Raw genomic sequence first — 57,671 nt, 5'->3', positions numbered from 1 at the left:
AGTCTATCGTGGGACCAAGTGCGCGTAAACTGGCATTTTCTTTGCCTTATGATAAATCGAAGCCAATTAACTCCATTCTGGCCATCGCCGTATGCATGGTGCCGATGATGGTTCTTATCATGTCTATATATGGCATGATAATGAAATCTGTAATGGTGGGAATGGGAAGTGAGGGTTCTATTCTCACAGCTTACCTCAAAACAGCGGGCTTAAACATTATTGCTGCACTCCCTGCACAACTGCTGATCGTAGGACCTGTCTCACGGTTCTTGCTAACAAAGTTCATTAAACCATCACCTCAGCTTCAGCCGGAGTGATACGAATAATAGAGCAGGCTGCCCTTGGCGGCTTGCTTTATTTATTCGAATAAAAGAGAATCATCATCATCCCGATCTCCCGAGGTATTCATCTAAATTATACTAGACTTAAGTCCAGGCTCCTTCACTTTCTTAAGACCGATTACACCATATATTATGTATGATAAGATTCTGGTTAGATAAAATTTAGAGGAAAGGAGAGTCTAGCCTTGAGCATTAAAAACAAAGCAAGTCTATTCGCCCCGCTGCTCATTATCGTCGGTGTGTTCCTGCTGCTCAACTCAGGTAAACATCTCGGAACCGGCTCCATCTTCGCCTACTTCTGGCCATCCTTTTTCATCATCCCGCTGGGCATCTTTTTTCACTGGCTTTATTTCTCGCTGATCGGAAGAGGCATCGGGCTGCTCGTACCCGGGGGGATCTTGCTCATCGCAGGACTGACCTGCCAGATTGCTATTGTAACCGACAGCTGGATCACGATGTGGCCGGGCTTTATTCTTGCGGTCGCAGCCGGGCTGTTTGAGCTGTATTGGTTCGGCAGCCGAAACAAATATTTGCTGATTCCGATCAACATTCTAACCGCCTTGTCCTTCATCTTCTTCATTGCGTTCTCACTTGGCTCCATGCTGAATCGATTCTCCGTCGTCCAGCCTTTCATTGCGCTGATTCTCATCGTGGGTGGAGTATTGGTTCTGTTTCGCCGCAAAAAGAAACCGCATTTCTATTCATGATATTTGTCAGACGTCTATTCGGCTTCGGCTACATATTACATCGGCAAGCCTCTCCTCGTCCAAGGCAGAGGTTTTTTTGCTTTACGTAACTGCACCCTTTAGAATAGTAAGGGGAGAACTTATCCATACTATATGAAAAAAGGAGGCTAATGAATTGACTACATCAACGCAGCTCGGTAAATCAGAACTGTATGTAAATCCTATCGGACTCGGAGCTAATGCGGTCGGGGGACATAATCTGTATCCCAATCTGGATGAAGAGGCAGGAAAAGAGGTCATTCGCACTGCTATCCAAAACGGTGTTAACCTGATTGATACAGCTTTTATCTACGGTCCAAGACGTTCGGAGGAGCTGATCGGACAAGTCATTAAAGAGCTGGGAGCCCGCAATCAAGTCGTCATTGCAACGAAGGGCGCCCATGATGAGAATAACAATTATGCACCGAATAACTCCCCTTCCTTTCTGAAGCAGCAGGTGGAGGACAGCTTGAATCGACTCCAGACCGATTATATTGATCTGTATTATATTCACTTTCCGGATGAGGACACGCCGAAGGATGAAGCGGTTGGGGCTCTGAAGGAGCTTAAGGACCAAGGGAAAATAAGATCTATCGGAGTATCAAACTTCTCTATGGAACAGCTGAAGCAAGCGAACAAGGATGGTTACGTCGATGTCCTTCAATCCGAATACAATCTGCTCAATCGCGAGGTAGAACGTGAGATCCTGCCTTATACAGCGGCTAATCAGATTACGTTCATCCCTTACTTCCCGCTTGTATCGGGTCTTCTTGGCGGCAAATATACGAAGGATACCCGCTTCGATGACTTTAGGAAGGACAATCCTGAATTTCAGGGAGAGCGCTATCTGCATAATCTTGAAAAAGTAGAGCAAATTCGCAAGATTGCAGATCATAAAGGCGTTGAGGTCGCTCATCTGGTGCTCGCATGGTATTTGACGCGGGACTCTGTCGACGCACTGATCCCTGGTGCGAAGCGGCCTGAACAAGTACTGAACAACCTGAAGACACTCGAAGTGAAGCTGAACGAAGCGGAAATTGCAGAGATCGGCCATATCTTTTCCTAATTGTCTCGATCTATCAAGCTCGCAGTATGATACTGCGGGCTTTTTTATGCGGATAACACTCCTGAATCCGGCTTTTTTTCTGCTATCCGAATCAATTTCATAAGACCCCAAGTTGCTTTAATCAAGAGTATATATAGATCAAAACGGTGTAGTTTGTCTATATGTAGTTTCAATTTCTTTGTTAAATAAGTTGTGTAATTAATTCCATCCTGTTATTCCATATAATGTGGTTGGCAGCCTGTCCATCTTTGCGGTAAAATTTATATTTGGCACTTCCTGCCTGAAATTTGAATAAATATCAAGTGAACCGAATCAATGAATTTATGATCGAGTTATGATAGATTGAGCATTGCTCAATCAGAAATGGTGGAAACTTAAAAAACATGATGTACACAGACTGGTTATATTGGCTATTTGTACTCGCAGCAATTGTCCTGTACTATATCAGCCCTCATCGGATCAGACCGCTTGTTCTCATTGCAGCGGGAATTTCATTTTATTCCTATTATGCAGGCGCATTTGTCCTACTGCTGCTCGCAGAGGCGATCATTGCCTTCCTGCTGATTCATAGATCTATCAAACGCGGTAAACGCTGGGTCTATCCTGCGACCATAATTCTAATTGTCCTAGTGCTCGGATATTATAAATACGGCAGCCGGCTGGGCAGCATGGTGAACAGCTTATTCGGATTTATAAATGAGCCTTCCCTTCCCACCGTAGATGATCTCATATTGCCTCTCGGAATCTCTTATTTTACCTTTGAGCTGATTCATTATGTCGTTGAGAAGAAACGAGGGAATTTGCCACAGCATAAGCCTGTGAGCTTCCTGGCGTTTCTCTTCTTCTTTCCGACGATGGTGGCTGGCCCCATCAAACAGTTTCAACAGTTCTACCCTCAGCTGACGGCAGCTTTTCAATGGAGCAATGTTCGAAACGGCATCCTCCGTATCGGGTTTGGTTTATTCAAAAAGCTGGTGCTGGCCGCTTCCCTTGACATCCTTGCTCAGCCTGTTTATTCACCTGAGGGAATAAGCGGTGCGGACACATGGACACTATGGGTATCGCTGATCGCCTACACCTTCGTTATTTATTTTGACTTCTCGGGCTACTCGGATATTGCAATCGGGACGGCACGTTTATTCGGCATCGTAATACCGGAGAATTTCCGCAATCCCTATCTGGCACGCAGCATTGCCGAGTTCTGGAATCGTTGGCATATCTCACTGGGCTCCTGGCTGACTAGGTACGTCTACTTTCCGCTCGGGGGAAGCCGCGTATCCAAAGCACGGATTTATTTAAACCTGATGTGCACGATGACCGTGTCAGGAATGTGGCATGGTGCAGCCTGGAACTTCGTCGTTTGGGGAATGTTTCACGGCGTGATGCTCTGTATTCATCGTTTCTTTATCAAGGAGGTCAAGCCCCTTGTGAGGCCCGTGCCGGTCTGGCTTAAACCTGGAACGACGCTGTTTGCCGTCGGCATTACTTTTTTTGGCGTCACCCTGAGCCGGGTGTTCTTCATGCTGCCCGTATCGGATGGAATGGATTTAATGCTAAGACTATTTGGTCTTGGCTCCTGAGAGTGAGGATGTAAGATCATGTTAAACAAGCTTCCTATTAAAAAAATGACAATGGCGATGCTGACCCTCGCTGTCCTTGGTCTATGCGCTATAACCTTATGGGCTGGTCATGCTGTTGAAGAGTCAGAGCAGGAGATCGTTTCCTACGCAGAAGAGGAGCTGAGGGTGCCTGCCTATGATTCCATTGTATATACACCGCTGTGGATTGAGCATTTACAGGCCCAGCCGGATGACCATAAGCCATGGATTGGGCTGTTCGGAGCTTCCACTGTGTATGGGACAACGGTAAAAGACAGCAGCAACACGACTTCCGGCGTACTGCAGGTTCACCTAAGCGACAAGCGCGTGCTGAATCTCGGATTAACGGGAGCTCGATTGGCCGAGACGTATGCCATCCTTGCCTCTATCATTGATGAAGTCGATTATGTCGTCTATGAGATTAATTACGGCATACTTCCACTTACGGATAACGATCCAGAGGTATCCGTATACCCTTCGTTACTCAGCAAGCTGGATCAAAATATTCCAAAATCGTGGCTTCGCCATTCTCCTGCCAAGAATGAGGAGTCCGTACCGAATGCCGTCCATGATTTCGTGACGACCGAAATACTGAGCCATTGGCCGCTGTATCATGACCGCGATGTACTGACTTATCAGCTGTTATCCACTCGTACATCGCTTGAGAAGCTTCGTCGGGAAGTAACCGCGAAGCGTAATGAGAGACAAGGCATTATAACTGCCTACACGCCTCCCTATACACCTTATGACCAGCTTACGGCTGAACAGCAGGCGGGTATCGTTGGGCATTTTACCAAGCTATATACGTGGAGCAGGCCATTTGATGCTGAGAGCAGCTTCGGACTGACCATGATGAACAAGACCCTTGATTTGGTGGACAAGCATGATAAGCAGGCCGTCTTCTATACGGCTCCACTGGACAAGGACCTCATTACACGGCACAACATGCTGAACTGGACAGACTATTTCTCCGTTATGGGGGCCTACCAGAAGTTAATTGAATCCCGCGGCTATCCCTTCATTGAATTTAATGCAGGGGGGAGCAACCTGATACCGCATGAATTCTATCACGACTCTTCCCACATGGTAGATGAAGGAAGCCGAATCTTTGGGGAAATCTTATACGAAAGGCTGTTGCAATATGGAATTACAGCGCAGTAAAATGCGGACAGAGCCCGATCTCTTTGATATGATTCCTCGTGTAGCTCGAATCGCGGCTTATGGATTGATATCCGTTGCAGGTGCGCTTGTGATCATCGCCGTCGTGCTGGGGATCATCTTCTTCTCGGGAGAATCAACGGAATTTATTTATATGAATTTTTAACAACAAAGGTCTGACACTGCACTACGCAGAGGTCAGACCTTTCTCATGTGGATAACCCATCATTAAGGGAAATACCACAGTTTAACTTAATAGATACTCACAAATTCATCCACAGGCTTTCTGTATCCACGTGGTCTTAAGTTCTCCTCGTCCGCTTTACCCAGCGTAATCATCATAACGGGTATAAGGTCCTCTGGGATACGTAACAGCGATACTAGCTGCTGATCATCATAACCGATCATCGGACAGGTATCCCATCCCATGTCCTTCGCAATTAGCATAAGCTGCATCGCTGACAGGCTCGCATTACGAATTGCCTCATCCCGCTGGAAGGAAGGACCTCTAGTCTCGTACATCTCGATTACACTGCTTGTCTCCAAGTCGTATTCGGTTTGAGTCATCATTCCAAGTGCAAGCATACCTTCGTACAGCCGTTTCACCTGCTGGTATGCTTTGGTATCCCCGAGCACGATAATAACTGCTGATGCGGTCAAAGTCTTATATTGACCAGATGCCTCATAAGCCTTCTGTTTGTCCTCCGGACTCTGTAGCACCATATAATTCGCATGCTGCAGGTTAAACGCGGAAGGAGCATATTTATTCAGCGAAAACATCTTCTCAAGCTCCTCTTTGCTAATCACTGCTCCTTCCTTAAACTTCATCGCGGAACGCCTTTCTTTAATTACCGTCTGTAAATTTCCCATTGTGTTAACCCTACCTTCTTAAATATGATTCGTATGTATCCACAAGCTTGTACTTTATTATATATTATTTAGTAAGTGAAAATAAGTATGTAAAATAGATTACTACTGCTGAATTAATAACAATGATATAAGGCTATCCATCCAAATAGAGGCTTCTAAAATTGACATATAGAGCCACTGCATAAATATTCAGCCGGTAATAAGAAAAAAGACTCGTTTATCCACATGTGGACAACGAGTCTTCAAGACGATGCTTATTTTGGATGCATTTTGAACTCTAGGAATAAATCATTGTAATGGGACAGCATCCGTCTTCCCAGGTTATCGTAGACCTCCAGCTTTTCGGTAAGCTCCTCATTCGGATAGAAGCGCTCATCCCCAGAAATATCCTCAGGCAGCAGGGCAAGCGCTGCCGCATTCGGCGTGGAATAACCGACGTACTCCGCATTTCTTGCCCCATTCTCGGGATCAAGAATGAAGTTGATAAACTGGTGTGCTCCCTCTATGTTGCTCGCTGTCTTCGGGATAACCATGTTATCAAACCAGAGGTTTGAGCCTTCTTCAGGAACAACATAGTCGAGCTTCTCATTCTCGCTCATGATTTCGGATGCGTCACCGGACCAGACAAGACCCACCGCAGCCTCCTCGCCGGCGATGAGCATCTTGATCTCATCCCCTACGATAGCCTTGACGTTGGGAGTAAGGGTGGACAGCTTCGCGAGCGCTTCCTGCAGATGGTCTTCATTGGTATCATTCAGTGAATAATGCAAGCTGTTAAGTCCCATCCCGATGACCTCTCTCGCCCCATCCAGAAGCAGGATCTGATTCTTGAGACTTGGATCCCATAGATCGTCCCAGCTCTTGAAGGTGAGATCTGTCAGCTCCGGATTAAACACGATGCCCACCGTTCCCCAGAAATAAGGAATGGAGTATTCGTTGCCGGGATCAAAGGACAAATCCATAAAACGCTCATCTATATACTGTAAATTTGGTATTTGAGAGTGATCCAGCGGAAGAAGGAGATCATCCTCCTTCATTTTGCTGATGGCATATTCAGAAGGTATCGCGATATCATACGTCGTACCTCCCTGCTGAATCTTCGTCATCATCGCCTCATTGGAATCAAACGTTTGATAAATGACTCTAAGCCCGCTCTCCTCTTCAAACTCTGTAATCAAATCAGGATCGATGTAATCGCCCCAGTTATAGATTGTAAGCGTATTGCCGCCAGAATAACCTTCACTGGAGTTGAGAACCGATGTAAGATACATCAGCAGAAATGCGACGATCAGTACGACACTGAACGTCTGTACCAGCTGCTTCATGGTCTCAGCCCCTTTCCTTGAAGCTTGGCCTGCCGGCTGTTAATGAAGTAATAACCAATGACCAGCACAATGGTAAGCAGGAATAGCAGCGTCGACAATGCATTAATCGACAGCGACACACCTTGCCTTGCGCGTGAGTAGATCTCAACCGAGAGTGTTGAGAAGCCATTGCCTGTAACAAAGAACGTCACGGCAAAGTCATCAAGCGAATAAGTCAAAGCCATAAAAAATCCGGCAAAAATCCCCGGTTTAACAAACGGCAGAATGACTCTTGTCAGCACATGCCAGCCGGAGGCTCCTAGATCTCTCGCTGCATCAATCAGCGTCGGGCTCATCTCCTGCAGCTTAGGAAGCACCATCAAGACGACAATGGGTACGCTGAAGGCAATATGAGACAGCAGTACCGAGCTGAATCCAAGCTGTATGCCCAGCATCGTAAAGAAGATCAGGAAGGAGGCACCGATAATAACATCCGGGCTCACGATAAGCACATTATTAAGTGAGAGCAAGGTGTTCTTGTTGCGCTTGCGCCGAACCTGATAAATGGCAAGTGCGCCGGCAATACCCAATACGGTGGATACTACTGCGGACAACAGCGCTATAACAAAAGTATTCAGTACAATAATCAGCAGCCTTGTGTCTGCGAATACTTCTTCATACCATTCGAGAGTAAAGCCTTCAAAGTTCTGCATCGTTCCACCGCTGTTGAAGGAGTAGAAGATCAGATAGAAGATCGGCAGGTACAAAATGGCGAAGATGATAAACAGATATAGATTGGACAGCTTACTATTTCTTCCCATGAGGCACCCCCCGCTTTCCTTGACCGCTGATGAACATAATCGCGATCATAATAATGATCAGGAAGACTGCAATGGTGGCTCCCATTCCCCAGTCCTGTGTCACGAGAAAATGCTGCTCGATCGCAGTACCCAGCGTGATGACACGGTTACCTGCAATCAGTCTTGTAATCATGAACAGGGATAACGCCGGAATAAAGACGGCTTGTATCCCAGCCTTCACCCCGCTGAAGGTCAGAGGAAAGATCACCCGCCGGAACGTGGTAAAGGGCGATGCCCCCAGATCTCTTGCAGCATAGATGAGGGACGGATTAAGCTCCTCTATCGCGTTAAAGATCGGTAGAATCATAAACGGAATAAAGATATATACCGAGACAAATATAAAGCTGAAATCCGTAAACAGAATTTGCTGGGTTCCAATTCCGATCGTCTCAAGCAGCGCATTGGCGAATCCATACGTTCCGAACAGCCCGATGAACGCATACGCCTTCAGCAGCAGGTTGATCCAGCTCGGCAGAATAACCAGCAGAAGCCACAGCTGCTTATGCTTCGTCCGAGTCAGCAAATACGCGGTCGGGTAAGCAATCAATAGCGAGAAGAACGTAATGAGCAGCGCATACCAGAACGAGCTCAGCGTCATTTTCAAATAAACCGGTGTAAAAAACTTGGCATAATTCTCAAATGTAAACTGCCCTTCAACATTAAAGAAAGAGTAGTACAGGATCAGCAGAATCGGCGCAACGACGAACAACACGATCCACAGCATATAAGGGATCAGGTAGAAGTTGCGGGTTCCCATGCTACGATTCATGGCTTACTCCTTGTCCTTGAATTCCTTCTGACAGTTCGCCATAGGATTCAAGCCGCTTGTCGAATTCCTCTTCTGTCTCGCCAAAACGCATAACATGGATCGCCTCTGGATCAAAATAGAGCCCGATCGTCTCTCCAACCACCGCACGTTTTGTGGAATGAACAAGCCACTCGTTCCCTGCATCATCATAGCTGGAGATTTCATAGTGAACCCCGCGGAACAGCTGAGAATCTACACGCACCTGGAGCTTGCCGAGGTCTGCCGTTGTAATCTCGAGATCCTCTGGACGAATGACAATCTCAATGGGCTCGTCCTTCTTCAGCCCTTTATCTACGCACTCGAAAGTTTTGCCTGCAAATTCTACCAAATAGTCCTGCTTCATCTTTCCTGCCACAATATTGGATTCTCCGATGAAGTCAGCGACAAACCGGTTAATCGGCTCATCATAAATATCGATCGGCGTTCCGCTCTGCTGAATGACTCCCTCGTTCAAGACGAAGATTTCATCCGACATCGCAAGCGCTTCTTCCTGGTCATGCGTTACAAAAATAAAAGTGATTCCGAGCCGCTGCTGCAGCTCACGCAGTTCGTACTGCATCTCAGTGCGAAGCTTCAGATCGAGAGCCGATAAAGGCTCGTCCAAGAGTATGATCTCCGGCTGATTGACAATCGCACGGGCAATCGCCACACGCTGCCGCTGACCACCGGACATTTCCGTAATTTCCCGGTTCTCATATCCTGCCAGGTTGACGAAGCGAAGTGCTTCGCTGACCTTCTCCTTGATCTGTGCATTTTTCATCTTCTTGATCCGAAGACCAAACGCCACGTTCTCATACACATTCAAATGAGGGAACAGTGCATAATCCTGAAACACCGTGTTAACCTGACGTTCATGCGCTGGTACCCGGTTAATAATGCTGCCGTTAAAATAAATATTTCCTTCAGACGGCTCGGTAAAGCCGGCAATGAGACGAAGAATCGTCGTCTTTCCGCAGCCGGAAGGTCCAAGCAGGGTGTAGAATTTACCTCTCTCAATTTCAAAGCTGACCGATTTAAGGATCGGATCGTCGCTATCATATTGTTTCGTGACGTTCTCAAACCGGATGATTGACTCCTGATTTGTCATGTAATGAAAACCTCCTTTTTTGAGGGGATATGCCTTGCGCCTTCGATTTCGTTTTACATATGTCATTATATTCGTTCGGGCACATATCGAAACTATTATATAGAATACACTCCAATGCGCAAACCTCTTTTTTTAAACTGATTGACATTTTTTCAGAAAATCGATTTCATAAATCATTTAAATGGTGAAAATCCGATTGATGAAATGGATTCAAATATCAGAAAAAAAGCACCTTCATGAATGACGATCTCCATGAGATGCTGTATCAAAAACTTTATTCACATTACTCCACCTACATCCGAGCTTACAATATCCGTTTGCCAAATAACGACCCGATAAGATCGACAGCAAGCTTTGAAGTCCGATTCATCCGGTCCAGCCGCGGGTTAACCTCCACAAAGTCGCAAGAAGTGATCATTCCGGCTTCATACAACAGCTCCATGGCAAAATGGGCCTCTCTATAAGATAATCCGCCTTGAACCGGCGTACCTGTACCCGGTGCCTCTGTCGGGTCAAGACTGTCAATGTCGAAGCTGAGATGAACACCGTCTGTTCCGCTGCTGGTGATATCGACCGCCTCATCGATCACCTTCTGTATGCCGAGCTTATCAATCTCATGCATCGTGTAACAATGGATCCCCAGCTCCTTGATCAGCTCCTTCTCACCGGGGTCCAGCTCTCTGGCTGCGATCAGCACGGTCTTTGCGGCATCAATATCTGCAGCACCTTCATAGATATCTGACAGCTTCAGAGCTGCACTGCCGAGTCCGACAGCTAACGGGATACCATGCATATTCCTTGAAGGGGTCGTCTCCTCTGTATTCAGATCGGAGTGGGCATCCATCCAGATGACACCAAGCCTCGCTCCAGCCGCTGTCAATCCGGCAAGTGAGCCCATCGTAATGCTGTGATCCCCGCCGAGGATGAATGGAAAATGCCCTTCGGCTCTTTTCAATTTAACCTCACTGGCTAATGCCGTGCATATGGACAACACCTTAGCCGCATTTTTCATGTGCACGCTCATTGCCTTATCGCTCCATTGATCCTTCAGTATAATACGGGAAGGCTCATCAAGCACATACCCAAGCTCCTTCCACTGTTCCAACAGACCCAATCGAAGCAGACGCTCAGGTCCAAGCTCACTGCCCATTCGACCCGCACCATATCCAAAGGGCACTTTAATCAGAGAAATCAACTGGCTTTTGTCCATTTCTTGCCCCTCCCTCGTGTATCATCATTCGAGAGCTTTTCACTATATCTATTCCAGAACTGCTGTATGAATGACATGCTTCCGTCCGTGACTCACAGATGAACACACAAAAAAACCGCCAGGAACATGCCTGACGGTTCTAATTATTTATGAGATTTAGCCCTGGCCTAGTGGAAAGGGCATTTTACCGAAGGGACGGTCTCTTGCAGCAGCGTTGGATCGTCTGCCAATTCCCTATCTGCAGGGTAAGGAGCCTGTTGATAGAAGAAATTCGGCGTAAGCGTTGTATTGTTATAGGACTTATGAAAAATATGCGTCGTCGCTGGCGATACGGGTGGAATAAGCCATGTCCAATCTCCTGTGACTTGCCGTCCTGCATTTGCTTCCCGTTCTTCGAATTTGGCAAATTGATTCGCCGCCGTATGATGGTCGACCATACTAACCCCGTCTAGCCTGTAGGAATGAAGCACTGCCAGATTCAGCTCGACTAGAGCCTTGTCCTTCCACAGCGTTCGTTCAGATGAGGTGTCCAGTCCCATCAGCCGCGCTACCTGAGGCAGCATATGATAACGAAATTCGTCAGCCAGATTCCGTGCTCCAATCTCGGTTCCCATATACCAGCCGTTAAACGGAGCCGCCGGGTAATGAATGCCCCCAATCTCAAGCCGCATATCCGAGATCATCGGAACCGCATACCATTTCATGCCGAGTTCTTCAAATGTAGAATATTCCGGATGCCGGATCGGCACTTCCAGTACCAGTTCCTTCGGAATCGCAAAGAGCTGCGGCTTCTCACCATGGATCTCAATAATAAGCGGGAGCACATCATATGCGGTCCCTTCTCCTTCCCAGCCTAACCGCAGCGCCTCTTGGGTCAGCTGTACCGAAGCAGGATCACCGAGGACTCCCCGCTCCGTCTCGTAACCTGCATATCGGATAAGCTGGTGATTCCATATCCGAACCGGAGCCCGTCCGGCTGCATCCATAGGCTTGAAGGCAGTCAGCATAGGAATAACCTTGCCACCGTTCGTTGCCTGCCGAATGTGAGAAAATAACAGCTCAGCAACCTCTGCCGCTGTGGTGGCGTCACGTGCATCCACAAGGCGCAGCGTTTCCCAGAACAGTCGACCAATACAGCGGTTGCTGTTGCGCCAAGCCAGCTTGATGCCATACTCTAGCTCCTGCTTCGTATGTACATAAGTGCCTGTTATTTCGATATCTTCACGAATGCGAACAAGCCGGGCCTCTGCCGTATCACGGCTCAGACCCAGCTCTTCATAGCTTGTATATATAAACGATTCAGCTTCTTTAATAAGTGCAGACTTATTTGTCATACTTCCTGCCGACCTCTCGTTCTCTCCGTCATCTTCCCATTTAACACTTTACTGGCAAGCGTGACTTTTGAATTAGTTCCATTATACCCATCCAGAATTCATGAAACTACATGAGCAAGAGGAAGTTCATCAGTTGGACACTTCCATGTGTCTATTTGTTGAGCAGGGTCCTGCTTATTTACCCAAGAAAGCATTCAGCATCCATACTTGTTTTTGCAGAGATGCCTGCATGCCAATCAGCATATCCGCTGTTACTTGATCTTCAAGTGCCTCTGCCGCTTCCTGTGCTTCCACCATCGCTTCAACCATTGTCGTATAGTCTTCCACGATCGCTTGAACCATTTGCTCTGCGCTCAGGCCTTGAGCTGCTTCTTCAACAGGGGACAGGCTCAGATACTCAGACATGGTAGCTGCTGGACGTCCGCCAATGGCTAGCAGTCTCTCAGCCACAACATCAAGATTCTCCGCTGCTTCATTGTAGAACTCTTCGAATTTCTCATGCAGTTTGAAGAAGTGAGGTCCTTTGACATACCAGTGGAAATTGTGAAGCTTCGTATAAAGCACAGACCATCCGGCAATTTGTCGGTTCAGGGAGCTGTGCAGGAATTGCTCATCTTTTACTTGGTTAGCTTGGTTTGTTTGAGTTGTTGTCATATTTATTTCTCCTTTTAAATTGGAATTTTATTAACGAATCATTTACTGAATCAACTTCATAACTGAATAATCCTCATGAGCTTGATTCGCTTAAATAAAAATTACAAGTTGGATTCCTTGGTGTCGATGATCACGATCACTTTATTCCCTTTGATTTAGACTTAATCTAAATCCTGATATGATTATAACACGTTATCCAGAAAAAGAAATAGCTTTTTGAAAATTAATGATGTGAATCAATTCCATAATACCTTTAGTTGCTTAAATCAAGAGTATATATAGATCAAAGTGATTTGATTTGTCTATATATAGTTTCGAATCCGCCTTTTTAATGAGTTATGAAATTGATTCATGTAATTTAGAATTATTTTTTCTTGGGATCTTTTCTAGGCGTTCCCCTTGCCGCAATACAAAAAACATCGGTCATTCCCGCACCTTTCTTTAGGAAGATCCCGATGTTTATAAATTCTTATCATTTGTATTCAATCAAATTTTAGACCATCAGCTTCATTAGTATGGCTTCAAGCTGCTCCACATTTTCAGCAATAGAATGAGGTTTATGCTCTGACTCTGGCTCTGCTCTCCGGTGGTTAAACCATAGTACGGTCCAGCCCGCAGCCAGCGCTCCTACCACATCGTTTCTCCATGAATCGCCTACATAATAGCAGTTCTCTGGAGCCGTTCCCGTTACCTTGTTCACATACTGAAACAGCTGGGCATCCGGCTTGGCGTAGCCTACTCCGCCTGAGACAAAGAACAGCTTCTGATCCATATAGCTTTCCATTTGAAGTGCTTTAATCTTCGCCATCTGATGCTCTTCCGGTCCATTCGTAATCAGGCCGACGATCACTCCGCGGTCTCTTAAATGCTGAATCATCTCAACCATACCTGGGAAAGGCTTAATTCTAAACTGCATATCAAGATATGCCGCTTGCGCTGCTTCTGCCTGCTCCTCGTTAATAAAAATGCCGAACTCCGCTAGAGCGAGCATAAACCGGCGTCTGCGCATGTCTGCCACTTCCTCCGGTGCAGGTACGGCAGATAAGTTCTTTTCCGCAGATAGTAAGTCACTGTAGTACCTGAATCGGTGGTAGATTGCCTCGTACGGTAGTGTTCCCGGCAGATGAAGCCTCTGCATTAAAGCCTCTCGTAGTGGAGCGAGATGGTCATACAAAGTATCGTCAACGTCGAAGAATACCGCTGTGCTTGCAGCGTTTGTTCCTGCTCTCGTGCTGCTATGTTCCATCTATGCTTGTCCCTCCATATCGTTAATATCTTGTATGAGATTATCATAGCAAAAGTGTTTTTGTTTATTGAAGTCTAAAATATGGATAAGTTAAGATAAGAATAGGAAAAGGGAGCCGTGCTCCTACACACGACTCCCTGCACAACTTACCGCTGTAAGAGCGGTCGGCAGTAGGTTATATTCAAAGAATAGACCGTTTACCTCACGAAAGGGCGGTCTATTTCTTTTTGTCTCGGTTTACAATGGGAATGACAATACTGATGATTGATCTGATTAACGCTACGATTAGCGAGCCGAATTGTATTCAATAATGCCAGAGCTTCCTTAACCTCCACAAGCATCACCTCCTAGAAAGGAGACTAGCCGACCGCCTTATAGCCGATACCGTTGTGCAAACCATATTATACCATCTGATGTTGCAAGATGCTTAAACAATCAAAGATACGATTTCACCTTCGTTCACATCAATAAGTCCATGATCGGTAATTTTCAAAGCCGGGCTGACCGCAAGCGAATGCGTGCTGAGCGACATGATCGGGTTATAGTGTACATATCCGAGCGACTGCATCGCTTCACGCAGCTCCTTCACTTGATGCGCGACAATATGGAGCGGCTCCTCCGTCAGGATTCCCCCGACCGGCAGCTCCACATGAGACAGAATTTCTCCATTCTCCACCACGCAGAACCCGCCTTGACTTTCGATGACCGTGTTCGCTGCGAGCAGCATGTCCTCCCAGTGACGACCGATAATCAGCAAGTTATGGTTGTCATGAGAATACGTTGTCGCGATTGCTCCGCGCTTGATCGTATCGCCTCCAATGAGTCCGAATGCATGATTTCCGTTCTTCTCGTAGCGCTCAAACGTGGCAATCAGACCATAGCCTGAATCTTCCCATTGCAGCACTCCGTCTTGAACAGTCACATCGACATGCGCTTCCTGAGTGAAGGTCGAACCATTCTTGACGATCATGGCCCGTGCTTGGTGAGGACCGTCCGGAACATCCACCTTCACCGTCAGGTCTTCATGGCAGAGTGGTGCAAGCTTCACACTGTTGTAAAAATGAGCAGGAAACGCACCTGTCTCACTCTTCTGCACATCATGCTCATATAGATCAAATACTTTCTTCCCGCCTTTGTACACCTGCTTGACATCAAACTGGTACAGGTCAGATACGAGTACAAAATCCGCAACTTTACCTGGTGAGATGCTGCCCCGGTCATCCATCTTCATCCGCTTCGAAGGCGTATAGGTTGCCGCAAAAATGGCATCCTCTGGCTTCATGCCCATCCGGATCGCCTTACGCACGATATGATCGAGATGTCCTTTTTCCACGAACGAATCCGGCATGACATCATCTGTGACAAAGCAGAAATGGGAGGATACCGGATGATGAATCACGTAGTCCATCACTTCCTGGGTCATGGACTTCTCCTGCAGCTCGATGAACATGCCTGCGGCGATACGGGCTTTCATACCTTCGATACTTTGATGCGTGTGGTCGGAGTCTACACCTGCATAGATCATCCGGTGCAGATCAAGGCCCATCAGCTTCGGCGTGTGACCTTCGATGACAAGCTTGGGATAGTTCTTCTTCATATGCTTCAGAATGCGGTTCGTCTTGCTATCCGGCTTGTTAATGACATCCACATAGTTCATGATTTCGCCCAGGCAGATAATCTCGCCTGTTGCCATCAGCTTGTCCATGTCCTCAATCTCAATGCTTCCGCCTGTCGTTTCCATCGGTGTAGCCGGAACCGAGCTTGGAATGGCATAGAACATATCGACCGTGCATTCCTTGCTCGCTTCCATCATTTGCTGCACACCCTCAATGCCGAATACATTCGCCATCTCATGGGGCTCAGGGACAATGGTTGTTACCCCACAGCGCAGCAGCCCGTAGGAGAACGTCGCCGGTGTCACCATCGTGCTCTCAATGTGAAGATGAATATCGATCAGCCCAGGAATCATGTAATGACCGCGTCCATCTACAATTTCGTTCGCAGTGAACATTTTTTCCCCACGAGGTCCGATGTATAAAAACCGTCCGTCGCATACCGCAACACTACCTTCTTCAAACATTTTATAGTAACTATTGTAAATTTTTACATTCAAGATCAATTGATCTATTCTCACGTCAGGAATCAGCTCCTTTAAAAACACCCTTCCAAACCGGAAGGTCACCCTCCCAAACCCTCCCTGACAGGGAGGGCCCCAGAGGGCTCTGCCCTCTGGACACCCGGAACTGGCGGTTCATTAGTTTTGTTCAAACTTGCTATGGTTACGGTTGCGCGTGGAGCCGCGATGCGGCTTGCCTGACGAATATTATCCGTCAGGCTGCTTTGCCGCATGGCTCTTGTGCGTAGAGGCGCTTAGCCTCCGCACTTCGTCTGCTCCGGCGGAGGCCAGCGAAGCTTCGCTCTCTGTCCTCCAAGCGCGGGCAAAGATCTCTCTTGCCTCCGCGCTTCGCCCGCTCCGGCCAGGGCCAGCGAAGCTTCGCTCGACTGTCCCTAAGTTCGGCAAAGATCTCTCTTGCCTTCGCGATGCGCCCGCTCCGGCGAGGGCCAGCGAAGCTTCGCTCGCTGTCCCTAAGTGCGGAAAAGACCTCTTGCCTTCGCGATGCGCTTGCTTTGGCGTGTCAGCGGCATTCCTTCGTCATGCGACTGACATAAAGACAAAAGACAAAAGACAAAAGACAAAAGACAAAAGATAAAAGATAAAAAACAAAAAACAATAGATAAAAGATAAAAAATAAAAATATGCTAAAGCTTAAACTCTAAGAATTACTGTACAAGTACGAGTTTCTCGGGCGGGAAGATCAGGTTCACCCGCTGACCGCTCAGGTACGCGCTCTCCATCTCCTGGTTCGCGGTAAAGTCTCCTAACTCGGTCTCCACTACATACTGGTAGCTGCGTCCAAGGTACGTGCTCACCTTCACTACACCCGGCAGTGCATTTGCAGGCACATCACCGTCATCCGCTGCCGTTACGATCATGTCATCCGGGCGGATGGCGCCTTTTCGTGCTCCCGGCGTAAGTGTGCCCGGGTTCTTCGTCGCGGTGAACGAACGAGCGCCGACACGCAGCGCAATCATTCCATCCTGCTCGCTGCGCTCATCAAACTCTACAAAGTTGTGGAAGCCGATAAACCGTGCGACGAACTCGGTCGCCGGATACTTAAAGATTGTCTCCGGGCGCTCTAGCTGCTCCACATTTCCTTTATTCATAATTGCGACACGGTCAGAGATCGAGAAGCACTCCTCCTGGTCATGAGATACATACACCGTCGTAATACCAAGCTCTTGCTGAATACGGCGAATCTCCACCCGCATGTTCACCCGCAGGTTCGCGTCCAGGTTACTCAGCGGCTCGTCGAACAAGAGCAGATCCGGCTCAATTACGAGCGCACGGGCAATCGCCACCCGCTGGCGCTGACCACCCGACAGCTCCTGCGGCAGTCTTTTTTCAAAGCCAGCCAAGCTGACCACCTCAAGAATACGCAGCACGCGCTTCTTAATCTCATCATCCTTGACCTTCCGCATTTTTAGTCCAAATGCGACATTCTCATACACCGACAAATGCGGGAACAGCGCATAGCTCTGGAACACAAAGCCGAAATTACGCTTGTTCACGGGCACCCGTGTGTAATCCTTACCGTCAAATGTAAACTTGCCGTCTTTGGCTTCAAGGAAGCCGGCTATAAGACGCAGTGTTGTTGTTTTGCCGCAGCCGCTCGGGCCGAGCAGGGAGATGAGCTGTCCTTTTTCAAGCGCCAGATCAAAATCCTTGAGTATATAATTGTTGTCATAGGCCACCGAGACTTTGTCCAAAGTTAGCAATGCCATAATCTTAAGTGCCTCCTGTCATTAGCGTTTCGTGAAATAGGACAGACCCATCATCCGTTCAATCAAGAACATAAATGCGCCGGTAACAACCATCAGCAGCACGGATATCGCCGCGATCGTCGGGTCAAAATAATTCTCTACATATGTGAGCATCTGGATCGGCAGGGTGCTTACCCCCGGACCGGTCATAAAGACGGAAATGTCAACGTTATTAAATGATTCCAAAAAGGCGATCAAGATTGCGGCGATAATGCCGGATTTAATGTTCGGCAGGACTACCTTGAAGAAGGTCGCAACCCGGCCTGCACCCAGGCTCAGTGCCGCCTCTTCAATAGCAAAGTCGAAGTTCGACAGGCTGGAGCCGATCACCCTGATAATAAATGGCAGCATGATTACGGCATGACCGATAAGCAGTCCCGCATACAGCGGCAGCTGATATACAACGATCAAATAACGCATGAGTGTAAAGCCAAGTACAATTCCCGGTATAAGCACCGGGGACAAAAAGATCGCATTCAGCGCATCCCGGCCTTTAAACCGAAAACGGCTGATTGCATAAGCAGCTGGAACGCCGATGAGCAGTGCGAGCACATTGCCCGCCAGCGAAATAATGACTGAGATCATAAAGGTTCGTACAAAGCTTCCTTGCTCAAAAATATTTTCATACCACCTCAGGGAAAAGCCCTCCGGCGGAAATTTCAGCACCGTCCCCGGCTCAAACGAACTGGCAGCGATAATCAGAAGCGGGCCCAGCAGAAAGATGAAGACCACAAGACTGATCAGGCTGAGCCCGATATTTTTCTCCCGCATGTTGTTTACCCCTTCGGATTTAATTTGTTCGCCGCCTTGTTCATCAGACCGACGACAATAAACGTAATGACGATCATAATCGTTGCGATAACGGACGCCAGGAACCAATCGTTCAGCGTCATTGCGTTCTGGTACAGGAACGTGGAAACGACCCGTTCTTTCCCTCCCAGCAGCGCAGGTGTCGTATAGGCGGTCAAGCTGCCGACGAACACAAGCGTTGAACCCAGCACTAGACCCGGAACCGCCAGCGGGAACACGATGCGTCTGAACGCCGTAAACCGGGAAGCGCCAAGACTCTCCGCTGCTTTAATCAGATCCGTATCAATATTCTCCAGCACACCCACCAGTGAAATAATCATAATCGGCAGGAACAGATGCAAGAGACCAATCGTAATGGAAATCGGCGTATAGAGCAGATCGAGCGGCTCATTAATGAGACCCATACCTATCAGTGCATTATTGACGAGTCCCTTGCGGCCCAGAATGATCATCCAGCTGAAGGAACGAACAACCGGGCTTGTCAGCATGGGGAAGATCGCCAGTGCAATCAGGATGGATTTCTTACGAGCGCTGCGCTTGGCGATATAGTAGGCTGTCGGAAATCCAAGCAAAATACATAACACCGTCGTCAGCACACTGACCTGCAGCGTAGTCCACAATATTTTCAGAAAATAAGTGTCTTGTAAAAAGTGTTGGTACCCCTCAAGTGTCAGGCTCCCGTCCTGCACAAAGGTAGAGCCGATCGTCAGCACGATCGGAACCACCATGAACAGCGTCAGAAACAGGAACCCCGGCAAGAGAAGGTAATAAGCGTATTTATTCTTCATTTAAGAGGCTCCAATGGGTTTGTTAAGTGCTTCAATAAAATGATCCAGAAAAGCAGCCTGATTCACTTCCTCGCAGACCAGTACATTCGCTTCACGCCCCAGCCGATTCTGGAAGTCGCAAACCATCTGGCCGTCACACAAGCGGCTTGCCGTCTCTACATCGACGTAATACGCATTTCTTGTTACAAAGTCAGGGCTCAGCGCCACCCCTACAGCGAGCGGATCGTGCAGAGCACAAGCGCGCACACCGTTCATTTGTTCATAGCGCTTGATATAGATAGCTGTGCTCTCAGCAACATATTCCTTAATGGCAGGCGTCGTGAGTCGCTCGATATGAGCTTCGGTCAGCAGCGTCTGGCGTGTTACATCCAGTCCCACTTGAGTGAGCTTCGGGAACCCGGCATGCAGTACGATGCGTGCAGCTTCAGGATCGGCGTACGTGTTGTACTCGGCGACGGGTGTAATGTTACCCATGCCCTTTACAACCCCGCCCATGAAGATCACTTCCTTCACATATTTAACGAGATCTGGCTTCTTCAGCAGAGCAAGCGCCAGATTGGTGAGCGGCCCTGTCATGATCAGCGTCACTTCGCCCGGTCTCTCCATCACCGTCTCGATGATGTGGTCTGGGGCAAATCCGCTGTCTGCCTGCTTCTTCGCGTTATAACCCTTGAGTGCTCCGCCCAGACCATCCTGTCCGTGCACGCGGTGCTCATAATGCGATTTGCGGATAATCGGGCTCTCGGAGCCGCGATATACAGGGATTTGATCTGCCTGCATGAACTCGAGTATTTTACACGTATTCTCTGTAGCCTGATCCAGCGATACGTTGCCGCATACGGTCGTAATGCACGCAATATCATCGAAGCGAGTCTGTACCGCCAGCATGATTCCGAGCGCATCATCGATTCCTGTGTCTACATCCAGAAGAATAGGATTCATCGTACGAGTCTCCTTTTTGCTTGTTCGCGTCATCTATTTGCACTTATTTTTTATTTGCTATCTGTTCGATTCGATAATCAGTTGACTTAGTTTGCAATTTTACGGTTCCAGCGGTCTGTCCATACAGCTGCATTGTTGTTTACAAACTCCATGTCCAGAAGCTTCAGCTGGTCTACGACGTCTGCACCGTAAGTAATGCCTTCGGCTTCTTCTTCTGTCAGCTCAACGTTCACGTTAACCGGGGAATCGACCTTTGCTTTGGCAGAAGCGGTCTGCACTTCCTCGCTCAGCTGCCAGTTAATGAACTCTTCAGCGAGCTCTTTATTTTTCGTTCCTTTGACAACATTCACTGTATTCATTACGGCATAAGCACCCTCACTAGGTGTTACGAACTTCGCTTCAGGCACAGCAGCCTGGATATCCTTGAAGTACATTTCCATAATCGGACCGCCGGCAATTTCCTCTTGAGCGAACATGTTCACATATTCCGATGTTTGGCTGTAGAACTTCACCACGCCTTCCTTCACCTTAGCCAGCTCAGTAAAAGCGGCATCCTCATTGAATGCAGTGTTGCCTGCTACTGTGGATGCTGCATCAAGCACCATAGGGCCTGCTGTCGCTGTAATGTTCGGCAGAGTCAGATTTCCGGCGAATTCTTCGCTCCACAGATCACTCCAGGACGTAACTTCATTTGTAATCAGGTTCGGATTATAGGCGATTCCCAGCTGTCCAACCGTGTAGGCCGGCCCGTAATCTTCACCAAGCGGTGCTTTCGCAGAATCATAGATTTGTTCGATATTCGGGATGTTCGCACGATCGATTGTTTCAAACAAGCCTTCTGCAACGCCTTGCTGTGCATAATAGTCGGACAGGAATACGATATCGACTTGTGAAGTTCCTTGACGAATTTTGTTCAATCGCTCTGCGTTGTTGCCGACCTCGACTACGATGTCAACATTATGCTCTTCTTCAAACGGGGCGTACACTTGTTCATTGAAGAATTCCTCCGAGAAGCCCCAAGTCGAGATAACCAGCTTGTCCTTCGCCGTGCCTTCACCGCCGCCGCAGCCAGCCAGCAGCATGGAAGCTAGTGCAACACTTGTTATTCCTGTCAGTACCTTTTTCATTGTAAATATCCCCCTTAGAATCTTTTGTTTTTTTTAATACCCAATATGAAACAAAAAAAGAAAAGCATCCTTGTATTGTACAAGAACACTTTTCTTCGTAAACAAAGAAATAGCGACACCCGCTTATAAATTCACTGGTTCTCCTCCAGAGTTGATCCGAAGTTGATTGCCGTCATATGTGGGGCTTGATAGAGTTATAAACCCGATCTCACCCTATGGTCAGGACTCTTCGCGCAAGATCAGCGTGGTAATCGCAATCTGTGTCGGAGCGTCATAATCTCTCAGCAATGCTTCTATCTCAAGGTTCATCTGCTCCTCAAGCTTGTCCCGAAATATCTTCTTGTATAGAAGAGACATTCGAAAATCAACCTCCTGCTTGAGTTCAGGGGCTTCCCCTTCAAGAGCAGCCGAACGCGGTGAACGGCGGTGCTTCGCATAGAAGGTAACTATCCGATCGTCAACACTAGCCTTCAGGAGGGTCGTGCCGAATCCGAATAGCTCCTTGGATACTTCATTATAAATCTGGCACATCTTCTTCTTGTTCTCGTTCGTGTCCAGCTGCATTCAGATACCACCTTTACTATTCGAAAGATACTACCGTACATTCGGACATCTCACAGGTTTGATTATACATAATCATTCGGATACAGGCAAGAGATAAGGAATATATTACATAAATGTTTAATAAAACACGAACATTATCAAGGGTCTTTCGCTTATTTTATTCGGAACCGCCTGATTATGTTATATATGCCGACATATATAGGTCCTCGCCAAGACCAAGATAACCTCCCATTAGCGCCGCCAAATCTAGTTTGCCACTAATGGAAGGTTTTCATTAATTTAACGGAATCAATTTCATAATTAATGAATCATTTCATGATAACTTGAGATGCATGTACGACATTTTCAATGGACATTCAATCCCTGTTGTTAGCTTTCTTTATATAAAAACACTGTCTTTTTTTACACAGACGAGCCGGGTCTCGTACGACTGGTTACATTGATCTATAAAAAGACATAAAAAAGCCTCCAAGAAGCTCTTGGAGACTGTATTTATCTATGCACTTATTCTTACTCCCCTACACTACTTCGGTAAGCACGTACATACCGCTTGGGTTGTGCAGATAAGGTTCTTCTTCATTAAAACATTCTGGTTCGAGCTGACTTGCATACGTTTTTCCATAGATCTTGAAGCCTTGGCTGCCGCTGCCCTGATCCTCAACATGCGTCAGTAGGCCATACAAGAATTGCGACATGACCTGCATTGAAGCATCCGGATCGGTATCCATGCTGATCGCTGCTTCGGGAAGGCCAAACATTTGCATCCCGCAGGAATAGTAGTATTGCTCATTCTGCCGATAACTGACAAAGGTATGCAGCAGCTGATCGACCCGGGCTTCACTTGTCAGCCTGTCCCATTCCTCGGATGTGTAGGCTTTACCTGAATTTTCAATCTTCACAGCCAGCCCGCCGCTCTTCAGCAGAAGCTGCACTGCCGGCACTATTTTTTGTACAGAATCCAAGCTGCCCATATAGCTCATCAGACACAACACATGAGTATGCTTGTCCAATTTGTGCAGAGCCTTGTCGTTCATCATGCCTCTTTCCGAATAATAGAAGGCTTCTGACAGCTTGGCATCATGCTCCTGGAATCGAATCTCAAACGCGCGATTGTGCTTCGTGTCCATCAGCAAATCTTCAGCCAGCACATATTCACCCCGGCTCTTCTTCTGAACCGAACGCTTCAGCTTGTCCCGATCCTTCCACTGTCCTGGAATACATATAACTAGCTTATCATTCATTTTGTAAAATATCCTTTCTCGTCAACACCTTAAGGTGACTTCCCGTCCTCAGCTCCATGCTTAATTCTGCCGTGGATGATTTGGACGCATCCTCTCATTTTACCAAAACAGCGCCTTATGTGAAAACGTATAAGAGGAGCTTGGGCCAAGTCGCGCACAAAAAAAGTGCGGATGATTCCAAACCAGGAACAGCCCGGAAACATCAGCACTCATATGGATATAAGATCTTAGTAACGCTTAGGCGCTGCTTTCTTCGCAAGCTCTACCAGATAGGCAAAGAAGGCGGCCGGATCCGTATCGTATACCAGATTCACCGGCTTACCGTTCGGATCGATCACTGTACGCCCTTGGCTCGGACCGTCAGGAATCACTGTGCAATGAACCACTTTCCGTGTAACCAGATCTTCACGACCGACGGCAGCTGTTGTTAATACATCCCACAAATAGTAGGTAGAGTTCGTCTCGCTGTAAACGAGCGGCGGCACTCCTGCATAGCAATTACCCAGGAAGTCCACACCTTCGTAATTACGATCCTTAGCCCACAGATTACGTACAGCAGGGGTAAGAGGAACCTTATTCGTACTCTCCAGCGCCACAAGATCAATCTCAATGTCGGTCTGCCAGATTTGGTATGCGGCTTCCGGATCCCAATACACGTTCCATTCCGCCGTTCCGTCATGCTCAGGCTCTTGGACATTCCCGTTCTCAAACGTACCGCCCATCCAAACCAGACGCTCAATCTTCTCTTGGATTTCCGGTGCTTCCTCAAGAGCACGTGACAGATCGGTAAGCGGACCTGTGAATAGGAGCACGGTCTTCTCTTCCGTATTTTTCAGCGTCTCAATGATATGCTTGTGTGCAGGCAGCTCCGACAACGGGGCTTCCATGGTGCCTGACTCGTTCAGAATAGGAAGTGCATCAACGAAGTAAGAGTGAATTCTCCAGTCGCTTGGAAAAGGATTCTTACCGCGTGAATTCGATTTCGCCACTTCCACCGGATATGTGCTGAATCGATCTATAATTTTGCGGCTTGCATCTGTTGCCGGTTCCAAATAGCCGTCCGCCGGGATGACAGATACGCCGGTTACCTCTACATTATCCATTTGCAGCAGCATAAATAGTGAAACAAGATCATCGACACCGCCGTCGTGGTTAAGATATACTTTTGCCTTCTTTGTCATGTTGCTAATCCCCCTGCTTATCTAGTCTGATGCATAATATCTGGTTAAACTTCATCCATCTTAAGTCTTATCCTATTGCGAATGCAACCATTCAGGTGATATTCATCTCCTTACGTATGTAAAAGGGCACCTTAGCTTCCATGCTTCTGCTAACATGCACCGTGCTGCGGTCTTCCGACAGCTGGGCATTCAGTGCCGGCGATGGCAGCTCATGCAGCGGAACTATAATCCGGACCGGATTCATGCATTATAGTCCACTCCTATTTTTTGATAAAATCCGCATCTTGTCATAAAATGTTCACAGGAGGATTCATATGAAAAATACAAGAAGCCCGCGAACTCCGGGCAGACCCAAGCAAACCAATGATCAAATTCCGATTCAGGAGACGATACTTAAGACGGCTTCCATGCTCTTTATGGAGAACGGCTATGAACCGGTATCGCTTGCTCAAATCGCCAAAATATGCAATGTGACCAAAGCATCCATCTACTATCATTTCACAAGTAAGCCTGAACTCTTCAAAATATCTGTGACGACCATGCTGACGAATGGGTACAAGCATACGGCAAGATTCCTCGAAGAGGCCGATACGTTTGAACAAGGATTGCTTCGTGTGGCCGAGGCCAAGATCGCAAGACCTCACGCGGAGATGGAGACAATTATGCGTGAAGCCGAAGCATTCTTAAGCCCGGAGCAGATTAAGGAAATTCGAGATGCAGAGTACCGCATCTATGAGGTGATGGCAGTTCATATTGAGAAGGCGATGGAACAAGGTGTGCTTAAGAAAGGCAATGCCATTCTTCTCGCTCAGGCTTTCACTGCGATGCTGATGCTTGGGAATCGGGAAGACACAAGAATTCAGTATCCCGCCCCGCTTGACCTGGCCCAAGTGCTGGTCCAATTGTTCCTGCAAGGCGCTGCACAGCAATAAGGAACGGAGCTCACAGCGAGTCTCCGTTCCTTGGCATTAGAAATTTCAGTCTGCGCTCAAGTACTCTTATCTCTGCCGGTGCAGAGAGATAGACTTCTCCATCCGTATCTGCCGGCATCTCTTCCTCTGTCTGCAGATGAATTTGACTCGCCTTAAAGTACTTCAGACTATCGTTATGCGGCTCCCACCTGCCTTCCGGCTTCCGGGCCAGCAGCTCCCGCAGAAGAGGGATGCCGGCCTGGCGTATGATGAGCACATCAAATTGTCCATCCGTAAGTGAATCCTTGGCAAATGGCAGCGTGCTGGTGCCTAGTGATCTGCCATTTGATACATAGATCATGACAGCCTCATCTTCGATCTGTATGCTCTCCGTCTTCAGCTGATAACGAAAAGGCTTGGCAGCACGAATGGTCTGCAGTGTACTGATGAAGTAACTGAGTCTGCCGAGCGATCCTTTCAGTGCAGGATCAATATTTTCAGAGGTCTCCGTTATAATCCCAACACCGAAGAAGTTCGTGAATACCCGATCATTGGCCATTCCAAGATCCACGGATGCCCCGTCTCCATTGATCAAAGCTTCCGCCGCCTCCGGCACATTCATCGGAATACCCAGCGTTCGTGCAAAATCATTACAGGTACCACCCGGCAAAATGCCTACTACTGGCGGATGATCAAGCTGTGCCAGCCCATTAATGCATTCATGGACGGTACCATCACCGCCAAGAATAAAGACCGCATCCACATCTTCGCCTCGCTGACGGCATATCTTCTCACCATCGCCCGCTGCCTGAGTCTTGAGGACAACAAGCTCTGGAATAACAGGTGCCAGCGCAGACACAGCTCCGCCGACCATACTTACAGCCGCTCCCGCTGCTTCGTTATGGATGAGGAGTGCTTTTTGAATATCCATTCTGATCTCCTCCCCACCAAATCAAGTCTTTACTCCTATATCTACCCGAAAAGCGGAAGAAATAAAACAAGCCTGGCTCGTTAGAGTGGATGGAGGTAAAAAACCAATAGTCTTAGCTTACATATTATTGTGCACCTGCTGGATCATAAATGGACCCCATAAACAGCCAGGCTCCCGTAACCTCATCTTCAATGACCGTATAGAAGGGCCGATTGATATTCATCACCTTATTGTCTGTAATCATTAACGATGACTCTTGCATAGCCACGGAAGTTGCTGCCGCTGCCTCGGAGCCCTGCTCATTCACTTCGAGTACGGCTTTATGCTGTACGTCGCTTATGAATAAGTTCCCCGTTGACATCCGAGAGAAGTCAGCCCCCTCGCCAAATGCCGATTTCATCCCCATATGCTTAAGCGTGTCTACGAGCCCTGCTTCGTATTCGACCTTGTATTTCGGCATGGACAACTGAACCATATTCTCTTCAAATGGACCATTGAATGCCGCAGGGTCCTGCATCAAATGCTTCTCTATATCAGCCAAGCTCGTGCCCTCAGCCGGAAGAATTACCAGCATGTTCATGCTTGAATCACGATAAGGCAGCCGTATTGCCTGCCACTCCCCTGTCTCCTTATATCCATACAGATGGGTATCGTGCATCATCGGCACATTCAGCTTAGTACCTTCCTCGGTTGTAAAAACACCATCCTGTGTAAGATTCTCATCAAAGGTGTGCAGCCAGGTTCCTTTGAAATACAAGGCATTCAGCAAATAAGCCCTCACCGCGCTATCCAGAGGCTTGTTCAGTATCTCTTTAATCAGACCCTTTGTTCTCTCACTGACCCAGGCATTGATGGAATCCATCGTTTCTGCAGAAGACAGCTCTGCCTTCAAGATCTCTGCCCCATAGCTGGTTCCTGCCGTTTCAAGAAAAGCGGGTTTTAATGCGTATTCCGCATCTACCCAGACCGAGTTCGCTGTCAGCAGCTCCACACCTTGGCCCGGACTGTTCAGCAGCTGCATATAAATCCGGCTGGCCTCATTCACCTCCTCCATACTTAAGCCTGTGAGCCTAAGTACCTCCGCCATTTCCTGCTCCGTCACACCCTTTGAACCGTTATAAGTGAGCGTTAATGCAGAAGCAATGCTGTAAGGTGAGAAAAATATATTCTTGTGTGCTCCTTCCTTATTACGAAGCTCATCCATCAGTTGGATACCGAGAGTGTTCTGAGACTCAATCAGTGCAGAATCCAATGTTGCAGCAAGTCTTGAGCGCTCCTCATCGCTGATTTGCTCCATATGGGCAGGCAGCGTGGACAAACTGTGCGGAATCTCTGCATCGCTGCCTGTAGGTGGTGCACAAGCACTTAAGCCGAGCATCAGAGCGATGGCAAGAAGCTGCTTATGTGTAACTGCCATCCCTCTATTGTGTCTAGCTGCTGCTCCTCTATTGCTCGGCGAATTCAACGAATTCATAAGTATTCCCCCTTCTTTTACAAAGGTAGACTTACTCACTCACACGATTGTTCCAATGAATTGGATATAAATTTACAAAAATGGTGTTATATTTATTGGATTCCAACGTGTCTTAGATCGCTTGATGGGGTAATGAAGTTGTAAAATGGATATCCACGACTAGGAGGAGTGTACCTATGATTCCAGCAACGCTTGAAGAACTAGAAGCCATTCGTCGCGAGTGCCGTTCCATGGTGAATACGAGAGCCTTCGCATCAGGCGGCACAGCGCTTGTACCCATTCCCGGAACGGATGTTGTCGCGGATGTCGGCATGCTGATGCAGCTCCTGCCTGCCATTAACGATAAATTCGGCTTGTCCGAGAAGCAGCTTGGCGGCATGGATGCGGAATCCAAAGCTGCGGTGTACGGACTGGTAATGTCCATGGGGAGCGCGGTGATTGGTAAGCTCATCACCCGGGAACTGGTCATCAAGCTTCTACAGAAGGTTGGCGTACGGATGGCGGCCAAACAAGCGGCTCGCATAATCCCCATCGCCGGTCACGCCCTCTCCGCGGCACTAAGCTTCTCTGCCATGCGTTACGTAGGCAATAAACATGTAGAGGACTGCTATAACGTCGCGAGACAGCTGATCGAGCAGAGAAGAGCGAAAGAACTGGAAATACCAGCCGATGCCGTTATTGTAGAAGATACGGTTAAGGTATAAGCGGATAACGACCATTCAAAGATTACTGATCCATTGGCTAGAATAACAAAACACCGTATTCTCTTGAGAGGAGCAGACTCCTGCTCAGCTAAGAGAGAATACGGTGTTTATTATTGTGGAACTATTTTAGAGAGTTCGAACCTGACTAATAATTTTCTAGCTCAGCTTCTATATCTCTTATTAGAATATCCACTTCCAGCACAGCAGAATCTTCATTATTAAAAAAGATAGAGGGTCTTATACCATCTTTTTTAAGCTGGGGCAGGAATTCAACTACAAACTCACTTAGATCAATTAACTTCCCTTTATAACTCTTCCAATCTTCAATAGCACATGCCTCTGCGAATTCTTTTTTCGGCCAAAAGGGAAGTAATAGGTTTCCCCTCTCATCAGCTGTTACAGCCCATCCGTTATCATACAGACCCCATACTTCTTCAGCGTCAGCGATTCTTTTAATAAAATATTCATATCGAACATTTGCAGGTAATTTAATTACAGCCTCAAACTCTTTATTATTCATATGTCGACCTCGAACTTATTATCTTACATCCTTAGCTCAGCCTACCTCGGTAAACTGACTGTTATATAGCTCAGCATAGAATCCTCCTGCCATAAGCAGCTCTTCATGGGTTCCTTTCTCAATTACATCCCCATGGTTCATGACCAGAATCACATCTGCATCCCGAATCGTAGACAGTCTGTGCGCGATAACAAAGCTTGTACGATCCTTCATCAGCTCGTTCATGGCCTGCTGAATCAAGGTCTCTGTCCGGGTGTCCACCGAGCTTGTCGCTTCATCCAGAATAAGGATGGAAGGATTCGCAAGAATAGCACGGGCAATAGTCAGCAGCTGCTTCTGGCCTTGAGATATATTAGATGCTTCCTCATTAAGCATCGTTTGATATCCATCCGGTAATGTGCGGATGAAGTGGTCTGCTCTTGCTGCTGCCGCCGCTTGCCGAACCTCAGTCTCTGACGCTCCCTCGCGGCCGTATGCAATGTTGTCATAGATGGTTCCGTTAAACAGCCATGTATCCTGCAGCACCATCCCGAACATGCTCCGCAATCTGCTTCGCGGCATATCTGTAATATCCACACCATCAATTCTAATGGCGCCGCCTTGTACTTCATAGAAGCGCATGAGCAGGTTAATGAGTGTTGTCTTGCCCGCACCCGTCGGTCCTACGATGGCTGCGGTCTGACCCGGCTTCACATCGACATTCAAATCGGTTATGAGCGGCTTGTCTTCACTATAGCCGAATTTCACATGCTCAAACGTTACTGCACCCTGCACCTTACTTGAGATATTCGCTGTGTTCTGTTCAGCCACTTCTTCTTTCTCATCAAGCAGCTCAAACACCCGCTCTGCAGAAGCCACCGTGGATTGAATGACATTCGCAATGTTAGCCAGCTGATTAATCGGCTGGGAGAATTGACGGGAATATTGGATAAACGCCAATATGCTGCCGACATTCAATGTCCGGGTCGATACGAGTATCCCGCCAACCACACAGATCAGTACATATCCAATGTTACCAATGAACATCATGAGCGGCATAATCAGACCTGAGATGAACTGGGCCTTCCAGCCGGTCTCATACAGCTCCTCATTGATCTTGTCAAAGTCTTGGATCGATTGTTCTTCCCGCCCAAATGCCTTAATGACATTGTGCCCGGTATACATCTCTTCAACATGACCATTCAGTTCCCCGAGTCTCTTCTGCTGACCGACAAAATAACCCTGTGAACGTGAAGCGACCAGTGCAACCACAATGAGACTAAGCGGGAGCGTAAGCACCGTTATCAGTGTCAACAATGGACTGATGGTAAGCATCATGATGATGACACCAACCAATGTTACAAATGAAGTAATGAACTGCGCGAGACTCTGCTGCAGCGTATTACTGATATTATCCACATCATTCGTAGCCCGGCTAAGAATTTCGCCGTGAGTTTTTCCATCAAAATATTTGAGCGGAAGCCGTGATAGCTTGCCATTAATCTGCTCCCGCATGTCAAATACAACACGCTGCGAGACGCCGGCCATTAAATATTGCTGTATATAGGCAAACAGCGAACTTAATAGATACAACGCGCCAAGCCACATCAGGATTCTGGCAATCTCTACGAAATCAATCGTCGCATTCGGATCAAACAGCGGCTCGGATAAAATATTCGTTGCCACCGCCAACAGTTTAGGTGAAACAATGGTAAACACGGTACTCAGAATAGCCATAATAAACACAACGACCAGTATTGTATTTTGCGGCTTCAAATAACGGACCAGCCTCTTCATCGTGCCTTTGAAGTCCTTGGCCTTCTCAACCGGTCCACGGCCGAGATGACCGCCCGGATGCTTCGGCCCTGCCGTACTGGCCGGATTCTGGAAAGCTTTATTTTTACGACTCATGCAATCTCCTCCTCTGACAGCTGTGAGGACACAATTTCTCGGTATACCTCACTATTTCGGAGCAGCTCGTCGTGAGTTCCGCTGCCTACAATTACGCCTTCATCCATAACCAGAATCCGATCCGCATCTCTTACTGTGCTTACGCGCTGTGCGACGATAATGACCGTTGAGTTGACGGTTTCGTCTACAAGCGCGGCTCTGAGCTTAGCATCCGTCTTATAATCAAGGGCCGAGAAGCTGTCATCAAACACATAGATTTCCGGTCTTCGCACCAGGGCTCTCGCTATGGACAGACGCTGCTTCTGTCCGCCAGATACATTGCTTCCCCCTTGCGAGATCATACTCTCATATCCATCCTCCATCCCGCTGATAAACTCAGCGGCCTGAGCGACCTCAGCGGCATGCCGGATTTCCTCCTCTGTAGCATCCTTTTTGCCGTAGCGTATGTTGTCCGCAATTGTACCTGTGAATAGTACCGCCTTCTGCGGAACATATCCGATCTTCGAGCGCAGCTCTTGCTGAGCGACATCTCTTACATCCATGCCATTGACGCGAACGCTGCCTTCAGTGACATCGTAGAATCGCGGGATCATCGCAAGCAGCGTCGATTTGCCCGACCCTGTCCCGCCGATAATGGCGGTAATCTCTCCCGGCTGTGCCGTGAAGCTAATATCCTTGAGTGCATATTCCTCAGCACCCGGATATTTGAAGGACACGTTGTCGAATTCAAGAGTCCCATGCAGCTTGCCGGCTGGCTTGGACACTGTAGGATCTGCAAGCTCCGGCTTCATCGTCAGTACTTCATTGATCCGAGCTGCAGAAGCTGCTGCCCGCGGGAGCATAACGAAGATGATTGACACCATCAGCAGAGAGAACATGATCTGCATGGCATATTGAATAAACGCCATCATATTCCCTACCTGGATCTCACCTGTATTAATACGAAGGCCGCCGAACCAAATAATAGCGATGACGGAGAAATTCATCACCAGCATCATAACAGGCATCATGAAGGCCATGATCTTATTCACCTTGATCGCGGTATCGGTGAGATCGCCGTTCGCCTCTGTGAAGCGTTCCTTCTCATAGCCGGTACGATTAAATGACCGAATGACCCGAATACCAGTCAGCTGTTCGCGCAGGACCAGATTCAGACGATCCAGCTTCTTCTGAATGGCCTTAAAGAGCGGCAGCCCCTTGAAGGCAATCAGCGCAATGGCTCCTGCGAGTATCGGAAGGGACACAACAAGAACAACAGACAGCTTGGCATCTTGGGATATGGCCATAATAAGACCGCCGATAAACATCAGCGGCGCACTGATCATCATCCGCAGCATCATCAGCAGTACGTTCTGAACCTGAGTAATATCATTCGTCGTTCTGGTGATGAGTGAAGCCGTTCCCACCTGGTCAAATTCATGAAGAGAGAAGTTCTCTACATGTCTAAATAACCGGCTGCGAAGATCACGTGCAAATTTGCCAGTAACCTGGGAGGACAGGAAGCTCACGAGAATAGAGCACAATGTACCCAGTAGAGCAACAATGAGCATTACACCGCCGATTTTCCATATGTAAGGAACATCACCCTCTGGTATTCCAAAGTTGACGATATCGGACATCAGTGTAGGCAAGAATAAATCAGACAACGATTGCAGCAGAAGTAAAAAAACGACGAGAGCTACACCCGCCTTGTACGGATTCAGCATCCGCAGCAGTTTCATCATGTATGATCACTCCCTTTTGGGGAAAATCTGTCTTTACAGTGCTGTTCAGCGCTTGTCCGCTTCTGTTCCTTATATTCGTACACCCGAGTCAGCAGTTTGGCTAACTGAATACTATCCTCTTCACCTAGATATTCAATCATTTCCTTCATATTGCTCATGAGCTCGCGGTGAACGTCCCGGACGGCCTCTCGCCCTGCTTCCGTTATCGTTATCCGCATCACTCTGCGATCAAACTGGTCCATTCTTCTCTCGACTAACCCCTGCTCCTCCAGCCCCTGAATGACAGGAGTAATAGTCGGTGCCTTGACCCGCATAATTTCACTGATCTCGGATATCTTAAGCCCTTCAAGCTGATCCTTCGTCGTCGGGCCATTCTCCTGAAAATCCCTGATCATACGACCAACCACAGCAGGATCGTGCTTCTCAGTCGTTTCCTTCCCTCGGATTAATGTAACCAGAAGCACAATCTCGCTCGGATTGCGCCCTTCCGTCTTAGGCTGCTTCCAATTGCTTCGGTTAAATCTCATGAATGCAATGAGCAAATTTTGCGCTAGTATATCCTTCTCTTTCAATGCCTCACCCACTTTTTTTATTTGAACACTAATAATGACCATATTGCGATTAATGACCATATTGCGATGTTTTCGAATTAATTAGGTCTCCTAATTAATTATAAATCCATGCAGATTATATGCCTTTACACTCCTAAGTGTCAAACCGGAACCTTTTAGCAAAACCCTTAATCTATATATTGGCTGTTCTTGGACCGTCACATTCTCGTAATCTATATAAAAAAAGACGACCGTGACTCTATAGTCACAGCCGCCCATCGCAAATCTATTATTCTTAACTCTTCTTGTCGCAGATTAATCCAGTGCCGTCACACACACTTTGCTATACCTTGCTATAAGCACTCTCAAAGTTAAAATAAGTCCGCGCATTCTCGTAAGATATACCCTGCACGATACTGCCGAGCAGTTCAAGGTCATGCGGCGCCTCTCCGTCCTCAACCCATTCTCCGAGAAGATTGCATAGCAATCGGCGGAAGTACTCATGCCTTGTGTAGGACAGGAAGCTCCTCGAATCGGTCAGCATGCCGACAAACCGGCTGAGCAGCCCCACATTGGACAATGCCTTCATCTGGGCGAGCATGCCGTCCTTGGTATCGTTGAACCACCATGCAGCACCAAGCTGAATTTTGCCAGGAATACCGTCGCCCTGGAAGCTGCCAGCGATTGCGGCCAGCACTTCATTGTCACGAGGATTAAGCGAGTACAGAATCGTTCTTGGCAGCGAATCCTCACTAGCAAGTCCATCCAGCAGCTTCACAAGCGGACCGGCAAGCGGGCTGTCATTCACGGAGTCATAGCCGGTATCCGGGCCAAGCAGACCGAGCATACGGGAGTTATTGTTTCTTGCTGCATTGATATGGTACTGCATTGCCCAGCCGCGCGCCGCGTACAGCTTACCGAGGAATATCAGTGTATACGTCTTATATTTTTGCTCCTCCAGCAGCGTCGCGCGCTCACCATTCAACACCTTGGCGAAGATGCCGGCCGCTTCCTCTCGCGTAGTCTCCGCATACGGTACATAATCGAGCGCATGGTCGGATACACGTCCTCCAACGGAATGGAAGTAATCCACCCTTGCCTCCAGCACTTCTAGAAAAGTGTCGTAGCTCGTAATCGAGCGCCCAGCGGTCTGCTCCAAGCGGGAGAGCCACTCACCGAACCCTTCGCGGTTAATCTCAAGACCCTTATCAGGACGGAATGAAGGGAGTACCGCTGTATCAAAATCGTTCAGATCCCGGATAGCTGTGTGATATTCCAGCGTATCAGCCGGATCATCTGTCGTGCAGACTACGGTTACGTTCGACTTCGTAATCAGATCACGCGCGCCAAAGCCTTCGCCGTTCAGTTTGGCATTTACTTTCTCCCAAATAATCGGTGCATTCTTCTCATTAATCAGCTCATAGACGCCGAAGAATCGCTGCAGCTCCAGGTGTGACCACGCATAGACCGGATTGCCGATCGTCATCGGCACCGTTCTTGCCCAGGCGAGGAATCGATCGTAGTCACTGACTCCCTCGCCTCCTGTTACATACTTCTCTTCAACCCCGTTTGCCCGCATCAGCCGCCATTTGTAATGATCACCGTACAGCCAGGCTTCGGTTAAGTTGCGAAACGTTTTATTCTCATAAATCTCCTTGGGACTCAGGTGGCAGTGATAATCGATAATCGGCATATCCTTCGCATACTTCTCGTACAGCGCAACCGCTGTATCATTCGTAAGTAGAAATTGCTCATCCAAAAAAGACTTCATCTTCCTTACCCACTCCCTTTAGGTTGATTTTGGTTCGTTCAGGTTTATTCTCAAATTCTAAGCTACACCCTTTCCATTAAAAGTTCAACAACAAAATGAGAACGCTATCAAAAATGTTCTCCCGATGGATATGCGTCCTCTCACTGACAAATTTCGCGCGTTCAGCAAAGTAAATGACTGTTGACTGGCATATCTGCATTTATTAGCAGAAGAATTCATTTAAGGGATTTGAACAGGGTGGATTCTAGATGGCAAGAATTATATCCAATACGCAGGTGAATGATCACATTGGTCTACGGGAGGCAACTTTTTCTGAATTTTGACGTTCTTCTATATTGGGGAGGGTATAATTGAGGAAAAAGAAAAAGAGGTGTATCGTACAAATGCAAATTACATTCCTAGGAACCGGAGATATGTTCAGCTTCGAACAAGACCACAACAGCGCGATGATCCTATACAATGACACCCGGCTCATTATTGATTTTCCTGAATCGAATGCAAAGGTGCTGCATCATATGGGAATCAAACTGAATGAGATCAAGGATGTGTTTATAACCCATCTGCATGATGATCACATCAATGGCCTGCAGCAGCTCGGTTATTATGCACAAGTATTTGGCAACCAGAAACCCAAGCTCTACATTCATGAGGAGTTAATTGAACCGCTCTGGCGTTCACTTGAGCCCGGCATGCGTTATACCGTACAGGGAGAGCGGGTCTTTGAAGATTATTTCGAGCTGATCCAGCTGCGTGAACAGAAGCCCTTCAGCATTGGAGGAGTTACATATGAGCTTACACTGACGAAGCATGTACCCGGCATGCTGAGCTGCGGCCTGTATGCTCCGGGGTACTTCTATTACAGCGGAGATGCGACGATGGATTCCGAGCTGCTTGAGCACATTGCTGACGAGGTGCAGGTTATTTTCTATGAGTGCCATCTGCAGGACGTGACCATCTCATCACACACTCATTTGGACGATATCAAGTCTCTTCCGCTGCCGATCCAGGCCAAAATCCAGCTCATGCATTACCACGACGGCTATGCGTCTTCTGACGCCCGTGAGCAATTCAACCAGAGTGCCGTGTCCAAGCTCGTACAACCACTGGAGGTGATTCGGCTGCATGAACAATAATCCGGAGGAGCACTCCGTCGATCAGAAGCATACTTCAACAGGCCTGATTTCAAATCTTCTCGCTAAGAACTCATTCTACATCGTCATGATCTTTATTCTTTTATTCATCGCCTCTGCAGGCATAGGTGGCATAAGTATTGCAGTGATCCTCACAATCTTAATGAACTGTATTGAATGGCTCACGAAATACATCCTGCCCTGGATCTTCCTCTTCTACTTCATCAAGCTCGTCCGAAGCTATACTAGATCGAAGCAGGGTTAATCTGCTTGTACTCCCTCCACTCTTCAGGCAGCAAGGAGCGGTAAGGCTCCTGTGCGAAACGATCATCGACCAGCACGAGCACGCCCTCGTCCTCCTCTGTACGGATGAGCCTTCCCCCTGCCTGAAGCACTTTGTTCATTCCCGGAAAAACATAGGCGTAGTTAAAGCCGTTCCGCCCGGTCTGGTTAAAATAATCACGCAGCATATTGTTCTCCAGTCCAATCTGAGGAAGACCGGTACCCACGACGATTACACCGTTCAGCCTGTCACCGGGAAGATCAACTCCTTCTGAGAATACGCCCCCAAGCACCGCAAACCCAAGCCGAGTGCGCTCGGGGTTCGGCTGGAAGCCAGACAGAAAGGCATCCCTCTCCTCCTCACTCATGGAAGACTGCTGTATGATTGCATCGACACCCTTGCCCTCATCCTGAATATAGGTTTCATATACTTCCTGCATATAGGAATAAGACGGGAAGAATACGAGCAGATTCGTCCCCGGCCGCTCCTCAGCGACCCGCTGCAGAAGTCTTGCGATCGCTCCTCTCGACCTCTCCCGGTCGTTGTATCTGACCGACAGCGGCACCAGCTGCACATCAAGCTGCTCCTTGCTAAACGGCGAAGGAATGCTAAGGGTGTAATCTTCTTCTCCAGCACCCAGCATATCCCGGTAATAATTCATCGGTGACAGTGTGGCAGAGAAATGAATGATAGATCGATAGCCTTTGCCTGCCTGGCGAAGCTGCTCAGAAGGATCGAGACAGTACAGCTTGATTCGAAAGTCGCTGCGAATGATCTCCGCATATGTCAGGTAATGATCATCATAGAGCTTGGCCATCCGAATAAAGTTTTGTGAGGCAAAATACGTACCGAGCAGCTCTTCCTGCGCTTCAATACTGACCCGGTCCGCAGAAGAGCCGGAGACCAGCTCTATTTCTGCAGCCTCCACAAACTTCTCAAGCCGCTTGATCAGCTCCTCCGGCAGCTCAGACTGAATGATACGTCCCTCACTGTTGCAATTGTTCTTGACTGCATACAGGAAGGAGTTAACCTCTCCGGCAGCACGGGATACCCCTTCATTTGCCGTCTTGTACTCATCCTTGATCCCGAGAAAGACGGATTTGACGAGCTCAGCCGAGAACATATTCCGGCCTCGATCGACCAGGTTATGAGCCTCGTCGACCAGCACGGCTGTCTTCTTCTTCTGATCCTCAAACAATCGCTTCAAGGATACTCGCGGATCAAAAATATAATTATAATCACAGACAACCGCATCAGCGGCGTAAGCAATGTCGAGCGAATATTCAAAAGGACAGACCTGGTGCTTGCGGGCATACGCTTCAATGACCGGTCTAGTCATGATGGTCTCGTGCTTCATGATATCCAGTACCGCCCCGTTGATCCGGTCGTAATATCCTTCGCACATCCTGCACTGCCTGGCATCGCATGCTTCCTCTTCCTTGAAGCAGATCTTGTCCTTGGCGGTGATCGTCACTGAGTTCATATACAGCCCCTGAGCCTGCATTCGCGCGAAGGCTTCCTCTGCCGTTGCCCGAGTCGTCGTCCGTGCCGTCAAATAAAAAATTTTGCTGATATGTCCTGCGTGAACCGCCTTGACTGCCGGAAATAAAGTCGACATCGTCTTTCCAATCCCTGTCGGCGCCTTCGCCATCAGCCCGGCACCCTCGGAGATCGTTTTGAATACGGCGCCAGCCAGCTTACGCTGTCCCGCACGGTAAGACGGGAAAGGAAAGCCGAGTGCTTCAATGGACGGCTGCCGCTTCTCTTCATGCTCCCTCAGCATCTCGGCATAAGGCGCATAGGCCTCAATGACTTCGTGTGCAAAAGTCTCAAGCTCCTCCACAGAGTGGGTAACGAGCATCTTCTTCTGCTCTCCGCTGCCTGTTCGTACATAGGTCAGCTGGACCTGCATACTTGAGAGCCCTTCTGCCTTGGCGTACATGTATGCATACATTTTACCCTGTGCCCAGTGAACCGGAAGCCCGCCCTCCAGGTCCTCAAGCGGAGCTGCTGTCGATTTGATCTCATCAATTGTCCATGCCCCATCCAGCTGAATAAGTCCATCGCATCTGCCTTCCACCTTGAATAGAAGATCTCCGTAGGGGATCTCACCCTTGAGGAACACTTCTTTTTGATCCGTATCTGCATAGGTCTTCTGAATGCTCTGATGAATCCGGGTCCCTTCGTGCATCGTGGCATTCGTCCGGAATCCACCCGTGATGCTGCCGCTCCGATATACATACTCCACCAGAGGTCTGACGGATATAGAAATTTCATATGGCATGCGCTTCACCCGTTCCTGTTCATTTTCGTCTTTCCACTTTAACAAAATGAAGGTGAAGATACCAGTTCTTCAATAGCTCATCCGATTCCCTAAAATAACTACAAAAAGCCCTCTCAGACCACATGAACGCGGCAGCCTGATAGGGGCTTCTATGCACTAAACGCTATGAACTAAATGCTCGAACTTATTTTTTTGCTTCCTTGTAAGGCACATAATCAGGATAGTCTGTAATAATTCCATCTACCCCTAGATCAAGCAGATAGTCTGCTTCCTCACGGCTGCGCAGTGTCCAGGCATAAATCTTCATTCCTCTAGCATGGATTTGTCGAACGAGGGAATGCTCCACCGTATAGATATGTGGATTAACATACGAAGCATAGGTACGGTATTCATCCAGCTTCTCATTCTCCAGATCTGCAGGGTCCTCGATCAGCACGCCCGTTGGTACGGCAGGCAGCATGTCATGAAATGTCGACATGGATTCATGGTTGAAGGACTGAACGACAACCTGCCCGGGTCCCATCTTGTCATATCCGTACTTTATTAAGGAATCCGCCACTTGTCTCTCGATGCCCGGATACAGCTCAGGTGCTTTTAGTTCTATTAGAAATCCGATATTCTTGCCGCTGTAATGTGCCAGAACCTCTTCAAACGCGGGAATCTGCTGGCTGCTATACTCTCCTCCGAACCAGCTTCCCGCATCCAGGCTCCTCAGCTCCGCCAGCGTATGCATTCTCACTTCCCCTGTCCCGCTCGTTGTCCGATCCAATGTGAGATCATGAATAACGACGAGCTCTCCATCCAGACTTCGCTGTACATCCAGCTCAATCATGCTCGACTGCATCCGGTATGCCAATTCAAAAGCAGCCATCGTATTCTCCGGTGCATACCCCGCAGCTCCCCGATGTGCGACGACTACGGTCTCAGCGGAGTTCGCAGCGGCAATATGATCCGTATCTCCACCAATTCCGATAATGGAAGCGATTAGCAAAGTTCTCAAGGTTTTGACCACGTCTACTCATCTCTCCTTTTTACCTCAACATAACAAGAGAATGTAAAGACCTATCATTAACTGCTGTATGTGAGTGTAAAGATTTTGAGTTTACTGTTATATACCCGGAATCAAGTTTCACAGTACCTTGAGTGATGAAACGGATTCACCCGAAATGTGCTTCATGCGATCGGCATCGTTTTTGTTTCCTTTGATCTGTTTAGTAAAATAGAGGAGAGAACAAGTTATGGCTATATTGGATTTACAAAAATCAAGTAACAGGAGGTCTGCGTTATGTATATGTACTTTTTGTCATCACCCATTTCGGACGCACTCAAGGAGCACCCTTATTTCACGCTTCAGAATGAAGAAGATACGCGATATGTGATAGAACTGGATACTATGGTCGACAACGACCCGGCCATTCCTGCCTATGAAGCGATTGATGCAAGCGGGAGCCTTACCGGGAGCAAGTTCATCGTCATGAACAACATCCCTGTCACAGAGGATGGAAGGGAAGCGTTTGAAGCGAGATTTATGAACCGTGCACGGAAAGTAGAAGACGAGCAGGGCTTTGCAGGTATCCGCGTGCTACGCCCGCTGAACAGCGATACGTATGTTATTCTTACCGCATGGGATTCCAAAGCAAGCTTTGAGACTTGGCAGCAATCCCAAGCCTTTGCACATGCGCATCAGAAGCGTGAAGAGGGGCTAAAGGCTCAGGCGACTTCGATCTTTGCCCGTCCTTCGTTTATTACTACTTACACAGTTGAATAACTAACGAACGATTAACTGTGACTTAATGTTTAATGTATACCCGCTTCTGCCTGATCCTGATCTTCAGGACCTTGTGGATGCGGGCTATTCCACGTCCACTTCCCTTTTGACCGATTTTGACAATTTTTTAAATCCATAGGATAATATTATATTGCATTGTGCTGTAACAAGCACCCCATCTTATTGTATACTAATACCATTATTTTACATTTCAGACTGCTTACAAGTGGAAGGAAGGCGGTACATTTGGAACGCTTCGCATGGAGGACATTCGTGACCAAGCCGTTTGTTTTCTTTACCATAATCATGCTGATCAAGTGCTACCTTACCTGGTATGCTATATTTGATAATATCCCATTCTGGCAGCCCCTCTTAACCGAGATCCCTTTTGTATGGCTGATTTTTGCTGTTATTGAACGCTTCGCAGACAAGAGAAAAATCGGTTACTATATGCTCACGAATCTCATCATAACGATCATCTTTTTTGCTGCTATTATGTATTACAAATATTATGGAGTCATTGTTACCTACCATGCTCTTGCCCAGGTGAATCAGGTTACTTCGGTCAACAGCAGTATTTTCTCGCTGCTCGCTCCTTATTATCTGCTTATTTTTGTGGATATTATTGTACTGCTTGTATATTTCATTCAACGCCGCATTCGTCAGAATAAGCAGATATTCTACACACCGCAGAAGCTGCCTCGACTGGGGAGGAGAACCGCTGCTGGGATATTCGTCGTCTCGGCCTTAATCACGGTATTTAATATCTGGCCGAACCGGGCGAGTATGAATGAGCTGAATCAAGCGGAATCTATGGGTATACTCAATTACGAAGCATTCTTGATTGCTTCAGACAGACCCGAAGACCCGGTGCCTCAGAAAGAGATTACACAAGAGAACATTAATGAGCTTAAGGGCATCAACTCACCAGAGTCTGCCCAATCCAGCTACTGGGATGCTGCCAAGGGCCGCAATGTGATTATCATACAGCTCGAATCATTCCAGAATTTCCTGGTCGGGCTGAATATTGATGGCCAAGAAATTACACCCAATCTGAATAAATTGGCGCAGGAGAGCTTGTATTTTCCGCATTTTTATCAGCAGGTCGGCCAAGGGAATACATCTGACGCCGAATTTGTCGTCAATTCCTCCTATTACATTCCTCCACGTGGAGCAGCATCGCAGGAGTATGCGGATTATGAAGTGCCAAGTCTGCCGAGACTGCTTACGGAGAACGGTTATAATACAACCACTTTCCATACGAACCATGTAGAATTCTGGAACCGGCTGGAGATGTACTCTGCTCTCGGTTTTGGAGATTACTACGATTATGACTTCTTCGGGGAAGAGGATATGATTGCATTTGCGGCATCAGATGCTGTGTTGTACCGCAAGACCGCGGAGGAGCTCGCAGCACTGCAGGAGGAAGGGCGGCCTTTCTATTCACAGGTCATTTCCATGTCTGCCCATCATCCATACCATTTGCCTGAGGACAGATACATGATGGACCTGCCGGATCGTTTCGAGGATACACTGGTAGGCAATTATATTCGCGCACAGAATTACGCCGATTATGAATTCGGCCTGTTTATAGATCAATTGAAGAAGAATGGCGTCTGGGATAACAGCCTCATCGTTGTGTATGGCGATCATCTGGGTCTGCCAATTTACTCGCTTGAATCCGATGACAAAGCACTGATGAAGGAAATATACGGACGCGAATATTCCAAGGCAGACATGATCAATATTCCGCTTGTTATTTCTGTCCCTGGTGCCATTGATGGTGCTAGAGTCGATCAGCTTGGCGGTCAAGTCGATATTGTGCCTACGGTTGCAAGCCTGCTGGGCATATCGATGGACGATTATATTCATTTCGGTCAGGATCTGCTGAGCGGACAGCCGAATCTGCTGCCTGAACGCTATTATCTGCCGACCGGATCATTCATCAGCCAGGAGGGAATGTTCATCCCCGGCAGTGGATTTGAAGATGGCACGCAGCATAAGCTGCCCGAGATTGAAGAAACAGCATCCAAGGAATTTATAGATTCCCTTCAGCTGCCTGAAGATCCTCTACTAGCGAAGGAAGTGTCGGGAACAGGGCTCCCTGACGTAAGCCAAGATCAATACGAACGAGCCCTTGCCTTAGTTCATTATTCATACAGCTATGTAACACAGCTGCCTGAGCGCACTCAAACAGAGGAATGATAAATATACAATAATATAATAATAAGAAATAAGCCCTCTGCCAGCAGCAGAAGGCTTATTTCTATTCTATATTCATCCCAGATATCTGCTTCAAGCTAAGCATAATATCTGTCCGTATATCATTCAGCTTCGCTATGGAAGCCATTTAGAGCGGAAGCAGCGCCAGCTCCTCCTGCTCATCCAGCTTATCCACCATGGATGTCCACTCAGCCGGCTTTACAGGCAGCACTGCGTAATAACGCTTCAGGAAGTTCGCTACCAGCTTGCTGGATATTGCCTTTAGTGTATCGTCGGTCGGCATGAAGCACAGATCAAGCCCGCCGACCGCCTGTCCATCACCTTGCCATGAAGGATGGACATAAGGGAAATCAATCTTTTTATAACCCAAGTGCGACAGCACTTCTCTACGGACATAAGGATTCATCGACTTGATGCCCCCAAATTCATGCTCATCCGATATATAGGGATTATAGATCTCGGCAAACATGCCGAAGAGCTCCTTGCCTTCCGCTTGTGCCAGGCTTCTCAGATCGCGCCGGCGCGCATTGGCCAGAAACGGTCCGATCCCGAGTCCATCACGCCCGATGATCGTAAAATCGGTCATAGCTACATTCCAGTCCGGATAATAGCGGTATTCCGTTGCTCCAACCACCTTGTCATCCAGCACCGCAACGAATACCCGGATACCCGGATCCTTTAATGGATCTTCCCACAGCGAGAATTCAAGCACCTCCTCCGGGGGAAATACCTCCTGCATCAGCTCATGCATTTGTGCAAAGAGCGGATCCTTGATAGAGACAATACGAATATATTCCATAATGACTACCTCCTCATTCAGTTTGATTACTAGGCCAAATTCTCAATTCCAGGCTTGGCATCAATTCCGTTTTACTTAAACGGATTACGCCATTCCATCAGTGCTCCATAGTGACAAGATTCCTCATCATCCAGGTAATTCTCGGTGACGGCCACAGGTGTTCGTCCACAGCGCAGCAAGAAAGAAATGACGGGATCACGAAGCTCACCGCGAACGACCGCAGACAGGTATTCCGCAGCACTCATCTTGTCCGCTACTATATGATACCCAGGCATTCTGCCGCCTCCCAGAAGTCGCAGAGCGCCTTCCTGTATAACGACATGGTACATGGATTGCATAAGCAGCTGTCCAATTCCGAGCTTGCGATAAGCAGGACGGACGCTTATATCTACGACATATAATGTATCACCATCAGGCTGGTGATTTCGAATATAACCTTCATCGGTTGCTTCTGCCCAAGTATGCTCAGGATGTGCCTGGTCAAACCTCGTGCGAAGCCCCGTCATTGAACCGGCTAGTATGCCGTCCACCTCAACCGTAAGCGCACCTTGTGGAAATAAGGTAATATGGCTGCTCAGCTGTTCTTTGCTCCACCACAGCTCTGATGGAAATGGCGGCGGAAAGCATTCTGCCTGGATAGCAATCAGCTCATCAAAGTCGGTCTCGGTGTAATTCCGAACTACGACAGGAACCGGCTTACCCTCACTTAGAATATACATTTCTTTACGATACACCGCCAAGCTCACCTGCCCTCTCTACCAGTCCGGGTACAGATCCACCCGGCGGTCACGCCAGGTTGTAACCGCTCCGCGCTCCCGCACTTCATAGAGCAGATCAAGATCCAGATCCGCAGTTACGATCATATCGTCATTGATTTCCCCCTCGGCCATAATTCCACGCGGTGGAAACGGAATATCATTCGGCGTAATAATCGCAGCCTGGCCATAATTGGCCCGCATGAAGTCAACGGTCGGCAGGCTTCCAACGGTTCCGGTCAGAACCACATATACTTGGTTCTCTACAGCTCTCGCATGGCTTGTGTATCGTACGCGATAGAATCCGTGACGGTCATCCGTACAAGAAGGACAGAAGATCACATCCGCTCCCTTGGCTTTGGCCATACGGACAATTTCAGGAAACTCGATATCGTAGCAGGTCAGCACGGCAATCGTTCCTTTATCCGTCTCAAATACCGTTAGTCCCTCGCCCGCTCCCATATTCCATTCCTTCACTTCCGTAGGCGTGATATGCAGCTTCGGCTGCCGGCCGATTCGACCATCCGGATAAAATAGATGTGCAGTATTCAGCAGCTTGTCATCTTTCTTGATGACATGGGTGCCTGCGATAATATGAACACTGTACTGCTTGGCGAGCTTCGTAAACAAAGCCTCGTAAGCCTCCGTAAAATTCGGCAAATCCTCGATACCAAGTGCATTGCCGTCCTTATCTCCGATGGACATCAGCTGTGTTGTCATAAACTCGGGAAACAGGATAAACTCGGCATCAAATTCTTCAGCAGTCTTTATATAATGCTCTACTTGGGCTGCAAACTGCTCAAAGCTGGTAATGGTCTGTAGCTTGTATTGCACTGCAGATACACGCAGTTTCATTAAAGCGTTCCTCCTTAAAATATCTGATTATTTCTTATTCTTTACTTCAAAGTCATTGTATCAGGGAATATACCTTCTGTTTAGTCCTTGGGCTTAAGCATTTTCTCCGAGAAAGCAATCCACTCTCGTACCGCAAATGACTGGTAGCGATCCTTGCGCCACACCATCCCGAGATCCCACGGAATCCGCTCCCTCAGCTTGAGTATCCTTACCTCCTCCTGGCGAAGCTCCCTGCATATCGTCTCCGGCAGGAGAGCAACCCCAAGTCCGGCGGCAACCATGTTGCTGATCAGATCCCACTGTGCGCTCTCATAAATAATTCGCGGCTGATATCCTGCCTTCTGACAAGCTCCAATAATCCGGTCATGCAGTGTAAAATCCTCCCGGAACAGAATAAATCCATCCTCGCTAAGCTCGGTAAGCCCAATTTCATCCTGTTCTGCCAATGGATGCGATGGGTGAAGTACGGCCCGCAGCGACTCATCAACGAAGATATAACTATCAAACAAAGACTCATCTGCAGGCAGTACTGTTACCCCCACGTCCAGTGCGCCCGTAAGGATGTCATTCTCGACCTTCTTTCCCCCATCCTCAAATAGCTGGATTGTAATGTTCGGATACTGCTTATAGAATGCTCCAATCACTTTTGGAAAAAAAGAAGCGCCGATCATGGGCGGGAGCCCAATGCGAATATGCCCTTTTTTCAAATTCATCAGGTCATCCAGCTCGGAAGACAAATTGTGGAATGAAGTCACAATCTCCTGGGCTTGTCGGGCGAACACCTCACCTGCATCGGTCAGCTTCACGTTCTTGCCATAACGGTCAAGCAAGGTCACACCGAGCTCATCCTCAAGGCTCTTGACCGTCTTGCTGATGGTTGGCTGCGTAATGAACAGCACCTGAGCCGCTTTCGTGAAGCTGTGCTGTCTTGCCACCTCGAGAAAATATTGCAAATGCCGAATATCCATCGAATTAAGATCTCCTTCTATAGAAAAATGGAATGGTAGGCATGCTTATTATGCATTTTACTCATGAAAATGAATCATGTAAAATTTCAGTAACCACTAAGATACATTCTAAGATGATATACAACGAATTGAAGACATCGTTAATATAAAGGAGGCGGACTCATCTCATGAAACAAACGGTAATTATCGTATCTCAAGTCGTGGTTCTGCTCTTCATCTCACTTCTGATAAATGGGATCGCACAGCTCTTGCAGCTACCGATCCCCGGCTCCATCATCGGCATGCTGCTGCTGTTCCTGTTATTGAAGACAGGTATCGTTAAGCTGCGCTGGATCGAGGCCGGTGCCAGCTGGCTTCTTGCTGAAATGCTGCTATTCTTCATTCCTTCCGCTGTCGGCATCATGAATCATCTGGATCTCATGAAGCAGAGCGGTCTCAGCATTCTGCTCGTCATTCTCATCAGCACATTTATCGTCATGGCCGTCTCTGGACTTGCAGCTCAAGCCATCACGAGAAGAAAGGAGGCTGCTCGGTATGACAGCCCTGTTATGTCTCCTGTTAACAATAGCCATATATCTGCTGGCCAAAAAAATGTATAAACAATTCCCTAAAGTCTACCTCTCTCCACTGCTCATTGTACCTGCGGTGATTGTGGTCGTTCTGCTTCTAACCCGCACTCCTTATGAGGCATATAACGAGGGAGGCAGTCTGATTACACTGCTGCTTCAGCCAGCGACCATCGCTTTTGCGGTACCGCTCTACAAGCACTTTGAAGCTTTGAAGAAGAACTGGCGAGAGATTGCAGTTGGGGTTACACTCGGCTCGCTCACAGCAATCATCTCCACCTTGATTACAGCGAGATTGTTTAATCTGGGCACTGAGCTGGAATCCAGTCTGTTCCCTCACTCCATCACAACACCGATAGCAATGGATATTTCGACAATGATCGACGGTATTCCGCAAATAACAGCTGTTTTCGTTGTCATTACAGGTCTCACCGGAATGCTAATCGGACCCAATGTGGTAAAATGGCTGAAAATCGATGGAGAAATTGCTAGAGGAATCGCTTATGGCACAAGTGCGCACGGTACTGGGACTTCCAAAGCATTTGAATACAGCCCGCTGACAGGAACGATATCGAGCATTTCCATGGTTCTCGCCGCTCTCGTTACACTCATGGTCTCCCCCTTATTTTCGGTATTTCTATAATATTAATCTATATTACTGGCTAATTATTGAAAAAACCTATTGTATTGCAGTACATTCTTCCCTTAAAATGAAGAAATGATAATATCTGCTGATTAGCGGGGGAGATTACCCATGAAAAGAACCGGTATGAAAAGAGCGCTCGACCGTCTTGGCCGTATTGTTCTTCCAAAGGAAATGCGCGATACAATGGAGATCGATATCGGAGATCCGCTGGAGTTTTTTATTGAAGGTAAAGAATTGATTCTTCGTAAATACAAGTCCACTCTTTGCATTTTTTGTGGAAATGTGGACACGGAGATGTATTTCAAAGAACAATTTATTTGCAAGAGCTGTGCCCGGGAACTGAAGTTTACGGATCATTCGGTGGACATGCCTCTATCAAATCGACAAAGTTCGACTAATTCTAATCAAGAGCAACGCTTATCCCAGTTTACAGATCCGAAATACGCAGGGTCATCAGCTGTACATAAACATCTTTATTCTACTGGATCGGATGAATTTGCCCGTGATGTACGTCCCAAGACAGCCCAGATGCTTCGCAGGATGAAAGAAATTATAGAGGGCAATCCAGGTATTTCACAAAATCAAATCGCTGAGAAATTAGGAATTAGTCAAGGCCGTGTATCTCAGCTCAAGAAGCTTCTCTAATTATAATGAGCCCTATGAATCACAATGACCCTCTCGGTAATATCGGGAGGGTTTCGTTTATTCCGACTTTCCCACCGAAACGGATTATCTAGTATAATAGAGTTATATGTATCTATAAGTACCTGTTCTAACAAAATTCGAGGTGATCTCATGGAGCCCCAAAACAACGAGCTATGCCCGATTACCCAGGCGATGAACCTCTTAGGCAAGAAATGGGCTGTCCTCATCATGTATCATTTGCTATCTGGTCCGAAACGCTTTACGGAGCTGGAAGCTGCTATGGCCATCAGCGGAAGGCTGCTGTCCGAGAGACTGAAGGAGATGGAACTGACCGGTATTGTTACCCGCAAAATGTATCCGGAAATCCCTCCCCGTGTCGAATATGAGCTTACGGATAAGGGCCTCGCAATTGAGCCTGTCATTAAAGAAATTTACGAATGGTCCACCCAGTGGATTATATGAATACTCCCGCCACTTATCAACGCTTGCCGATTCACCTCACCGCTTATAGAAGCCGGAGTACTCTCGGCTGCTCTTGATAGATTGATGAAGAACAGCCCTGTGCGGAATGAATGAGATTTGTATCTGCGCAGGGCTGTTCGATATGTCGAAAGTACATTCACTGAACACTGAAGGTCATAGAAGTGATACGCGTTCCCCTGTTTCCGCAGACTTCAGGGCAGCAACAGTGACCGCTTGAGTACGAACCGCGTCCGAATAATCCGAGCGGATACGGCTTCGATCGCCTGTGCGCAGTGCATGGATGAAGGCTTCATTTTCCAGCAGGTATGCGTTACCCTTATTCTCTACTGTCGTCATTCCTGCAGGTTCGGGCTGAGCAATTTGCAGCCTCTCCGGATTCCAATCCCATACACCATGTGATGAATAGAAGGTCAGCCCGCTACTACCCGGCACACCATCCGGCAGAATACATGTATTGGAAATATTCGCTACCGCACCGTTACGAAGCCGTAAATTGACCGTTCCTACATCAGGCACGCTTACACCTTCATGCAGCTCGTGGAGACTCCGGTTTGCGTACATTGCCTGGACTTCAACTACTTCTCCGGCTACATATCTCAGCAAATCCACAATATGCGTCGTTTGTTCAATAAATTGTCCGCCTGATCCTTCCTGGCGCCGCCACCAAGCTACTCCCGGCATGCCTCCATTCCATGCTCCGCTTGCCATGCCGATGGTTTGCCCGGCCAGATCCTTCCTGAGCAGTTCCACTGTCTCCTGATAACGGAAATGATAGCCCACCGATGTTAGCAGCCTCTTCTCCCGAATGGCAGCATCCATCTTCTGCGGCAGAGCAAGATCGGTCGCCAGCGGCTTTTCAACCAGAAACGGAATGCTTCGTTCAATAAGTGCGAGCTCGATCTCACCATGAGACATTGGCGGAACACAAATATATACCGCATTCAGCTGCTCAGCATCCAGCATGTCCGTAAGCCGATCGTATCCATTTGCATCATATTCTGCTGCCATTCGGTCTGCCTTCTCCAAGCTCGTCCCAAGGATTGCCTGAACTTTAACGCCCTCCATCTGCTGCAGAATCCCGGCGTGCACCTTGCTGAACCAGCCTGTGCCTATAATTCCAATTCTGAGTGTCATCTTCAAATTCCCCTTTTCAAGTTAAGATAGCGATTACACAATGATCGGTACAAACAGTCAGCCTAGACAACCCATGAAACGCCTCCGTATGTTATCATCATTTCCTTATTAAGGATAACAAATTTAGGCTCTGATCTCTATGTGAACAATGGATAACCTGCAACACTAGCAGCATTGAAACGCTTCAACTAGATATACGCTAGTATTGATACAAAAACGCCCTCTTTTCGAGGGCATCTTAATCACCGCTATTGTGTATAAGCGGCAGTCATGGGTGCATTGCGGCATATGACATGAGACATGAGACATGAGATAAGTGTGACAGAGTCACATTATCCTGGATTGCTCATAGGGTCTGATGGTTTTAGCCTGCTGCCGGCTTGGCCTCTGTAATAAGCTGGTCGAGCTCCTGTGTGTAGATTTGCTGCTCGACATCTGTCCACCCATATACCATCGCCATGTATTCAATGACGGGAATCTTATATTTCTTAACCCAATCCATATGGAAGAAGAGCGCTCCTGTGCGGCGGATGAAAAAGTCGGCTGGCGTTACGGCCATCTCTTCCTTCATTGCATAATTCAGCTGCATGAGCACCTCAATCGGCAGGTTTACGCCAAGAGAATATTCACTTCCTTCTGTATGCTGGAATAACCGTTCTGCATTCGCCCCGTACATCTGTGACAGCCGTGCCGCATCCGCATGTGTCAGTCCATGCCGCATACCGATTTCCGTCATACGCTGAACATACGCAGGATAGCCTGCACTTCCGCCGACCTGGCCGCCCGATATCGGCATACGGATTGTTTGACATGCCTTGAAAGGCCCTTTTCCTTCGTTATGCAGCAACTTGGCGGTCAAATCCACAACGTTCTCCGCCATCTTGCGATAACCGGTCAGTTTGCCTCCTGCAATCGTAATGAGGCCCGAAGCAGACTGCCAAATTTCGTCCTTCCGTGATATTTCCGAGGCGCTCTTCCCTTCCTGAAAAATAAGGGGACGAATACCCGCCCAGCCGGATTCGACATCATCAATCGTAATGTCCAGATCACTAAACATGTAGTTGATCGCTTTAATGACATACTCGGCATCTTCTCTCTCAATCACGGGATTCGCGAGCTCTCCCTTGTATACGGTATCCGTCGTACCTACATACGCCTTGCCGTCACGTGGAATGGCAAATACCATTCGTCCATCCGGTGTATCAAAATAGATCGCCTGCTTCAGTGGAAACCGGCTTTGGTCGATGACAAGATGAATGCCTTTTGTATGCTGAAGCACTTTCCCTTGCTTGGATTGATCCTTCTCTCTCAGTTCATCGACCCATGGTCCAGCCGCATTCACAACCTTAGCTCCATGAATGGTGAAGTCGGAGCCTCCGATCAGATCCTTCGCATGGATACCGCATACCCTGCCGTCTTTATAAACAAACGAGTTCGCCTTGACATAGTTGACAGCGAGAGCACCGTTCTTTACGGCTTCCTTCATGACTTCAATCGTCAGTCTCGCATCATCCGTCCGGTATTCCACGTAGTAGCCGCCGCCCAGCATTCCTTCTTTCTTCAATAAAGGCTCCTTGCTGAGCGTCTTCTCCTTGCTGAGCATGACCCGTCGCTCGCTTCGCTTCACCCCGGCCAGAAAATCGTAGACACGAAGCCCAATGGAGGTCATGAACTTGCCAAATGTCCCCCCTTCATAGAAGGGGAGCAGCATCCACTCGGGCGTCGTAACATGAGGTCCATTCTCATATACAATGGCACGTTCCTTGCCGACCTCAGCCACAACATCGATCTGCAGCTGCTTCAAATAACGCAGTCCTCCATGCACGAGCTTGGTGGAACGGCTGGATGTGCCTGCAGCGAAATCCTGCATCTCAACGAGAGCGACCTTCATCCCACGAGTCACGGCATCCAGTGCGATACCAGCCCCTGTTATTCCGCCTCCTATAATCAATAAATCAAATTGATCCTTACCCATCGCCGCTATGGCGTCCGTTCTGTTCAGTTCAGCAAATCCTGTCATGTGTATGACCTCCGCTTCTTGTATTTATAAACAGAAACAGAAAAAGAGACCACGAAATAAACATTATCGGCATAGCGCCTTCAAATGTAATCGCGGTCTCTCCTCGTCTCCTGACAACTATTAACTTGTTACGACTATCATAACACGGGTTACCCGTTATGCAAACCTCTAACTGGTAAATGACATTTTATATTGCGGCCTCTGGCCTTCTTTGGCCTTTGTTTGAAAGTGTGTCCATTCTTGCTCCATTGACGAATAAGAATGCTCTGCTCTCTTTCGCTAGAACTGTCCAGTAGCCAGCATTCGCTCCCTCGATAAACGGCCCAGCGACAGCACAACCGCCTGGGCAGCTTCATAATTCTGCTCCGCTATCACCTTCAGTGTATCCCGATTAATTCCAATCGCACTATAATGCTTAATGTTGGGTGTAAGCTTGAACCGAACCATTGCATACATACCTAGTTTATCCTTGAAGGAGTCAAAGGTACTCAGCATTACGCTGTTACCAATCGACTCTACGATCTCCCTCATGAACAGAAAATGATGATCAATATAAGTCGCATAATCATTATTCTGTTCTGCAAGCCGCTGTGCCTCTACATGGGCAGCCAGTGATTCAAGATCTATATAAATATCTCTGCTGCGGTCCTTCATCACTTGAAAGCAGTAGAAGAGCATGGATTGAATTTGTTCATTCAAATCAATGAACTCCTTGCTGTTGATTTCCCTGACCAGCACTCCGCGATTCTTCAGTGCTGTTACATATCCTTCCGATTCGAGACGAGCAATCGCATGACGGACAGGCGTCCGGCTCATCTGAAACTCTACAGACAGCTCATTCTCCGACAGCAGTGTACCCGGCATTAATTCACCTCGGACGATTTGATCACGCAGCAGCGTGTATGCCGTATCAACCAGCGAGTTTTTCTTCATCATTTATGTAGTCCCTTTCTGCCCATGACTTATACTCACACTCGATTGTTATCATAATTCAAACAAAATATCTATTATATATGAATCATTTTACCTCATCTTAACAGTATGCGTAGAATTGCCGCAACCCTCCCAAATATTTTACAAATCCTCAAAATTGCCAACACATTCCTCTTACATTCAACTTGTATCCTACTTGTGTACCACAGAATATGAACTTCAAAATCGGGAGGATATATCATGTTAAAAAATAGGGGTCGTCAAAGCTTGATCGTATCACTTGTACTTATGCTCGTTATTCTGTCCGGCTGCGGAGCCGAAGCAGGCTCAACCTCTGCTGTGGGTGAGGGAGGGATGCCTGAAGTGATTCGAATCGGCATGATGCCAAGTGAAGAAGGCGAGATGAACCGTTCGCAGGATCAGCTAGCCGCAGACATTACAGAAGCAACCGGCATTCCTGCTGAAATTTTTGTGGCTGAAGATTACAACATGGTAATTGAAGCACTGCGTGCAGGCAAAATTGAAATCGGGCTGATCGGCCCATTCGGATATATCATTGCTACGGAACGTGCTAATGCCAAGCTGCTTGTCCGTTCAGAAAGTGATCAACCATCAAATACCGTGATCCTGGTTCAGAAGGATTCCCCTTATCAAACGGTACAAGATCTCGAAGGAAAAGATTTCTTGTTTGCTGATCCGGCTTCCACATCCGGAAATCTGTACCCGCGTGCAACTCTGATGAAAGAGCTTGGCCTGACGAATGAAGAACTGGATTCCTTCTTCGGCAGTGTAGCTTTCTCCGGCGGACATGATAAGTCCCTGCTTGCGCTGGCTAACGGCAATGCAGATGCGATCGGTACTTCAAGCCTCATGGTGCCAATGATGGCAGAATCAGGTCTTGTGAATGAAGATGATTTCCGTGTCATTGCTGAATCAGAGCCGATTGTCGGCGGAGCACCGCTATTATATCGTCACGATTTGCCTGAAGAACTAGTAACACAGCTGCGTGAGCTTATGGTAGGTTATCATGAGAAAAACCCTAGCTTCCTGGAAAGTGTGGGTGCTGCTCGTTTTGTAGAAGGCAGTGACAGCGATTTTGATCCGATTCGTGATGTAGCAGAGGCTCTTGATATGTCTCCAGAAGAACTGTTAAGCAAATAAGCGGAGTATTTGAAACGTGAGGAGGATTTTTTAATATGACACTACTACAAGTGGAAGGTTTATCCAAAGTATATCCAGACGGAACAAAGGCGCTTGATAACCTCGATCTTACGATTAATCCAGGAGAATTCGTTGTCGTCATCGGGCCGAGCGGAGCAGGAAAAAGCACCCTGCTTCGCAGCCTGAACCGCATGATTGAGCCAACAAACGGCAAAATTCAGTTTAAAGGCAGCGAGACCATGGGGATTAAGGGCAAAAGGCTGCGCGAATTGCGCCGTCATATGGGTATGATTTTTCAAGGATATAATCTTGTCACCCGTGTGTCCGTACTAAGAAACGTGCTTCATGGCCGATTGGGCTACATGAATGCGTTCAAGGGAGCCCTTGGCCTCTTCTCCAAATCAGATACAGAAGCTGCGAAAAAGATGCTGCAGCGCGTCGGTTTGTTCGAACAGATGTACAAGCGGGCCGACGAGCTGAGCGGTGGACAGCAGCAGCGGGTAGGTATTGCCCGCGCGCTTGCGCAAAGACCCGATTTGATTCTGGCAGATGAGCCTATCGCGAGTCTTGATCCCGCTTCATCGGAAACGATCATGAACTATTTGTACACGATCTGTAATGAGGAAGGCATTGCCTGTCTATGCAATCTGCATCAGGTAGACATTGCGAAGAAATATGCATCCCGTATTATCGGCATCCATAAAGGAACCAAAGTATTCGATGGAACACCAGATGAGCTTACGGATGATATGATCCGGCTGATCTACAACCAGACCAATCCCCAAGTGAAGGAGACCGCCTGACATGAATGCGGCACAAATGCAATCTGCCCGTAAAATGAAACGCACCCAAACGATACTGTTTGTCATCGTGCTGCTTGCGCTCATCATCTGGTCCTCCATCGGTGCTGAGTTTACACTGGGAGCTCTGTTTACAGGAGTTGGCGAGAGCTTCCGATTTATCTTTTTCGACTTTTTACCGCCGGACTTCTCATCCCTGTCCCAGCTCGTCGAGCCTGCTCTGCAGACATTATATATGAGCGTCGTTGCGATGGTGATCGGATCTGTTGTTGCTGGACTATTGTCCTTCCTGGCTGCTGCCACAACGAGTCCGCATCCTTACCTGCAAGTATTCGTGCGAGCGGCGACTTCACTCTTCCGGAATATTCCCGTTATTATCTGGACCATCCTGCTTGTCGCAGCGTTTGGACTCGGGGCCGTCGTAGGAACGATGTCCCTGATCCTGATCTCGATCGGGATGCTGACCCGCTCTTTCGCCGAAGTGCTTGAAGAGATTGATATGGGACAGGTTGAAGCCGTCCGTGCATCTGGCGGAAGCTATTTTCAAGTGCAATCTCAAGCCGTTGTTCCGCAATTTCTGCCCGGATTTATAGGCTGGACCTTATACAACTTTGAAATTAACGTACGCGCCTCCACGATCGTCGGCATGGTCGGCGGAGGAGGTCTCGGATTTATTTTGCAATCGAAATTGAAATTGTTTCAGTACCAGGAAGCCAGCATGGCCGTTCTGCTCGTGCTCGTCATCGTCCTTATCGTTGAAACGATTACCAATCGCGTAAGGGAGCGGATCATATGAGTATGCAGCTAAACGAACATAAACCATCCTTTACGGTGCTGGCATCGACCGTCGAGCCGCCGAAGCCGAAGAAAAACAAGCTGCTTGTGATCGGTCTTCCGCTGGTTGCTATACTGTTTGTATTCAGTCTCCTGCAGCTGCAGTTCGATTACGCCAAGATCGCCGAAGGCTTCACGAAGCTGTGGGGTTATATGGGAACGATGTTCCCTCCTGACTTCTCCGATTGGAAGCATGTCCTGCTTGCTGCAGTAGAATCACTGCAGGTGGCCATTATCGGCTCAGTGCTTGGCATTGTCATTGCATTCTTCCTGTCTTTTCTCGCGGCGAGCAACCTTACACCTCATCCGCTGCTTGCATGGGTGATCCAAAGCGCAGCCTCCCTGCTGCGCGCGATTCCTACTATTGTGTGGGCACTCATATTCATCGTGTCTGTCGGACTTGGTCCGCTTCCAGGGGTACTGGCCATCGCCGTCTCTGCCGCAGGCATGCTCGTCAAGGTATTCGCACAGTCGCTTGAGGAGATCGACAAGGGTGTACTTGAGGCGATGCGGGCAACCGGTGCCAGCTGGCTCCAGATCGTAATACAAGGAATCCTGCCGACTGTGAAGACGGCGTTCATTGCCTGGTGTGTGCTTCAGCTCGAAGGCGGTATTGCTGAATCCACCATCCTCGGTGCAGTCGGTGCCGGCGGGATCGGATTTGAAATGACGCATGCGATGAAATCGTACAATTTTGCGGCAGCTTTGTTTGTCGGCCTGGTCGTCTTCGTCATGGTGTTCAGCGTTGAATTTATTGCAAACCGGTACAAAATGAAGCTTAAGACACGTAAGAGTTAGCAGATTTGTTTAATGATACTAACGTGAAATCCGAAGGAGGATTTATGATGTCAACATTCAACCCCTCATTAGAGCAAGGACCTATCGTGCAAGCGAAATACACCAGCAATAATATCATTACACTCGCCTGGAATATGCCAGAGAGCCTTGAGGCTGAAGCGATCTACCTCTCTGCAAGTCCTGAATTTGATGAGAACAATAGCACACCGCTTGAGGTTCAGATTAAGCCGGTAGGTGCATCCTTTACAAGAACACCACTCCCTGGGCGAAGCTATTATCATGTGAAGTTTAACGACGGCTCCGTTACGACCGTAACCGACCGGATGATTCATACCGATGGCGTCGTTAATTTCCGTGATATGGGGGGATATCATACAGAAGATGGACGGACAACCCGCTGGGGAATGCTCCTGCGTTCCGCAGATCTGCATGAACTAAGTGAACAGGATCTGAAGACCGCAGATGCGCTGGGAATCGATTGGATCTGTGATCTTCGCAGTGATTTTGAAGTCGCGAGCCGCCCGAGTCCTGCAATTGGTAAAGCGATCAACACCAATATCCCTTTCATGGCGGAAGCGAGTCCGCAAGAGATGCAGAAGATTGGACTTGATCTGAATGCAGGCTATAAGGCGATGATCTTGAACACTAACAAATGCTCCCTCATTCTGCATGAGCTTCTAACAGAAGATCGTGGTACTTCCTTGTTCCACTGTGCGGCCGGTAAAGACCGTACTGGAGTCGTATGCGCACTGATTCTTCTGACGCTTGGCGTACCTCGCGAGGTCGTCATTGAAGATTACGAGCTGACCAATCTAGCGATAGATGGACTCCTGCAGCGTTTCCTCTCCGGAAATAACAAGGATCATATCGATCAACTGCCTGAAGAGATGAAGAAAGACTGGAACGGAGAAGTACCGGAGATGATGAAGGCAGCTTTCATACGGGCTTCACTGGAGGCCATCGATGATAACTATGGATCATTCGAGAACTACCTCCACAAGGGCCTTGGCATTACAGAGGAAGAAAGAATACAGCTTAAGAACAAGTACTTGGTGTAAACCATTCAACAAACAATAAACATACCCCATCTTTTAGCTCTGGTTCATTATGCAGTCAAATGAACCAGAGCCAAAACAAAGTCCGGTCGGCGAATTGCCAAGCCGGACCTTAACTTTCCCCTCTCCCAGTTTGAGGAGGGGGTGCTGCTTACTGACGGTTGCACTTGCGGAGGAAGTGAATAATTCAGGAAGAAGCGACAGCGGTCGTATTTGGACAGGAATGGCTTCCTTATAGCCTAGTTCACTGCCATTCCTG

58 protein-coding genes are annotated in these 57,671 nt (G+C 47.9%); 21 read left to right on the top strand and 37 right to left on the bottom strand.

What is annotated here, in order from left to right:
- Window positions 1-8 precede the first annotated feature (8 nt).
- The 6 genes from BM415_RS17560 (at window position 9) to BM415_RS17535 (ending at window position 5,054) form a co-directional block, all read left to right on the top strand.
- Window positions 9-317, top strand: coding sequence for a DUF2798 domain-containing protein (locus BM415_RS17560; protein WP_211753674.1), 309 nt, complete (start codon window positions 9-11; stop codon window positions 315-317).
- A 209-nt stretch (window positions 318-526) separates the two neighbouring features.
- Window positions 527-1,048 carry a hypothetical protein gene (locus BM415_RS17555; RefSeq protein ID WP_170862531.1) on the top strand — a complete coding sequence of 174 codons (522 nt, stop codon included), beginning with the start codon at window positions 527-529 and terminating at the stop codon, window positions 1,046-1,048.
- A gap of 154 nt (window positions 1,049-1,202) precedes the next feature.
- Window positions 1,203-2,132 carry an aldo/keto reductase gene (locus BM415_RS17550; protein WP_091160242.1) on the top strand — a complete coding sequence of 310 codons (930 nt, stop codon included), beginning with the start codon at window positions 1,203-1,205 and terminating at the stop codon, window positions 2,130-2,132.
- 383 nt (window positions 2,133-2,515) lie between these two features.
- Window positions 2,516-3,712, top strand: coding sequence for an MBOAT family O-acyltransferase (locus BM415_RS17545; RefSeq protein ID WP_091160240.1), 1,197 nt, complete (start codon window positions 2,516-2,518; stop codon window positions 3,710-3,712).
- 18 nt (window positions 3,713-3,730) lie between these two features.
- Window positions 3,731-4,891 (top strand): hypothetical protein, encoded by a 1,161-nt coding sequence (locus BM415_RS17540; RefSeq protein ID WP_170862530.1) that lies wholly within the window; start codon window positions 3,731-3,733, stop codon window positions 4,889-4,891.
- On the top strand, window positions 4,872-5,054 hold the full coding sequence (locus BM415_RS17535) for a hypothetical protein (RefSeq protein ID WP_091160238.1): 183 nt from the start codon (window positions 4,872-4,874) through the stop codon (window positions 5,052-5,054). The genes BM415_RS17540 and BM415_RS17535 overlap by 20 nt, the downstream gene beginning before the upstream one ends.
- An 86-nt stretch (window positions 5,055-5,140) precedes the next feature.
- Here the strand turns inward: BM415_RS17535 and BM415_RS17530 are convergent, their stop codons facing one another.
- The 20 genes from BM415_RS17530 to BM415_RS25165 form a co-directional block, all read right to left on the bottom strand.
- On the bottom strand, window positions 5,141-5,758 hold the full coding sequence (locus tag BM415_RS17530) for a nitroreductase family protein (protein ID WP_091160236.1): 618 nt from the start codon (window positions 5,756-5,758) through the stop codon (window positions 5,141-5,143).
- 254 nt (window positions 5,759-6,012) lie between these two features.
- The gene (locus BM415_RS17525; RefSeq protein ID WP_091160234.1) at window positions 6,013-7,083 is read right to left on the bottom strand and encodes an ABC transporter substrate-binding protein; all 1,071 of its coding nucleotides are present in this window, start codon (window positions 7,081-7,083) and stop codon (window positions 6,013-6,015) included.
- Window positions 7,080-7,883, bottom strand: a complete 804-nt coding sequence (locus BM415_RS17520; RefSeq protein ID WP_091160232.1) for an ABC transporter permease — start codon at window positions 7,881-7,883, stop codon at window positions 7,080-7,082. The genes BM415_RS17525 and BM415_RS17520 overlap by 4 nt, the downstream gene beginning before the upstream one ends.
- Window positions 7,870-8,691, bottom strand: a complete 822-nt coding sequence (locus BM415_RS17515; RefSeq protein WP_244533508.1) for an ABC transporter permease — start codon at window positions 8,689-8,691, stop codon at window positions 7,870-7,872. Before BM415_RS17515 ends, BM415_RS17520 begins: the two co-directional genes overlap by 14 nt.
- A complete protein-coding gene (locus BM415_RS17510) occupies window positions 8,681-9,817 on the bottom strand; it encodes an ABC transporter ATP-binding protein (protein ID WP_091160231.1) in 1,137 nt (378 codons plus the stop codon). Before BM415_RS17510 ends, BM415_RS17515 begins: the two co-directional genes overlap by 11 nt.
- 304 nt (window positions 9,818-10,121) lie before the next feature.
- Entirely contained in the window at window positions 10,122-11,027 is a 906-nt protein-coding gene (gene rocF, locus BM415_RS17505; RefSeq protein WP_091160229.1) for an arginase, read from the bottom strand.
- A gap of 167 nt (window positions 11,028-11,194) precedes the next feature.
- Complete coding sequence (locus BM415_RS17500) at window positions 11,195-12,361, bottom strand: nitric oxide synthase oxygenase (protein WP_091160228.1); 1,167 nt, start codon at window positions 12,359-12,361, stop codon at window positions 11,195-11,197.
- 174 nt (window positions 12,362-12,535) lie between these two features.
- Window positions 12,536-13,015 (bottom strand): Dps family protein, encoded by a 480-nt coding sequence (locus tag BM415_RS17495; protein WP_091160226.1) that lies wholly within the window; start codon window positions 13,013-13,015, stop codon window positions 12,536-12,538.
- Window positions 13,016-13,508: 493 nt separating this feature from the next.
- A complete protein-coding gene (locus tag BM415_RS17490; RefSeq protein ID WP_091160224.1) occupies window positions 13,509-14,261 on the bottom strand; it encodes an HAD family hydrolase in 753 nt (250 codons plus the stop codon).
- A gap of 427 nt (window positions 14,262-14,688) precedes the next feature.
- Window positions 14,689-16,395, bottom strand: a complete 1,707-nt coding sequence (locus tag BM415_RS17485; protein WP_091160283.1) for an adenine deaminase — start codon at window positions 16,393-16,395, stop codon at window positions 14,689-14,691.
- Window positions 16,396-16,584: 189 nt separating this feature from the next.
- The gene (locus tag BM415_RS24790; RefSeq protein WP_139237008.1) at window positions 16,585-16,782 is read right to left on the bottom strand and encodes a hypothetical protein; all 198 of its coding nucleotides are present in this window, start codon (window positions 16,780-16,782) and stop codon (window positions 16,585-16,587) included.
- Between the two features lie 260 nt (window positions 16,783-17,042).
- Window positions 17,043-18,104: an ABC transporter ATP-binding protein gene (locus BM415_RS17475; protein ID WP_091160221.1), complete on the bottom strand. Its 1,062-nt coding sequence runs from the start codon at window positions 18,102-18,104 to the stop codon at window positions 17,043-17,045.
- A 21-nt stretch (window positions 18,105-18,125) separates the two neighbouring features.
- Complete coding sequence (locus tag BM415_RS17470; RefSeq protein ID WP_091160220.1) at window positions 18,126-18,914, bottom strand: ABC transporter permease; 789 nt, start codon at window positions 18,912-18,914, stop codon at window positions 18,126-18,128.
- A 5-nt stretch (window positions 18,915-18,919) separates the two neighbouring features.
- The gene (locus tag BM415_RS17465) at window positions 18,920-19,741 is read right to left on the bottom strand and encodes an ABC transporter permease (protein ID WP_091160218.1); all 822 of its coding nucleotides are present in this window, start codon (window positions 19,739-19,741) and stop codon (window positions 18,920-18,922) included.
- Entirely contained in the window at window positions 19,742-20,683 is a 942-nt protein-coding gene (locus tag BM415_RS17460) for a nucleoside hydrolase (protein WP_091160217.1), read from the bottom strand.
- A gap of 86 nt (window positions 20,684-20,769) precedes the next feature.
- Window positions 20,770-21,810, bottom strand: coding sequence for an ABC transporter substrate-binding protein (locus BM415_RS17455; RefSeq protein ID WP_091160215.1), 1,041 nt, complete (start codon window positions 21,808-21,810; stop codon window positions 20,770-20,772).
- Between the two features lie 219 nt (window positions 21,811-22,029).
- Window positions 22,030-22,374 carry a hypothetical protein gene (locus BM415_RS17450; protein ID WP_047911316.1) on the bottom strand — a complete coding sequence of 115 codons (345 nt, stop codon included), beginning with the start codon at window positions 22,372-22,374 and terminating at the stop codon, window positions 22,030-22,032.
- A gap of 518 nt (window positions 22,375-22,892) precedes the next feature.
- Window positions 22,893-23,615: a hypothetical protein gene (locus BM415_RS17445; RefSeq protein ID WP_091160214.1), complete on the bottom strand. Its 723-nt coding sequence runs from the start codon at window positions 23,613-23,615 to the stop codon at window positions 22,893-22,895.
- 227 nt (window positions 23,616-23,842) lie between these two features.
- Window positions 23,843-24,796: a nucleoside hydrolase gene (locus BM415_RS17440; RefSeq protein WP_091160212.1), complete on the bottom strand. Its 954-nt coding sequence runs from the start codon at window positions 24,794-24,796 to the stop codon at window positions 23,843-23,845.
- Window positions 24,797-24,887: 91 nt separating this feature from the next.
- A complete protein-coding gene (locus tag BM415_RS25165) occupies window positions 24,888-25,040 on the bottom strand; it encodes a hypothetical protein (protein ID WP_170862529.1) in 153 nt (50 codons plus the stop codon).
- A 70-nt stretch (window positions 25,041-25,110) separates the two neighbouring features.
- Here BM415_RS25165 and BM415_RS17435 point away from each other — a divergent pair, with 70 nt between their 5' ends.
- The gene (locus BM415_RS17435; RefSeq protein ID WP_091160211.1) at window positions 25,111-25,728 is read left to right on the top strand and encodes a TetR/AcrR family transcriptional regulator; all 618 of its coding nucleotides are present in this window, start codon (window positions 25,111-25,113) and stop codon (window positions 25,726-25,728) included.
- Between the two features lie 10 nt (window positions 25,729-25,738).
- On the opposite strand, the gene BM415_RS17430 is transcribed toward BM415_RS17435, so the two are convergent.
- Both BM415_RS17430 and BM415_RS17425 read right to left on the bottom strand, forming a co-directional pair.
- Entirely contained in the window at window positions 25,739-26,638 is a 900-nt protein-coding gene (locus BM415_RS17430) for a diacylglycerol/lipid kinase family protein (RefSeq protein WP_091160209.1), read from the bottom strand.
- A 124-nt stretch (window positions 26,639-26,762) separates the two neighbouring features.
- Window positions 26,763-28,112 carry a serpin family protein gene (locus BM415_RS17425; RefSeq protein ID WP_091160208.1) on the bottom strand — a complete coding sequence of 450 codons (1,350 nt, stop codon included), beginning with the start codon at window positions 28,110-28,112 and terminating at the stop codon, window positions 26,763-26,765.
- Window positions 28,113-28,288: 176 nt separating this feature from the next.
- Here BM415_RS17425 and BM415_RS17420 point away from each other — a divergent pair, with 176 nt between their 5' ends.
- Window positions 28,289-28,816, top strand: coding sequence for a hypothetical protein (locus BM415_RS17420; RefSeq protein ID WP_091160206.1), 528 nt, complete (start codon window positions 28,289-28,291; stop codon window positions 28,814-28,816).
- A 145-nt stretch (window positions 28,817-28,961) separates the two neighbouring features.
- On the opposite strand, the gene BM415_RS17415 is transcribed toward BM415_RS17420, so the two are convergent.
- The 5 genes from BM415_RS17415 to uxaC form a co-directional block, all read right to left on the bottom strand.
- Window positions 28,962-29,336 carry a DUF2750 domain-containing protein gene (locus BM415_RS17415; protein WP_091160205.1) on the bottom strand — a complete coding sequence of 125 codons (375 nt, stop codon included), beginning with the start codon at window positions 29,334-29,336 and terminating at the stop codon, window positions 28,962-28,964.
- A gap of 36 nt (window positions 29,337-29,372) precedes the next feature.
- Window positions 29,373-31,226 carry an ABC transporter ATP-binding protein gene (locus BM415_RS17410; protein ID WP_091160203.1) on the bottom strand — a complete coding sequence of 618 codons (1,854 nt, stop codon included), beginning with the start codon at window positions 31,224-31,226 and terminating at the stop codon, window positions 29,373-29,375.
- The gene (locus tag BM415_RS17405; RefSeq protein ID WP_091160202.1) at window positions 31,223-32,950 is read right to left on the bottom strand and encodes an ABC transporter ATP-binding protein; all 1,728 of its coding nucleotides are present in this window, start codon (window positions 32,948-32,950) and stop codon (window positions 31,223-31,225) included. Before BM415_RS17405 ends, BM415_RS17410 begins: the two co-directional genes overlap by 4 nt.
- Window positions 32,947-33,582, bottom strand: a complete 636-nt coding sequence (locus BM415_RS17400) for a MarR family winged helix-turn-helix transcriptional regulator (protein WP_091160200.1) — start codon at window positions 33,580-33,582, stop codon at window positions 32,947-32,949. The genes BM415_RS17405 and BM415_RS17400 overlap by 4 nt, the downstream gene beginning before the upstream one ends.
- A gap of 262 nt (window positions 33,583-33,844) precedes the next feature.
- Window positions 33,845-35,272 carry a glucuronate isomerase gene (gene uxaC / locus BM415_RS17395; protein WP_091160199.1) on the bottom strand — a complete coding sequence of 476 codons (1,428 nt, stop codon included), beginning with the start codon at window positions 35,270-35,272 and terminating at the stop codon, window positions 33,845-33,847.
- 350 nt (window positions 35,273-35,622) lie between these two features.
- On the opposite strand from uxaC, the gene BM415_RS17390 reads away from it, so the two are divergent.
- Window positions 35,623-36,405 (top strand): MBL fold metallo-hydrolase, encoded by a 783-nt coding sequence (locus BM415_RS17390; protein ID WP_139237007.1) that lies wholly within the window; start codon window positions 35,623-35,625, stop codon window positions 36,403-36,405.
- Window positions 36,395-36,667, top strand: a complete 273-nt coding sequence (locus BM415_RS17385; RefSeq protein WP_091160195.1) for a hypothetical protein — start codon at window positions 36,395-36,397, stop codon at window positions 36,665-36,667. The genes BM415_RS17390 and BM415_RS17385 overlap by 11 nt, the downstream gene beginning before the upstream one ends.
- Here the strand turns inward: BM415_RS17385 and BM415_RS17380 are convergent.
- Together BM415_RS17380 and BM415_RS17375 are read right to left on the bottom strand one after the other, a co-directional pair.
- Window positions 36,648-38,969: an ATP-dependent DNA helicase gene (locus BM415_RS17380; protein ID WP_091160194.1), complete on the bottom strand. Its 2,322-nt coding sequence runs from the start codon at window positions 38,967-38,969 to the stop codon at window positions 36,648-36,650. The two genes, BM415_RS17385 and BM415_RS17380, sit on opposite strands and share 20 nt — an antisense overlap.
- Window positions 38,970-39,153: 184 nt before the next feature.
- Complete coding sequence (locus tag BM415_RS17375) at window positions 39,154-39,981, bottom strand: glycerophosphodiester phosphodiesterase (RefSeq protein ID WP_091160192.1); 828 nt, start codon at window positions 39,979-39,981, stop codon at window positions 39,154-39,156.
- Between the two features lie 273 nt (window positions 39,982-40,254).
- On the opposite strand from BM415_RS17375, the gene BM415_RS17370 reads away from it, so the two are divergent.
- Window positions 40,255-40,737 carry an antibiotic biosynthesis monooxygenase family protein gene (locus BM415_RS17370; RefSeq protein ID WP_091160191.1) on the top strand — a complete coding sequence of 161 codons (483 nt, stop codon included), beginning with the start codon at window positions 40,255-40,257 and terminating at the stop codon, window positions 40,735-40,737.
- Window positions 40,738-41,043: 306 nt separating this feature from the next.
- Window positions 41,044-42,942: an LTA synthase family protein gene (locus BM415_RS17365; RefSeq protein WP_091160282.1), complete on the top strand. Its 1,899-nt coding sequence runs from the start codon at window positions 41,044-41,046 to the stop codon at window positions 42,940-42,942.
- Window positions 42,943-43,087: 145 nt separating this feature from the next.
- Here BM415_RS17365 and BM415_RS17360 read toward each other — a convergent pair whose 3' ends face one another.
- The 4 genes from BM415_RS17360 to BM415_RS17345 form a co-directional block, all read right to left on the bottom strand.
- Complete coding sequence (locus tag BM415_RS17360; RefSeq protein ID WP_091160189.1) at window positions 43,088-43,759, bottom strand: GNAT family acetyltransferase; 672 nt, start codon at window positions 43,757-43,759, stop codon at window positions 43,088-43,090.
- Between the two features lie 71 nt (window positions 43,760-43,830).
- Entirely contained in the window at window positions 43,831-44,493 is a 663-nt protein-coding gene (locus BM415_RS17355) for a GNAT family N-acetyltransferase (protein WP_244533517.1), read from the bottom strand.
- A gap of 21 nt (window positions 44,494-44,514) precedes the next feature.
- Window positions 44,515-45,369, bottom strand: a complete 855-nt coding sequence (locus tag BM415_RS17350; RefSeq protein WP_091160187.1) for a carbon-nitrogen hydrolase family protein — start codon at window positions 45,367-45,369, stop codon at window positions 44,515-44,517.
- An 80-nt stretch (window positions 45,370-45,449) separates the two neighbouring features.
- Entirely contained in the window at window positions 45,450-46,337 is an 888-nt protein-coding gene (locus BM415_RS17345) for a cidABC operon transcriptional activator CidR (protein WP_091160185.1), read from the bottom strand.
- A gap of 167 nt (window positions 46,338-46,504) precedes the next feature.
- Here BM415_RS17345 and BM415_RS17340 point away from each other — a divergent pair, with 167 nt between their 5' ends.
- From BM415_RS17340 to BM415_RS17325, 4 genes are all read left to right on the top strand, one after another.
- Entirely contained in the window at window positions 46,505-46,936 is a 432-nt protein-coding gene (locus BM415_RS17340; RefSeq protein WP_091160182.1) for a CidA/LrgA family protein, read from the top strand.
- Window positions 46,872-47,546 (top strand): CidB/LrgB family autolysis modulator, encoded by a 675-nt coding sequence (locus tag BM415_RS17335; RefSeq protein ID WP_091160180.1) that lies wholly within the window; start codon window positions 46,872-46,874, stop codon window positions 47,544-47,546. The genes BM415_RS17340 and BM415_RS17335 overlap by 65 nt, the downstream gene beginning before the upstream one ends.
- 111 nt (window positions 47,547-47,657) lie before the next feature.
- Window positions 47,658-48,194, top strand: coding sequence for an AbrB/MazE/SpoVT family DNA-binding domain-containing protein (locus tag BM415_RS17330; RefSeq protein ID WP_091160179.1), 537 nt, complete (start codon window positions 47,658-47,660; stop codon window positions 48,192-48,194).
- A 150-nt stretch (window positions 48,195-48,344) separates the two neighbouring features.
- Window positions 48,345-48,656 carry a winged helix-turn-helix transcriptional regulator gene (locus BM415_RS17325; RefSeq protein ID WP_091160177.1) on the top strand — a complete coding sequence of 104 codons (312 nt, stop codon included), beginning with the start codon at window positions 48,345-48,347 and terminating at the stop codon, window positions 48,654-48,656.
- 174 nt (window positions 48,657-48,830) lie between these two features.
- Here BM415_RS17325 and BM415_RS17320 read toward each other — a convergent pair whose 3' ends face one another.
- The 3 genes from BM415_RS17320 to BM415_RS17310 all read right to left on the bottom strand — a co-directional run bounded on the left by BM415_RS17320 (window position 48,831) and on the right by BM415_RS17310 (window position 52,767).
- Entirely contained in the window at window positions 48,831-49,811 is a 981-nt protein-coding gene (locus tag BM415_RS17320) for a Gfo/Idh/MocA family protein (RefSeq protein ID WP_091160175.1), read from the bottom strand.
- Window positions 49,812-50,175: 364 nt separating this feature from the next.
- Entirely contained in the window at window positions 50,176-51,831 is a 1,656-nt protein-coding gene (locus tag BM415_RS17315; RefSeq protein WP_091160173.1) for a glycerol-3-phosphate dehydrogenase/oxidase, read from the bottom strand.
- 279 nt (window positions 51,832-52,110) lie between these two features.
- Complete coding sequence (locus BM415_RS17310; RefSeq protein WP_091160172.1) at window positions 52,111-52,767, bottom strand: GntR family transcriptional regulator; 657 nt, start codon at window positions 52,765-52,767, stop codon at window positions 52,111-52,113.
- Window positions 52,768-53,004: 237 nt separating this feature from the next.
- On the opposite strand from BM415_RS17310, the gene BM415_RS17305 reads away from it, so the two are divergent.
- Genes BM415_RS17305 through BM415_RS17285 form a run of 5 tightly spaced genes read left to right on the top strand, consistent with a single transcriptional unit; the run spans window position 53,005 to window position 57,415 of the window.
- A complete protein-coding gene (locus BM415_RS17305; protein WP_091160170.1) occupies window positions 53,005-53,925 on the top strand; it encodes a phosphate/phosphite/phosphonate ABC transporter substrate-binding protein in 921 nt (306 codons plus the stop codon).
- Window positions 53,926-53,960: 35 nt separating this feature from the next.
- Window positions 53,961-54,728: a phosphonate ABC transporter ATP-binding protein gene (gene phnC / locus BM415_RS17300; RefSeq protein WP_091160169.1), complete on the top strand. Its 768-nt coding sequence runs from the start codon at window positions 53,961-53,963 to the stop codon at window positions 54,726-54,728.
- Between the two features lies 1 nt (window position 54,729).
- Window positions 54,730-55,521 (top strand): phosphonate ABC transporter, permease protein PhnE, encoded by a 792-nt coding sequence (phnE, locus tag BM415_RS17295; RefSeq protein ID WP_091160167.1) that lies wholly within the window; start codon window positions 54,730-54,732, stop codon window positions 55,519-55,521.
- Complete coding sequence (gene phnE / locus BM415_RS17290; protein ID WP_091160165.1) at window positions 55,518-56,357, top strand: phosphonate ABC transporter, permease protein PhnE; 840 nt, start codon at window positions 55,518-55,520, stop codon at window positions 56,355-56,357. The genes phnE (BM415_RS17295) and phnE (BM415_RS17290) overlap by 4 nt, the downstream gene beginning before the upstream one ends.
- Window positions 56,358-56,401: 44 nt before the next feature.
- The gene (locus BM415_RS17285; protein WP_091160164.1) at window positions 56,402-57,415 is read left to right on the top strand and encodes a tyrosine-protein phosphatase; all 1,014 of its coding nucleotides are present in this window, start codon (window positions 56,402-56,404) and stop codon (window positions 57,413-57,415) included.
- Window positions 57,416-57,448: 33 nt separating this feature from the next.
- On the opposite strand, the gene BM415_RS25355 is transcribed toward BM415_RS17285, so the two are convergent.
- Window positions 57,449-57,671, bottom strand: a 223-nt coding sequence (locus BM415_RS25355; RefSeq protein ID WP_211753673.1) for a hypothetical protein, incomplete at its 5' end; no start/stop codon positions are given.

The sequence above is a fragment of the Paenibacillus sp. 453mf genome, assembly GCF_900116105.1.
Classification (GTDB): Bacteria; Bacillota; Bacilli; order Paenibacillales; family Paenibacillaceae; genus Paenibacillus; species Paenibacillus provencensis.
The sequence above is the reverse complement of the archived record's forward strand: the minus strand, read 5'-3'. Positions and strand labels throughout refer to the sequence as shown.

Bases quoted from the DNA above. Each gene is read 5' to 3' on its own strand.
- BM415_RS17545 (WP_091160240.1), top strand. From the start codon at position 2,516: ATGATGTACACAGACTGGTTATATTGGCTATTTGTACTCGCAGCAATT.
- BM415_RS17540 (WP_170862530.1), top strand. From the start codon at position 3,731: ATGTTAAACAAGCTTCCTATTAAAAAAATGACAATGGCGATGCTGACC.
- BM415_RS17535 (WP_091160238.1), top strand. From the start codon at position 4,872: ATGGAATTACAGCGCAGTAAAATGCGGACAGAGCCCGATCTCTTTGAT.
- BM415_RS17530 (WP_091160236.1), bottom strand. From the start codon at position 5,758: ATGGGAAATTTACAGACGGTAATTAAAGAAAGGCGTTCCGCGATGAAG.
- BM415_RS17525 (WP_091160234.1), bottom strand. From the start codon at position 7,083: ATGAAGCAGCTGGTACAGACGTTCAGTGTCGTACTGATCGTCGCATTT.
- BM415_RS17520 (WP_091160232.1), bottom strand. From the start codon at position 7,883: ATGGGAAGAAATAGTAAGCTGTCCAATCTATATCTGTTTATCATCTTC.
- BM415_RS17515 (WP_244533508.1), bottom strand. From the start codon at position 8,691: ATGAATCGTAGCATGGGAACCCGCAACTTCTACCTGATCCCTTATATG.
- BM415_RS17510 (WP_091160231.1), bottom strand. From the start codon at position 9,817: ATGACAAATCAGGAGTCAATCATCCGGTTTGAGAACGTCACGAAACAA.
- rocF (WP_091160229.1), bottom strand. From the start codon at position 11,027: ATGGACAAAAGCCAGTTGATTTCTCTGATTAAAGTGCCCTTTGGATAT.
- BM415_RS17500 (WP_091160228.1), bottom strand. From the start codon at position 12,361: ATGACAAATAAGTCTGCACTTATTAAAGAAGCTGAATCGTTTATATAT.
- BM415_RS17495 (WP_091160226.1), bottom strand. From the start codon at position 13,015: ATGACAACAACTCAAACAAACCAAGCTAACCAAGTAAAAGATGAGCAA.
- BM415_RS17490 (WP_091160224.1), bottom strand. From the start codon at position 14,261: ATGGAACATAGCAGCACGAGAGCAGGAACAAACGCTGCAAGCACAGCG.
- BM415_RS17475 (WP_091160221.1), bottom strand. From the start codon at position 18,104: ATGGCATTGCTAACTTTGGACAAAGTCTCGGTGGCCTATGACAACAAT.
- BM415_RS17470 (WP_091160220.1), bottom strand. From the start codon at position 18,914: ATGCGGGAGAAAAATATCGGGCTCAGCCTGATCAGTCTTGTGGTCTTC.
- BM415_RS17465 (WP_091160218.1), bottom strand. From the start codon at position 19,741: ATGAAGAATAAATACGCTTATTACCTTCTCTTGCCGGGGTTCCTGTTT.
- BM415_RS17460 (WP_091160217.1), bottom strand. From the start codon at position 20,683: ATGAATCCTATTCTTCTGGATGTAGACACAGGAATCGATGATGCGCTC.
- BM415_RS17455 (WP_091160215.1), bottom strand. From the start codon at position 21,810: ATGAAAAAGGTACTGACAGGAATAACAAGTGTTGCACTAGCTTCCATG.
- BM415_RS17450 (WP_047911316.1), bottom strand. From the start codon at position 22,374: ATGCAGCTGGACACGAACGAGAACAAGAAGAAGATGTGCCAGATTTAT.
- BM415_RS17445 (WP_091160214.1), bottom strand. From the start codon at position 23,615: ATGAATGATAAGCTAGTTATATGTATTCCAGGACAGTGGAAGGATCGG.
- BM415_RS17440 (WP_091160212.1), bottom strand. From the start codon at position 24,796: ATGACAAAGAAGGCAAAAGTATATCTTAACCACGACGGCGGTGTCGAT.
- BM415_RS25165 (WP_170862529.1), bottom strand. From the start codon at position 25,040: ATGAATCCGGTCCGGATTATAGTTCCGCTGCATGAGCTGCCATCGCCG.
- BM415_RS17435 (WP_091160211.1), top strand. From the start codon at position 25,111: ATGAAAAATACAAGAAGCCCGCGAACTCCGGGCAGACCCAAGCAAACC.
- BM415_RS17430 (WP_091160209.1), bottom strand. From the start codon at position 26,638: ATGGATATTCAAAAAGCACTCCTCATCCATAACGAAGCAGCGGGAGCG.
- BM415_RS17425 (WP_091160208.1), bottom strand. From the start codon at position 28,112: ATGAATTCGTTGAATTCGCCGAGCAATAGAGGAGCAGCAGCTAGACAC.
- BM415_RS17420 (WP_091160206.1), top strand. From the start codon at position 28,289: ATGATTCCAGCAACGCTTGAAGAACTAGAAGCCATTCGTCGCGAGTGC.
- BM415_RS17415 (WP_091160205.1), bottom strand. From the start codon at position 29,336: ATGAATAATAAAGAGTTTGAGGCTGTAATTAAATTACCTGCAAATGTT.
- BM415_RS17410 (WP_091160203.1), bottom strand. From the start codon at position 31,226: ATGAGTCGTAAAAATAAAGCTTTCCAGAATCCGGCCAGTACGGCAGGG.
- BM415_RS17405 (WP_091160202.1), bottom strand. From the start codon at position 32,950: ATGATGAAACTGCTGCGGATGCTGAATCCGTACAAGGCGGGTGTAGCT.
- BM415_RS17400 (WP_091160200.1), bottom strand. From the start codon at position 33,582: ATGGTCATTAATCGCAATATGGTCATTATTAGTGTTCAAATAAAAAAA.
- uxaC (WP_091160199.1), bottom strand. From the start codon at position 35,272: ATGAAGTCTTTTTTGGATGAGCAATTTCTACTTACGAATGATACAGCG.
- BM415_RS17385 (WP_091160195.1), top strand. From the start codon at position 36,395: ATGAACAATAATCCGGAGGAGCACTCCGTCGATCAGAAGCATACTTCA.
- BM415_RS17380 (WP_091160194.1), bottom strand. From the start codon at position 38,969: ATGCCATATGAAATTTCTATATCCGTCAGACCTCTGGTGGAGTATGTA.
- BM415_RS17370 (WP_091160191.1), top strand. From the start codon at position 40,255: ATGTATATGTACTTTTTGTCATCACCCATTTCGGACGCACTCAAGGAG.
- BM415_RS17365 (WP_091160282.1), top strand. From the start codon at position 41,044: ATGCTGATCAAGTGCTACCTTACCTGGTATGCTATATTTGATAATATC.
- BM415_RS17360 (WP_091160189.1), bottom strand. From the start codon at position 43,759: ATGGAATATATTCGTATTGTCTCTATCAAGGATCCGCTCTTTGCACAA.
- BM415_RS17350 (WP_091160187.1), bottom strand. From the start codon at position 45,369: ATGAAACTGCGTGTATCTGCAGTGCAATACAAGCTACAGACCATTACC.
- BM415_RS17345 (WP_091160185.1), bottom strand. From the start codon at position 46,337: ATGGATATTCGGCATTTGCAATATTTTCTCGAGGTGGCAAGACAGCAC.
- BM415_RS17340 (WP_091160182.1), top strand. From the start codon at position 46,505: ATGAAACAAACGGTAATTATCGTATCTCAAGTCGTGGTTCTGCTCTTC.
- BM415_RS17335 (WP_091160180.1), top strand. From the start codon at position 46,872: ATGACAGCCCTGTTATGTCTCCTGTTAACAATAGCCATATATCTGCTG.
- BM415_RS17330 (WP_091160179.1), top strand. From the start codon at position 47,658: ATGAAAAGAACCGGTATGAAAAGAGCGCTCGACCGTCTTGGCCGTATT.
- BM415_RS17325 (WP_091160177.1), top strand. From the start codon at position 48,345: ATGGAGCCCCAAAACAACGAGCTATGCCCGATTACCCAGGCGATGAAC.
- BM415_RS17320 (WP_091160175.1), bottom strand. From the start codon at position 49,811: ATGACACTCAGAATTGGAATTATAGGCACAGGCTGGTTCAGCAAGGTG.
- BM415_RS17315 (WP_091160173.1), bottom strand. From the start codon at position 51,831: ATGACAGGATTTGCTGAACTGAACAGAACGGACGCCATAGCGGCGATG.
- BM415_RS17310 (WP_091160172.1), bottom strand. From the start codon at position 52,767: ATGATGAAGAAAAACTCGCTGGTTGATACGGCATACACGCTGCTGCGT.
- BM415_RS17305 (WP_091160170.1), top strand. From the start codon at position 53,005: ATGTTAAAAAATAGGGGTCGTCAAAGCTTGATCGTATCACTTGTACTT.
- phnC (WP_091160169.1), top strand. From the start codon at position 53,961: ATGACACTACTACAAGTGGAAGGTTTATCCAAAGTATATCCAGACGGA.
- phnE (WP_091160167.1), top strand. From the start codon at position 54,730: ATGAATGCGGCACAAATGCAATCTGCCCGTAAAATGAAACGCACCCAA.
- phnE (WP_091160165.1), top strand. From the start codon at position 55,518: ATGAGTATGCAGCTAAACGAACATAAACCATCCTTTACGGTGCTGGCA.
- BM415_RS17285 (WP_091160164.1), top strand. From the start codon at position 56,402: ATGATGTCAACATTCAACCCCTCATTAGAGCAAGGACCTATCGTGCAA.